At 55.8% G+C, this 45,141-nt stretch carries 41 protein-coding genes and 1 pseudogene (1 of these 42 running past the window's edge); 26 read left to right on the top strand and 16 right to left on the bottom strand.

Annotated features, from left to right (window positions below; all coding sequences use genetic code 11):
• The 6 genes from KKW20_RS15180 to KKW20_RS15205 form a co-directional block, all read right to left on the bottom strand.
• A protein-coding gene (locus KKW20_RS15180) for a helix-turn-helix domain-containing protein (RefSeq protein WP_214568759.1) crosses the window boundary here: on the bottom strand, positions 1-788 show its 5' portion. It extends 202 nt beyond the left edge of the window; the window shows 788 of its 990 coding nt (coding positions 1-788); the start codon lies at positions 786-788; its stop codon lies beyond the left edge, outside the window.
• A gap of 58 nt (positions 789-846) precedes the next feature.
• Positions 847-3,705: an aminomethyl-transferring glycine dehydrogenase gene (gcvP, locus tag KKW20_RS15185; protein ID WP_214568760.1), complete on the bottom strand. Its 2,859-nt coding sequence runs from the start codon at positions 3,703-3,705 to the stop codon at positions 847-849.
• Positions 3,706-3,779: 74 nt separating this feature from the next.
• Complete coding sequence (gene gcvH / locus KKW20_RS15190; protein ID WP_214568761.1) at positions 3,780-4,145, bottom strand: glycine cleavage system protein GcvH; 366 nt, start codon at positions 4,143-4,145, stop codon at positions 3,780-3,782.
• A 17-nt stretch (positions 4,146-4,162) separates the two neighbouring features.
• Entirely contained in the window at positions 4,163-5,260 is a 1,098-nt protein-coding gene (gene gcvT, locus KKW20_RS15195) for a glycine cleavage system aminomethyltransferase GcvT (protein ID WP_214568762.1), read from the bottom strand.
• Positions 5,261-5,280: 20 nt separating this feature from the next.
• Complete coding sequence (locus KKW20_RS15200; RefSeq protein ID WP_214568763.1) at positions 5,281-5,694, bottom strand: universal stress protein; 414 nt, start codon at positions 5,692-5,694, stop codon at positions 5,281-5,283.
• A gap of 57 nt (positions 5,695-5,751) precedes the next feature.
• Complete coding sequence (locus tag KKW20_RS15205) at positions 5,752-7,110, bottom strand: alanine/glycine:cation symporter family protein (protein ID WP_214568764.1); 1,359 nt, start codon at positions 7,108-7,110, stop codon at positions 5,752-5,754.
• Positions 7,111-7,346: 236 nt separating this feature from the next.
• Between KKW20_RS15205 and KKW20_RS15210 the strand changes: the two genes are divergently transcribed.
• The 4 genes from KKW20_RS15210 (at position 7,347) to modC (ending at position 10,837) form a co-directional block, all read left to right on the top strand.
• On the top strand, positions 7,347-7,961 hold the full coding sequence (locus KKW20_RS15210; RefSeq protein WP_246534632.1) for a helix-turn-helix domain-containing protein: 615 nt from the start codon (positions 7,347-7,349) through the stop codon (positions 7,959-7,961).
• A 328-nt stretch (positions 7,962-8,289) separates the two neighbouring features.
• Complete coding sequence (gene modA / locus KKW20_RS15215) at positions 8,290-9,054, top strand: molybdate ABC transporter substrate-binding protein (protein ID WP_214568765.1); 765 nt, start codon at positions 8,290-8,292, stop codon at positions 9,052-9,054.
• Positions 9,055-9,056: 2 nt separating this feature from the next.
• On the top strand, positions 9,057-9,752 hold the full coding sequence (modB, locus tag KKW20_RS15220; RefSeq protein WP_214568766.1) for a molybdate ABC transporter permease subunit: 696 nt from the start codon (positions 9,057-9,059) through the stop codon (positions 9,750-9,752).
• On the top strand, positions 9,749-10,837 hold the full coding sequence (modC, locus tag KKW20_RS15225; protein ID WP_214568767.1) for a molybdenum ABC transporter ATP-binding protein: 1,089 nt from the start codon (positions 9,749-9,751) through the stop codon (positions 10,835-10,837). The genes modB and modC overlap by 4 nt, the downstream gene beginning before the upstream one ends.
• A 60-nt stretch (positions 10,838-10,897) precedes the next feature.
• On the opposite strand, the gene KKW20_RS15230 is transcribed toward modC, so the two are convergent.
• Positions 10,898-12,436 carry a sulfatase-like hydrolase/transferase gene (locus KKW20_RS15230; protein WP_214568768.1) on the bottom strand — a complete coding sequence of 513 codons (1,539 nt, stop codon included), beginning with the start codon at positions 12,434-12,436 and terminating at the stop codon, positions 10,898-10,900.
• A gap of 187 nt (positions 12,437-12,623) precedes the next feature.
• Here KKW20_RS15230 and KKW20_RS15235 point away from each other — a divergent pair, with 187 nt between their 5' ends.
• The 10 genes from KKW20_RS15235 to arsJ all read left to right on the top strand — a co-directional run bounded on the left by KKW20_RS15235 (position 12,624) and on the right by arsJ (position 23,996).
• A complete protein-coding gene (locus KKW20_RS15235; RefSeq protein WP_343207602.1) occupies positions 12,624-13,409 on the top strand; it encodes a DeoR/GlpR family DNA-binding transcription regulator in 786 nt (261 codons plus the stop codon).
• A 73-nt stretch (positions 13,410-13,482) separates the two neighbouring features.
• A complete protein-coding gene (locus KKW20_RS15240; RefSeq protein WP_214568769.1) occupies positions 13,483-15,162 on the top strand; it encodes a Na/Pi cotransporter family protein in 1,680 nt (559 codons plus the stop codon).
• Positions 15,163-15,204: 42 nt separating this feature from the next.
• Entirely contained in the window at positions 15,205-16,044 is an 840-nt protein-coding gene (locus tag KKW20_RS15245) for an EamA family transporter (RefSeq protein WP_214568770.1), read from the top strand.
• 299 nt (positions 16,045-16,343) lie between these two features.
• Positions 16,344-17,477: an extracellular solute-binding protein gene (locus KKW20_RS15250; protein WP_214568771.1), complete on the top strand. Its 1,134-nt coding sequence runs from the start codon at positions 16,344-16,346 to the stop codon at positions 17,475-17,477.
• A 120-nt stretch (positions 17,478-17,597) separates the two neighbouring features.
• Positions 17,598-18,710, top strand: a complete 1,113-nt coding sequence (locus KKW20_RS15255) for an ABC transporter ATP-binding protein (protein ID WP_214568772.1) — start codon at positions 17,598-17,600, stop codon at positions 18,708-18,710.
• Between the two features lie 11 nt (positions 18,711-18,721).
• Positions 18,722-19,642 carry an ABC transporter permease gene (locus tag KKW20_RS15260; protein WP_214568773.1) on the top strand — a complete coding sequence of 307 codons (921 nt, stop codon included), beginning with the start codon at positions 18,722-18,724 and terminating at the stop codon, positions 19,640-19,642.
• Positions 19,642-20,823 carry an ABC transporter permease gene (locus KKW20_RS15265; RefSeq protein ID WP_214568801.1) on the top strand — a complete coding sequence of 394 codons (1,182 nt, stop codon included), beginning with the start codon at positions 19,642-19,644 and terminating at the stop codon, positions 20,821-20,823. Before KKW20_RS15260 ends, KKW20_RS15265 begins: the two co-directional genes overlap by 1 nt.
• A 109-nt stretch (positions 20,824-20,932) precedes the next feature.
• Positions 20,933-21,742 carry an arsenate reductase/protein-tyrosine-phosphatase family protein gene (locus KKW20_RS15270; RefSeq protein WP_343207603.1) on the top strand — a complete coding sequence of 270 codons (810 nt, stop codon included), beginning with the start codon at positions 20,933-20,935 and terminating at the stop codon, positions 21,740-21,742.
• On the top strand, positions 21,739-22,737 hold the full coding sequence (locus KKW20_RS15275) for an ArsJ-associated glyceraldehyde-3-phosphate dehydrogenase (RefSeq protein WP_214568775.1): 999 nt from the start codon (positions 21,739-21,741) through the stop codon (positions 22,735-22,737). The genes KKW20_RS15270 and KKW20_RS15275 overlap by 4 nt, the downstream gene beginning before the upstream one ends.
• Positions 22,738-22,757: 20 nt before the next feature.
• The gene (gene arsJ / locus KKW20_RS15280; RefSeq protein WP_214568802.1) at positions 22,758-23,996 is read left to right on the top strand and encodes an organoarsenical effux MFS transporter ArsJ; all 1,239 of its coding nucleotides are present in this window, start codon (positions 22,758-22,760) and stop codon (positions 23,994-23,996) included.
• A 90-nt stretch (positions 23,997-24,086) separates the two neighbouring features.
• Here arsJ and KKW20_RS15285 read toward each other — a convergent pair whose 3' ends face one another.
• Complete coding sequence (locus KKW20_RS15285; protein ID WP_214568776.1) at positions 24,087-26,429, bottom strand: Tex family protein; 2,343 nt, start codon at positions 26,427-26,429, stop codon at positions 24,087-24,089.
• 54 nt (positions 26,430-26,483) lie between these two features.
• Positions 26,484-26,909: an Lrp/AsnC family transcriptional regulator gene (locus KKW20_RS15290; protein ID WP_214568777.1), complete on the bottom strand. Its 426-nt coding sequence runs from the start codon at positions 26,907-26,909 to the stop codon at positions 26,484-26,486.
• Between the two features lie 86 nt (positions 26,910-26,995).
• Here KKW20_RS15290 and rocF point away from each other — a divergent pair, with 86 nt between their 5' ends.
• Genes rocF through KKW20_RS15305 form a run of 3 tightly spaced genes read left to right on the top strand, consistent with a single transcriptional unit; the run spans position 26,996 to position 29,907 of the window.
• Positions 26,996-27,916 carry an arginase gene (gene rocF, locus KKW20_RS15295; protein WP_214568778.1) on the top strand — a complete coding sequence of 307 codons (921 nt, stop codon included), beginning with the start codon at positions 26,996-26,998 and terminating at the stop codon, positions 27,914-27,916.
• A 19-nt stretch (positions 27,917-27,935) separates the two neighbouring features.
• Entirely contained in the window at positions 27,936-28,856 is a 921-nt protein-coding gene (ctlX, locus tag KKW20_RS15300) for a citrulline utilization hydrolase CtlX (protein WP_214568779.1), read from the top strand.
• A 7-nt stretch (positions 28,857-28,863) separates the two neighbouring features.
• Complete coding sequence (locus KKW20_RS15305; protein ID WP_214568803.1) at positions 28,864-29,907, top strand: ornithine cyclodeaminase; 1,044 nt, start codon at positions 28,864-28,866, stop codon at positions 29,905-29,907.
• Positions 29,908-29,954: 47 nt separating this feature from the next.
• Here KKW20_RS15305 and KKW20_RS15310 read toward each other — a convergent pair whose 3' ends face one another.
• From KKW20_RS15310 to KKW20_RS15320, 3 genes are read right to left on the bottom strand one after another with little or no spacing between them, the layout of a single operon-like run.
• A complete protein-coding gene (locus KKW20_RS15310; protein WP_214568780.1) occupies positions 29,955-31,058 on the bottom strand; it encodes a thiolase family protein in 1,104 nt (367 codons plus the stop codon).
• Positions 31,055-32,230 (bottom strand): AMP-binding protein, encoded by a 1,176-nt coding sequence (locus KKW20_RS15315; protein ID WP_214568781.1) that lies wholly within the window; start codon positions 32,228-32,230, stop codon positions 31,055-31,057. The genes KKW20_RS15310 and KKW20_RS15315 overlap by 4 nt, the downstream gene beginning before the upstream one ends.
• A gap of 49 nt (positions 32,231-32,279) precedes the next feature.
• The gene (locus tag KKW20_RS15320; RefSeq protein WP_214568782.1) at positions 32,280-32,636 is read right to left on the bottom strand and encodes a hypothetical protein; all 357 of its coding nucleotides are present in this window, start codon (positions 32,634-32,636) and stop codon (positions 32,280-32,282) included.
• 431 nt (positions 32,637-33,067) lie between these two features.
• Here KKW20_RS15320 and nadA point away from each other — a divergent pair, with 431 nt between their 5' ends.
• The 6 genes from nadA (at position 33,068) to KKW20_RS15350 (ending at position 38,688) form a co-directional block, all read left to right on the top strand.
• On the top strand, positions 33,068-34,117 hold the full coding sequence (gene nadA / locus KKW20_RS15325; protein WP_214568783.1) for a quinolinate synthase NadA: 1,050 nt from the start codon (positions 33,068-33,070) through the stop codon (positions 34,115-34,117).
• Positions 34,118-34,123: 6 nt separating this feature from the next.
• Complete coding sequence (locus tag KKW20_RS15330; protein WP_214568784.1) at positions 34,124-35,692, top strand: L-aspartate oxidase; 1,569 nt, start codon at positions 34,124-34,126, stop codon at positions 35,690-35,692.
• Positions 35,689-36,537, top strand: a complete 849-nt coding sequence (gene nadC / locus KKW20_RS15335; protein ID WP_214568785.1) for a carboxylating nicotinate-nucleotide diphosphorylase — start codon at positions 35,689-35,691, stop codon at positions 36,535-36,537. Before KKW20_RS15330 ends, nadC begins: the two co-directional genes overlap by 4 nt.
• A 69-nt stretch (positions 36,538-36,606) precedes the next feature.
• Positions 36,607-37,296, top strand: coding sequence for a phosphatidylserine decarboxylase (locus tag KKW20_RS15340; RefSeq protein WP_214568786.1), 690 nt, complete (start codon positions 36,607-36,609; stop codon positions 37,294-37,296).
• A complete protein-coding gene (gene pssA, locus KKW20_RS15345) occupies positions 37,293-38,048 on the top strand; it encodes a CDP-diacylglycerol--serine O-phosphatidyltransferase (protein WP_214568787.1) in 756 nt (251 codons plus the stop codon). Before KKW20_RS15340 ends, pssA begins: the two co-directional genes overlap by 4 nt.
• Before the next feature lie 16 nt (positions 38,049-38,064).
• Positions 38,065-38,688, top strand: coding sequence for a class I SAM-dependent methyltransferase (locus tag KKW20_RS15350; protein ID WP_214568788.1), 624 nt, complete (start codon positions 38,065-38,067; stop codon positions 38,686-38,688).
• Between the two features lie 18 nt (positions 38,689-38,706).
• On the opposite strand, the gene nagA is transcribed toward KKW20_RS15350, so the two are convergent.
• From nagA to KKW20_RS15370, 4 genes are read right to left on the bottom strand one after another with little or no spacing between them, the layout of a single operon-like run.
• On the bottom strand, positions 38,707-39,846 hold the full coding sequence (gene nagA, locus KKW20_RS15355) for an N-acetylglucosamine-6-phosphate deacetylase (RefSeq protein ID WP_214568789.1): 1,140 nt from the start codon (positions 39,844-39,846) through the stop codon (positions 38,707-38,709).
• Positions 39,843-40,871: an SIS domain-containing protein gene (locus KKW20_RS15360; RefSeq protein WP_214568790.1), complete on the bottom strand. Its 1,029-nt coding sequence runs from the start codon at positions 40,869-40,871 to the stop codon at positions 39,843-39,845. Before KKW20_RS15360 ends, nagA begins: the two co-directional genes overlap by 4 nt.
• 37 nt (positions 40,872-40,908) lie before the next feature.
• Positions 40,909-41,664, bottom strand: a complete 756-nt coding sequence (locus KKW20_RS15365; protein WP_214568791.1) for a GntR family transcriptional regulator — start codon at positions 41,662-41,664, stop codon at positions 40,909-40,911.
• Complete coding sequence (locus KKW20_RS15370) at positions 41,661-42,563, bottom strand: glucosamine kinase nucleotide-binding domain-containing protein (RefSeq protein WP_214568792.1); 903 nt, start codon at positions 42,561-42,563, stop codon at positions 41,661-41,663. The genes KKW20_RS15365 and KKW20_RS15370 overlap by 4 nt, the downstream gene beginning before the upstream one ends.
• 112 nt (positions 42,564-42,675) lie before the next feature.
• Here KKW20_RS15370 and KKW20_RS15375 point away from each other — a divergent pair, with 112 nt between their 5' ends.
• The 3 genes and pseudogenes from KKW20_RS15375 to KKW20_RS16585 all read left to right on the top strand — a co-directional run.
• Positions 42,676-43,620 (top strand): N-acetylmuramic acid 6-phosphate etherase, encoded by a 945-nt coding sequence (locus tag KKW20_RS15375; RefSeq protein ID WP_214568793.1) that lies wholly within the window; start codon positions 42,676-42,678, stop codon positions 43,618-43,620.
• Positions 43,621-43,641: 21 nt separating this feature from the next.
• The gene (locus KKW20_RS15380) at positions 43,642-44,895 is read left to right on the top strand and encodes an ABC transporter substrate-binding protein (RefSeq protein ID WP_214568794.1); all 1,254 of its coding nucleotides are present in this window, start codon (positions 43,642-43,644) and stop codon (positions 44,893-44,895) included.
• 81 nt (positions 44,896-44,976) lie between these two features.
• Positions 44,977-45,141, top strand: a pseudogene (locus KKW20_RS16585) (sugar ABC transporter permease); the annotation flags it as partial.

The following is a 45,141-nucleotide window of genomic DNA, read 5'->3' on the forward strand; positions in this document are numbered from 1 at the left end:
CCCGTTAGATCCATAAATCGCCGTTGCAGTTGGCGCGATGAAATGCGGTGGCGATCAGCCAATTCTTCAATGGCGAGAGGTTGCTCCAACTCGCTCATCATTGTCTCTAATGCCGCACAAACCAACCGATCCCCGCCGGATTTCTGTCGAATGGCGAGGGCAAATTTGCTTTGCGAACGCTCAACGCCGGTGTCTAAACCAATGTAATCCCGTAAGGCGCCGACCACATATTCGCCATGTTGGCGGGCGAATTGGTCGAGGATCAGGTTCAGCGCCGCAAAACTGCTGATGGCGCTGTCAATTCGGTCTGATGAGGAGAATTTACGACCATCATTGTCACAGGTCAGCCCTTCCTCCTCCGCGGCCGCGATGAAGTTGGGATGGATCGCGAGGGGCAGGTCCATGGATTGTCCTGACTGACACACCAGAAAAATGGCGCCACCGACCAAGATGCTACGCCTGGACAGCCGCAGAATCTGTTGCGCTCGGGCGCGTTCTTCGCGCGAAAATGACCATCTCGAGCGGATATCCCCCAAAAACAGGACGCAACGTTCGCGCCAATACAGCGGATCACTGGAATGACTCTCCGGCAGGCTATGGGTTTCGACCACATAACGGGCATCGCCGACGAGCTCATTGGCGGCGGCGAATATGTCAATAAACATCTGGGCGTTGGCCGAACTGGCGCCTTCAGGAATGATGATATTTACATGCTGTACCAAAATCTGGTCGCGCAGGATGGGCAATGCAGAGTTGTGGGCCGCAGCGGCGGGAGAAAACTGGTTCATGGAATGTCTCCTGCAGGAAGACCCCCGCCAGCGAGCCGGCGGGGGAGGGGTTTATGATTTACTCAGCTGCGTCCTCGTAGTCCTCCATCGGAGGACAGGTGCAGACGAGATTCCGGTCGCCGTAGGCATTGTCGACGCGATTAACCGGAGACCAATATTTGTCCACGCCCAAGGAACCGGCTGGGAAGCAGGCCTCTTCGCGGGTGTAGGGACGGTCCCAATCACCCACCAGATCGCGCACCGTGTGGGGGGCGTTCTTAAGTGGGTTGTTTTCGGCGTCAATTTTGCCGTCGATGATGTCCTGCGCCTCTGCACGGATCGACAGCATGGCGTCGCAGAAGCGATCCAGCTCATCCTTGGGCTCCGATTCTGTCGGCTCGACCATCAAGGTGCCAGCCACAGGCCAAGACATGGTTGGGGCGTGGAACCCGCTGTCGACCAAGCGCTTGGCAATATCGTCCACCGACACATGAGCAGCCTCGTCCAAGGGACGCGTGTCCAAGATGCATTCATGCGCAACACGACCGGTTTTGGACGTGTAAAGCACGGGGAAAGCATCTTTCAAACGGGCCGCAATATAGTTGGCGTTCAGGATCGCAACTTTGGTTGCTTGGGTCAGGCCAGCGCCCCCCATCAAGAGCACATAAGCCCAAGATACGGGAAGGATTGAAGGCGAGCCAAAGGGCGCGGCTGATACCGGACCAATTGCTTGGTTCAGCTCTGGGTGACCGGGCAAATGTGCTTCAAGATGCGCACGTACACCGATCGGACCCATGCCGGGGCCGCCCCCGCCGTGTGGAATGCAAAAGGTTTTGTGCAGGTTCAGGTGGCTGACGTCTCCGCCGATTTTTCCCGGCTGTGCAAGGCCCACCATCGCGTTCATATTGGCGCCATCGATGTAAACCTGACCGCCGTGATCATGAGTGATCTTGCAAACCTCTTGCACGGTTTCTTCAAATACGCCGTGGGTCGATGGATAGGTGATCATGCAGGCGGCCAGATTGTCCGAATGCTTCACGGCTTTTTCAGTGAAGTCTGCGATGTCGATGTTGCCATCCTCATCCGCCTTCACCGGGACCACTTGATACCCAACCATATGCGCCGACGCGGGGTTGGTCCCGTGGGCTGAGGTTGGGATCAGACAGACATTCCGATGCCCTTCGCCACGGCTGGCGTGGTAGTTGCTGATCGTCAACAGACCGGCATATTCACCCTGCGCGCCCGAGTTTGGTTGCATTGAAATCGCATCATAGCCAGTGATTTGACACAGCTTGTCGCTGAGATCGTCAATCATCTCGTAATAACCAGCAGCCTGATCCACAGGAACAAACGGGTGCAGGTTGGCAAATTCTGGCCATGTGACCGGGATCATCTCAACCGTCGCGTTCAGTTTCATGGTGCAGGACCCAAGCGGGATCATTGCGCGGTCAAGCGCCAGATCGCGGTCTGCAAGACGACGCATATAACGGGTCATCTCGGCCTCAGCCCGGTTTTTGTGGAAAATCGGGTGGGTCAGATATTCACTTTCGCGCAGCGCATAATCGGGCAGGCGATAGGCGCGGTTTTTCACGCTATCGTCTTTTTTGTCGATGCCAAAGGCGCCCCAAACTGCCTCGATGGTCTCGGCGCGGGTTTGTTCATCCAGCGAGATACCGATGTGATCGTCGCCGACTTTGCGCAGGTTCACACCGCGCGCCACAGCCGCTTCCATAACGGTTTTCTGCAGTGGGCCAACCTCGACGGTGATGGTGTCAAAGAACACCTCTGGCGAGACTTTAAAGCCAGCTTCTTCCAAACCAGCAGCAAGGCGAGAGGTTTTGCGGTGCACCGATTGGGCAATTGCTTTGATGCCGTCAGGACCATGATAAACAGCATACATAGACGCCATAACCGCCAGCAAAGCCTGTGCGGTGCAGACGTTAGAGTTGGCTTTTTCACGGCGGATGTGCTGTTCGCGGGTTTGCAGCGCCAAACGGTACGCTTTGTTGCCACGGCTGTCGATCGACACGCCAATAATCCGTCCAGGCATCGAGCGTTTCAGCTTGTCGGTGGTTGCCATATAAGCGGCGTGTGGACCACCAAAGCCCATCGGAACACCGAAACGCTGGGTCGAACCGATGGCAATATCGGCGCCCATTTCGCCCGGGGATTTCAACAGGGCCAGCGCCAGAATGTCAGCGGCGACAATGGCAATGCCTTTGTGTTCATGCATCGCGGCGATTTCAGCGGTATAATCACGAACATGGCCGTATGTGCCGGGGTATTGGAAAATAGCACCAAAATACGCACCGGGCTCCAGCTCGGATGGATCAGCAACCGTAACTTCAACACCCAGCGGCTTTGCGCGGGTTTTGATCACGGCGATGGTTTGGGCGTGACAGTTTTGGTCGACGAAAAACGACGATGCATTTGACTTTGATTTGCCAGCGCGTTTGGCCATTGCCATTGCTTCGGCCGCCGCGGTTGCTTCGTCCAGAAGCGAGGCGTTTGAAACGGGCAGGCCGGTGAAATCAGAAACCATGGTTTGGAAGTTCAGAAGGGCTTCCAAACGACCTTGGGAAATTTCTGGCTGGTAGGGCGTGTAAGCCGTGTACCACGCCGGATTTTCCAGAATGTTGCGCAGGATCGGCGCAGGTGTGGTGGTGCCGTAGTAGCCTTGACCAATCAACGAGGTCAGCACTTCGTTTTTCGCGGCGATTTCCTTCATGTGGAAAAGCGCATCGCGTTCGGTCATCGCTTCGCCCCAGTCCAGGGATTCGTCTTGGCGAATAGCTGGGGGAACAGTGGCATCGATCAATTCGTCGAGTGTTTTGAACCCGATCACCTTGAGCATCTCGGCCATTTCTTGCGGCGAGGGGCCAATGTGGCGGCGGTTGGCGAAATCATAAGCTTCGTAGTCGGTCAGTTTGAACGCCATGTTCAGATCCTTTTGCGGGGGGCACCGTCCCGCCGGGGCAGGGGCCGCCGACGGGAGTTAAGTTAGGGGGTCGATTAGCCGATGAACGCTTTGTACGCGTCAAGATCCATCAGATCCTCAAGCTGTGAGGGGTTCGACAATTTGACCTTGTAGATCCAGGCGTCGGCCTCGGGGCTTTCGTTCAGCGAGCCGGGAGCACCTTCGAGTGTGTCATTGGCTTCAACCACAACACCATCAACCGGGGCGTAAATCTCCGATGCGGCTTTTACCGACTCGATCACACCAATCTCATCGCCTTTTTCAAATTCATCGTCTGCTTCTTTTTGCTCGATGAAAACCACTTCACCCAGCTGGTCTGCCGCGTGTTGTGTGATGCCGACGGTGGCGATGTCGCCCTCGACGGTGATCCATTCATGCTCTTCGGAATAATAGGTGGTCATGATGACATTCCTTACGTTTAGCGTTTGTAGTTTTGTTTGACGAAGGGCAGGGCAACAATCTCTGCTGGTTGTGCCTTGCCGCGAATGATCAGGTTCACTTGCTCGCCCGGTTCCCCGTGGCCCTTGGCAACGTAGCCCATTGCGACGGGGCCGCCAACCGTTGGGCCAAAGCCGCCGGATGTGATCTCGCCGATGGTGTTGCCCTCAGCGCATTGAATTTCAACATGCGCACGGGCCGGGGCGCGGCCAACGGGCTTGATGCCAACCAGTTTCTTGGCGGCGCCTTCGGCGATTTCACGTTGGATGCGGGCCGCCCCAGGGAAACCGCCATCTTCGCGGCGGCGTTTCTGAATGGCCCAGATCAGTGACCCTTCGATCGGCGAGGTTGTGTCGTCGATGTCGTTGCCATAAAGGCAAAGACCGGCCTCAAGTCGCAGACTGTCGCGGGCGCCAAGGCCAGCGGCTTCGCAATCTTCATGGGCCAGAAACGCGCGGGCAATCTCTTCGGCGTTGGCCTCGGGGATCGAAATTTCGTAGCCGTCTTCGCCGGTGTAGCCCAGACGCGAAATGCGGCATTCGACACCGTTGATATCCGCCAGTGTGGTTTCCATGAATTTCAATTCACGCGCGGCAGGGCAAAGGGTGCCAACGACGTTTTCGGCGGCGGGCCCTTGAACGGCAACCAACGCGCGGTCGAAAATCTCGGTGACTTCGACGCCGTCCAGGTTGGCCGCCATATGCGGGATGTCCTGATGGCGCATCGAGGCGTTGACGACGACAAAGAAATGGTCGCCTGCGTTTGAGACAATCAGGTCATCCATGATGCCGCCGGCGTCATTTGTGAAGAACCCGTAACGTGCCTTGCCCTCTTTCAGAGCGGCAAATGCCTGGGGGCACAACGCTTCGAGTTTTTCGCCCACATTGTCGCCCTTGAGGATCACCTGACCCATGTGGCTGACATCAAAAAGCGCGGCCTTTTCGCGGCATTGCTTATGCTCGCCCATAATCCCCAGCGGGTATTGAACGGGCATGTCCCAGCCAGCAAAATCAACAATTTTTCCGCCAAGTTCGACGTGCAGATCATAAAGCGGGGTGCGTTTGGGGGCATCGGTCATTAGATTGCCTTTCTCTTAGATTAGTCGCGGACCACGGTGACAGTGCAATGTGCATTGCGCACCACACGGGCCAGATTTGGGCCAATTTCATAATTGGGGAATTCGCCTTTGTTTGAGGCGATAATAATCAAGTCAACGCCGCTTTTGTGGGCCAATTTCAAAATTTCGCGATACACGCTGCCCTCTGGGATATGCACCGTCACATCGGCGGCTCCGCCAGCGGCCAAAATCGCGTTGACCTTGCCGCGCACATATTCTTTTGCGCCCGACCCGTAGCCTTCAGGCAGGTTCGGCAATTTGATGATTTCAGGAACAACTTCAACAACGTGAAGCTCGGCGCCGTAAAACTTGGCCTGTTCCAATGCATATGGAAGCGCCTTCTTCCACGAGCGGTCATCGGTGTGGTCAATCGTCAGCAGGATTTTTTTAGCCATCTGACATCTCCGGTAAAATAAGAGGGAAGGGGGCCGGGTGCCGGCCCCCAGGTTTGTTTATTCGGCTGCTTGTGCCGCGCTGCGTTTGGCAAAGTATTCTTTGGTCAGTTTCCCAACAATTGGGCTGAGCAGTGCCAAAGCGATCAGGTTCGGGATCGCCATCATTGCGTTCAGCGTATCCGCCAGCAACCAGATGAAGCCCAGATCAGCGGTGGCGCCAAAGTAAATCGCCACGATCCACAGGATCCGGTACGGCATCAACGCTTTTGCACCGAAGAAGAAGCCGACGCATTTCTCGCCATAAAACGACCAGCCAAGAATGGTGGTGAAGGCAAAGATCGACAGCGAGATGGCGATCAGCGACCCGCCAATACCGGGCAAGGATGTTTCAAACGCCAGCGAAGTCAAGGCCGCACCACTTTCGCCAGATGTCCACGCGCCGGACGAGATGATGGCAAGGCCGGTAATCGAACATACGATGATCGTGTCGATAAAGGTGCCCAGCATCGCAACCAGGCCTTGATTTACAGGGCTGTCATTTGAGGCTGCTGCGTGTGCAATCGGCGCAGACCCCAGACCCGCTTCGTTTGAGAACACGCCGCGTGCCACACCAAAACGGATTGCTGCCATGACCGCCGCACCTGCAAATCCACCGGTCGCAGCCGACGGGGTGAAAGCATAGGTGAAGACCATAGAGATCGCGTTGCCAATCTCGCTTGCGTTGATCAACAGAACCAACAGGCCCGCGAGGATATAGCTGACGGCCATAAAGGGCACCAGTTTACCGGCAACAGCGCCAATGCGCGAAATGCCACCCAAGATTACTGCGGCGGTCAGAACCATCAAGATCACGCCGGTCACAGAGGTGTTGATGCCAAAGTTGCTGTCGAGCACCTGTGCCACGCCATTGGCCTGAACCCCGTTCCCGATGCCGAATGCTGCGATTGCTCCAAACAGGGCAAAGGCGGGCGCCAGCCAGTACCACTTGGGTCCAAGACCGTTTTTGATGTAATACATCGGACCGCCAACATAGTTGCCCAGCTCGTCTGTTTCACGGTATTTCACCGCCAAAACGGCCTCGGCATATTTGGTGGCCATCCCCACAAGGGCGGTCATCCACATCCAGAAAAGCGCGCCGGGGCCACCAAGGAAGACAGCCGTTGCAACGCCTGCGATGTTCCCGGTGCCGATGGTGGCGGACAGCGATGTCATCAACGCGTTGAACGGGCTGATTTGCCCTTCGCCTTGGTTTTCGCGACCTTCAAACAACAACTTAAAGCCTGTGCCGACCCGCAGGATTGGCATGAATTTCAAAAAGACCTGCAAAAACAGGCCCACTCCCAAAATAAGGATGAGCATTGGCCATCCCCAAACGACGCCATTAATGGCCCCTACGATATTGTTAAGCGCTTCCATGGTTTCCTCCCCACGCGTTCTTCACCTCTGCGCCAAACAAGACTTGCCATTTGGCGCAATATTATCTGTGTGCCTGTCGCAATCGGGTCCAAGAGCGGCGTCTTGCCGTTACGTTATAAGGCACAATTCCCTTATAGGAAACAAATCCACTATAGGCAACATTTGTCTATATATAGGGATTTTGACATATGTAGGAAGCGTGGATAAGCTATAAGAAAACAGGGAGAAACGCGGTGATGGAATGGGTTCCTCATGAGGAAAACACCCCGATTGCAGAGGGGACCGAGGCCCCTGATGGGGAAGTTTTGGGAAAAATGATTCGCGAAGCGCGTAAGGATATGGGTCTGACTTTGGAAGAAGCGGCTGGGAGTGCGGGCATCGGGCGCTCGACGCTTTCCAAGATCGAAAACAACCAAACCCGCCCCAGTTTTGATATCATCCGCCGCCTGATGCAAACCCTGAATCTGGAAACGCCGCAGCTTTTTGTGCAATCCGCGAAATCAGACATTTCCGGGCGCCGCGACTTTACGCCCTCCGGGCTTGGCGAGCATAAAGAAACCCAGACCTATGACCATGAGTTGTTGTGCAATGAGCTGACGTCAAAGCGCATGGTGCCCTATATCTCGACAATCAAAGCCCGTGAGGTGGCAGAGTTTGAAAACTGGGTGCGCCATAGTGGTGAGGAATTTATGTTCGTAATTTCAGGCGAGCTGACGCTGCACACCGAACATTATCGTCCGCTCAATATGAAAGCGGGGGATTCCGTGTATTACGACAGTGGTATGGGGCATGGCTGCGTTTCAACCGGCGAAGAAGATGCCAAGGTGCTGTGGGTGTCGCTGCAGGTGTAGCGCCGTACTGTATCCACTCCGCGATCCAGTCCATTCAATTTACCGTCACGCCCCGGTGTCGCCAAATCAGGTTCGCCCGAGTTTTTATGCCGCCACAATGCGTTTTCCGTTTGGGCCGGACACTGGGTATCTGGGGTCGGCCAAAACTGCGGAGGTTAGGTTTTCGTAAAAACGTTCGCCCAAATCCTTACGGATTTGGGCCTTGCCTAGAAAGGCAAATGCGCGGGCCCATATGTGGTGATCAACTTGGGGGCCAGCCCATCCGTCCGTCGCGGGTTTGCGGGAATTGTCTCTTGTTGTTCTGGGGCAAACGGGTCAATGTCTGCACATGTTCAAGCGGCTTCTTTGTGTTCTAATCGTTGCGGTTATGATGGGGCCGCAGGTCGCCCCTGCCCAGGCGGAGCAGGTTACGGTTTTTGCTGCGGCCAGCATGAAGACCGCGCTGGAGAAAATCATCGATGATTTCGAAAAGGCTTCTGGAATTGATGTAACTTTGTCGGTCGCAGGCTCTTCGGTATTGGCCCGCCAAATCGAATATGGGGCGCCCGCGGATGTGTTTATCTCTGCGAACTCCGACTGGATGGACCACTTGGAAAACGCCGGACGGATTTCAGGTGAAAGCCGCGTGGATTTGGTTGGAAATACTCTGGTTCTGATTGGACGAGAGGGCGGGCAGGTCGAAGTCTCTGAAAACCTCAATCTTTTGCAATTGCTGGGGTCAGGGCGTTTGGCGATGGCGCTGGTCGAGGCGGTGCCTGCGGGGATCTATGGAAAAGCGGCGTTAACATCGCTTGGGTTGTGGGACGATGTGCAAACCAAAGTCGCGCAGGTGGACAATGTGCGCGCCGCCCTTGCATTGGTTGCGCAGGGCGCCGCGCCAATTGGGATTGTCTATGCCAGCGACGCGCACGCTGATCCTCGTGTTGTGGTCTTGGGCCAATTTCCAAAAATGAGCCACCCCCCCATTCACTATCCTGCGGCTGTTGTGACGGGGCGCATGACGAACGGTGCCCTTTCTTTTCTGAACTATCTACAATCCCAACCCGCACGCGCCATTTTTGGCGCACAAGGGTTTCAGGTGTTGGAGGATTAGGCGTGGATTGGTTGGGCCCCGAGGAATGGCAGGCCGTGCGCCTTTCGCTGAAAGTTGCGTTTTGGGCGACGGTATTTTCCCTGCCTCCGGGCATTTTGGTAGCCCATCTTTTGGCGCGGGGTGAGTTTGCGGGGAAGCAGGTCCTGAACGGTTTGGTGCATCTGCCACTGGTCCTGCCGCCTGTTGTAACCGGGTATCTGTTGCTGGTGGGCTTTGGTCCCAACGGCCCACTTGGCGCGCCCCTTTCTGTGCTTGGGATAAGCTTTGCGTTTCGGTGGAGCGGGGCTGCCCTGGCCGCCGCAATCATGGGTTTTCCGCTTATGGTTCGTGCTATCCGCCTGTCGATCGAAACGGTGGATCCAAAACTTGAACAAGCAGCTGCCACATTGGGGGCCTCTCGGTTCTGGGTTTTTGCCACAGTCACTTTACCGATGATCTTGCCCGGTATTCTGGCCGGGGCCATCCTCGCTTTTGCTAAAGCGATGGGCGAATTTGGTGCGACCATCACGTTTGTGTCCAATATCCCGGGGCAAACCCAGACACTTCCATCCGCGATCTATTCCTTTTTGCAGGTGCCGGGCGGGGAAGGGGCGGCCCTTCGGCTGGTTGTCGTGTCGATTATGATTGCGATGACGGCACTGATCACCTCTGAAATATTGGCGCGAAAACTCAGCAAGCGGATCGGGGGTGGGTCATGATCGATGTGACATTGCGCCACCAATTCGGGGAAACAAATCTGGATGTCCGCTTTGACGCCCCCGCGGGATTGACCGTGCTTTACGGGGCGTCGGGGTCTGGCAAAACCAGTGTGATCAATGCGGTGGCCGGATTGCTGCACCCTGATCAGGGGCGCGTGGTCGTGGGTGGGAACGTGCTTGGTGACACGGCGCAAAATATTTGGCTGCCGCCGCATAAGCGCGGCCTTGGGTATGTGTTTCAAGAAGCGCGCTTGTTTCCTCATCTGACCGTGCGCCAGAACCTTGCGTTTGGCGAATGGTTTGCCCGTGCGCGTGCGCCTGTTGCCAGCTTTGACCATGTGGTTGAGATGCTGGGTATTGGCCCATTGTTGTCACGCCGCCCCGGCACGTTGTCTGGCGGGGAAAAACAGCGCGTTGCGATTGGCCGCGCGTTGTTGGCGCGACCCAGATTGCTGTTGGCGGATGAGCCGCTGGCCGCCTTGGATGAGGCGCGCAAGGCCGAGATCCTCCCTTATTTTGAACGGTTGCGCGATGAGGTTGCGCTGCCGATCCTTTACGTCTGCCACGCCCCGGCCGAAGTGGCGCGCTTGGCGACAACAGTGGTTGCGTTGGACCACGGCAAGTTGATGCGCGTTGGGCCGGCCGAAGATGTGTTGGGTGACCCGAGTTTTTCCCCGCAAGGTCCACGCGCCGTGGGGGCCGTGTTGCACGCCACGATCGCGCGTCATCATGATGATGGGTTGACCGAACTGAATGCGGGCGGCGTGTCGTTGTTTGTTCCGCATATTCCCCACCCGGTCGGTCAAAACCTTCGGCTGCGGATCGCTGCACAAGACGTTATTCTGGCGCGTGACGTGCCAAAAGAAATGTCAGCCTTGAACGTGATGCCCGGACATGTGAATGACATTCGCCTCGGCGACGGGCCTGGCGCAATTGTCGCTTTGACCACGCCTGCTGGAAAAGTGCTTGCCCGTGTCACTCGCCGTTCGGCATTGGCTATGGGTCTGGCCGTCGGTCAGCCTATTTTTGCGATTGTTAAAACTGTGGCCATCGCCCCGCAAGATATTGGTGGTCCGCGTGCGTGAGTGCCATATCAGCGATACCAGCGTCAGATTTTTTGAGCAGACCCTATAGCCGGCTTTGGGTTACCTCTGGCGGCGGTGGGTTTTCGGCCCGGATGTGGTGATCGCATCCATCGAAAGTGTGTGATCCATATTTTGCATTCTGTGGCGCAACGTTGCTCGGGTGAGGCGGGTTAGATCTGGGACAAACGTCGAATCCTTGCTCACGTCTGCCATCTCACCTACGCCCTCGTGATCGAACAGCAATGGCGGCAAGCTTTCGGCCGCAAACTCGACCAATGTGAACCTGCTGTCGCGTAAGATCGACAGGTTGGAGGTGCTGGGATTTGTGCCCAGATCCACTTCCCAAACGGTCGGAGCGGTGGGGTCGGCGAAATCCAGTTCGGAAAAGGAATAACGCCGCCAAGTGTCAGGTACAGGTCCAGTCAAAAGTGGCAAAAGCGACCGCCCGTCCATCGCATTCGGTATCTCGTGGCCGACCCAGTCCAGAATGGTGGGGGTCAAGTCAATTGACTCGGTTGGCGCCGAGATGCGCGTCCCGGCCCGGTCATCATTTCCTGGCAACTTGATAATTAGGGGCGTGTGATAGGCCGCGTCATAGATTGAAAATTTGCCCCACAAGTGATGATCGCCCAGCATTTCGCCGTGATCTGCTGTAATGACAACCATGGTATTGTCATATTGCCCACTGTCTTTGAGAAATTGCAGGACGCGCCCGATGTGATGATCGACTTCTGTTGCGAGCCCCAGATACACAGCGCGCAAGGTTTGAATGGTCTCATCTGTCGCGGCAAGGTCATGAAAACCCACGATAAAGTCTCTGGCGCTGGCGGTTTTTTGCGCGGGGCCAAAAAAGGGATGCACCTCGGCGTCTTTTGTCGCGCTTGTGTGGCGCGTGGGCAAGGGCATGTCCCCGGGGGCATACATGTCATTATACGGGGCAGGGGCCACCAATGGGGGATGCGGGCGGATATACGTCAGATGTGCAAACCAGCTGTCCTCGGCATATGCAGGCATGATGGCCAGAAACTGATCTGTCAAAAATGCCGTGTCGCTATGTTCGGCCTTATAGAGTGCTGGGTCGTTCAGTTTTGGGGTGTCGCCGGTGGGGGAGTGCGGGCGATAAACCTCCCAATAATGCTCAAACTTATATCCGTGGTTTAAAAGGTGCGAGCGCCACGGGAATGACATTTCCATACGCATCTCAACCATCTCATGAAATCCCGCCATCGGGTATTCATAGGTCTGCATGGCGGGGTCTTTTGGATGATGCACGCGCGGATCAGCCGAGGTGTCGGTATAGCCAAACAGCATCGGCTCATAACCCGCCTTGCGCATTTCACCGGGCAGCGTGGGCGTGTCGTGGCGCAGCGGCGTGCCGTTTCGCACGGACCGATGGTTCATCGAATATTGCCCGGTTAGGATCGAGGCGCGGGAGGGTCCGCAAGGGTTGACCACCGAAAAATGCCGATCAAAGCTCACGGCGTCTTGCATGAAAGCGCGTAGGTTCGGCAGGTCGACATGATCAGCCAATGCACCGGCCAGACAGTCAGCACGCAATTGGTCAATGATGATGAAAAGCACGTTTTGCGTTTTGCCCATGGCGCAATTCCCCCTTGGCGTTAGATCCCTCATAGAAAATACGCTTCCTCTGGTCTAGTTGTATTTCACGAGTTTTGATGAATTTTCACCAATCACCCACATTTTGGTAGATAAATACATATTTTAGTTGCATTAATGTGGGTCTATGTGGAGTTATCACTGATAGTTTGACCGAAAGAGGCCCCGTGTGACCGATACCACCCATTCCCATCGCGAACTTGAACTGATGGATGCGCTGCGCCGTCTGGGTGGGTCCGCGCGATCTGCCGAACTTGCTAAATCACTGGATGTTTCAGAAGAGACCGTGCGCCGGGTGATTAAATCGCTTGCAAAGGCTGGCACGGTCGAACGTGTCCACGGCGGTGCATATCTGGTGGGGGGGGCAGGCGACCCCAGCTTTTTCAGCCGCCTTGCCCAGCACGCTGATGAAAAACGCCTGATCGCCAAAACGCTGTCGAAGCGCATCGAAGATGGGATGACGGTGTTTTTGGATGTCGGCTCAACCACCGCCTTTGTTGCAGAGAAGTTGCGCAAACATGCGGGGCTTACGGTGGTCACCAACTCGGTTGGCGTTGCGCAAACCCTGGTCAGTCACAATGGCAACCGCGTGCATTTTCTGGGCGGCGAAATGAAAAGCGATGAGCGCGGAACCTTTGGGTCCGTGACGGAACGCCATGCGCGCAGGTTTGCGTTTGATATTGCGGTGCTCAGCGTTGATGCGCTGTCAGAAAAGCGTGGGTTTTTGTTTTCCAAACCGGTGGAGGCGGCCCTGTCAGAAGTGGTCAGTGAATGCGCCGACCAGGTGTTGATTGGCTTGGACCACCACAAGTATTCCACTCAGGCTCCGCATTGTGGGGTTCACCCGACGCGGGTCAAGCAAGTGATTACAGATCAGGCGCCCGAGGGTGCGATGGCGACCGCCTTGTCAGATTGGGGCATCGAAGTGATCGTCGCAAAAGGCAACAAATCATGAGAAAGCTTACAGACCCAATGCAGCACGCAAGACAATCCAAACAAGTCGTGATGCCAAAGATGGTGCAGGGCTGATGGCAATTGTAAGCTTTTTGTTGAGCTTGGCCGGCGCCACAATGTTGTTGCTGTTTGCCGTTCGCATGGTGCGCACCGGGATTGAACGGAGCTTTGGCGCGTCTTTTCAGCGGATGATGACGGCCAAACGTGGCGCGTTGTCAAACTCCGCCGCGGGGGTGGGGCTTGCCATCGTCTTACAAAGCTCTGCAGCTGTGGCGCTTCTGGCGACGGGTTTTGTCACGGCCGGATATTTACAGTTTCCAGCCGCTTTGGCGATCGTTCTTGGCGGCGACTTGGGCTCGGCGCTGGTCATTCAAATCCTGTCTTTCCGGCTGGATTGGCTGGTGCCGGTGCTTTTGGCCGTTGGTGGCTATCTATTTGTGAAGGTCGAACAGCGCAAATTGCGACAGGCAGGGCGGATCCTGATGGGGATTGCGTTCATCTTGATTTCGCTTCGGTTTCTGCGTGAAGCGATGGATCCGATCCGCGACAGCGCGTTTTTACCTGCCATCGCAGACTATCTCGCGCAGGATTATCTGACGGCGTTTATTGTTGGCGGCGCGTTGGCATTCGTTATGCACTCGTCGGTTGCGGCGATCTTGATGTGTGTGACGCTGGTACAGATCGGGGCAATTCCTTTTTCCGCGGGTCTGTCACTGGTGTTGGGTGCAAATTTCGGCTCGGCCTTCATTCCGGTGTGGTTGACGCGAGATATGGATGTGGTGGCCCGCCGTGTCCCATACGCCAATCTGGCATTGCGTGGCGTGTGGGCGGTTGCGGCGCTGTTCATTGGCAACGTGTTTTTGCGCAGCGGTGCGTTGGCGCTGTCTGAAACGGGGCAAATGTTGGTGTTTGCCCATATCGCATTCAATGCTGTTTTGGTGTTGTTGGCCATTCCCTTCGGCTCTGGGTTGTCGCGAATGATGGCGCAATTTATGCCGGCCCCTCGGCTTCGCTCTGGGGGAAATGGCTTTGACGCGCGTCCGGCCTCGGCGCTTGATATTCACAATATCGGGTCGTCGGCACAAGCGCTCGCCAGTTTGAAGCAGGAATTGCTGCGTATGTCTGAACTGGTCGAGGTCATGTTTCGCCCTGCGCTGGATCTTTACCGCGACAATGATCTGGATCGCATCCGCGCCGTGCAGGCCTTGGATAAGGATGTGAATGCCTGCCTTGCAGGTATCCGGGAATTCGTCGCGGCCATGCCCACAGAAGAGTTCGGCCGCGATGCAACCAAGACCGCACGCGATATGATGGAATATGCAATTCGATTGGAAACCGCAGGGGATGTGGTGGCCAAACGGCTCTGTGTTTTGGCGCGAGATTTGCAGGGTACAGAGGCGCAGTTTTCGGCAGATGGTTGGTCCGAGCTTACACGTTTGCATGAATGCATCCTGAGCAATTTGAAACTGGCTTCAAATGTCTTGGTTTCAGATGATTTGGAAAGCGCGCGCATTCTGAGTTTGGAAAAGACCGAGGTAAAACGCGCAGAACGGCGCAGTCGCAAGCGGCACTTGAAACGGTTGCAAACCGGAATGGTAGAGAGCTTTGAAACGTCGGATATCCATCTTGAAACCCTGCGCGCCCTGCGTGAATTCAACAGCCATATCGCCGCTGTCGCCTATCCGTTGCTCTACAAACACGGGCAACTTTTGGAAACGCGCCTGATCGAAGACATGGATGCCGCTGACGACTAGCGGTCGCGAACGTAAACAAATGTTGCCATCTAAGGAATCCTCATGAGCCTCGGTATAGTCCTGATCATCCTCGCGGCGGCAATGTTGCATGCCATGTGGAATGCAATTGTGAAAACGGCGGGGGACCGCACGTTAACATTGGGCATCGTCGCGCTTGGGCACACCGTGCCCGGGGCCATAATGGTCGCCATTTTCCCGCTGCCCCCGACAGAGGCCTTTTTTTACATCGGACTGTCGACCATCATCCATTTTGGCTACTTTTATATGTTGGGGCAGGCATACCGGCATGGTGATCTGAGCGTGGTTTATCCGATTGCCCGTGGGATTGTGCCGGCGCTGGTTTCGTTGTGGGCGCTTTTATTTCTTGGCGAGGTGCTTCCCGCACAAGCCTGGTTTGGGATTGGATTGATTGCTGTGGGCATTCAAATCTCAAGCTGGTCAGCTTTGAGGCAAGGGGTGGGGCGCGCGGCTCTTGGGTTTGCACTGGCAACGGGGGTCTGTATCTCAGCCTATTCTTTGGTCGATGGGGTTGGGGTGCGCCTGTCGCGAAACACGCTGAGCTATTGGGCCTGGGGCGCGTTTCTACACCTGTTTATTGCTGGATTTATTGGCGTGCGACGCCGCGCTGACTTAGGCAGGCTTCCGGCAAAGACCTGGGTCTTGGGAATGGTCGGCGGTATGGTTTCGATGACGGCTTACGGATTGGTTCTTTACGCTAAAAACTTTGCACCATTGGGCGCGGTTTCGGCCCTTCGCGAAACATCGGTTATTTTTGCGGCGCTGATTGGGTTTTTTCTTTTGGGAGAGGGCAACTGGTTCCGCAGGCTTCTGGCTGCGGGCTTAATGGCGCTTGGCGTTGCGTTGATTGGCTTGGCGGTTTGAGCTGTCGGAAATTTATCCGCTCCCGTTGAAGAATGAAGTGATTTCGGCGTCATACGAATCGGTCTTTTTTCAAAGCCATTGTTGTTCGCAACGACTGTGCTTCTGCCACAAAATTGTGATGTTACTGTGTTAGAACGCTATTTCCTTGACCTACCCCCATCTAACGGGTGGAATGGTGAAGGCTAATCTAGGGCCAATTGGACCGAAAAAGGATTTTCAATTGGCGCTATTCCAAGTGCCGGAAATAGCCAACACTGCTGGCACGACATAAAAAAATAAAAATCCAACGGGAGTTTGTCATGACAACCAAGAAAAACTACAGCCGCCGTTCCGTGCTTAAGGGTGCGACAACGATGGGGGCTGCTGCCCTGGCGACGCCGCTTTATGTAAAAAGCGCGCTGGCCTCCTCGGGCGAAGTGAATATCCTGATGTGGTCGGACTATTTGCCACCAGAGTTCATCGCGGGTTTCGAAGCCGAAACAGGTATTAAAGTGAACCATACCGGGGTCGGATCCAACGAAGAGATCATCAACAAGATGAAAGCGACCAAAGGTCAAGGCTTTGACATTGTGTCGCCGACCAACATGCGGTCGCAACAATGGGAGCCGCTGGAGCTGCTGCAGCCGTTTGATCTGAACAAAATTGCTGTGGACAAAGTAAACCCGGCAATGTTGAAAATTGGTACCGATGCGTGGGATTTTGATGGCAAGGGGGCACATTGGCTGCCGCAAACCTGGGGCACCGAAGGCATTGCATATCGCACTGACAAATGGCTGCCGGCTGGCGACGCGCCAAGCTATGGCGATGTTTGGTCAGAAGAAAACGCGGGCAAAACCATGGGCCGTGCGCATTCGATGATGCTGGGTGCCGGTCTTTACATGGAAGCCTCTGGCGCAATGGAGCCGGGTTCTGTCTGGGCCGCCTATAAAGACCAAGAAACCATGCGTAAAGTTTGGGGTCAGATCGCCGATTGGTGCATCGAACGCAAATCGCGCATTAAACTGATCTGGAACGATGCGGATACGCAGAAAAATGGTCTGCTGAATGAAGGTGTTGTTGTTGGCCAAACCTGGGATGGTCCGCCACTTGCGCTGAAATCTGCGGGTGAGCCTGTGCATTACCAAGCCCCTGTTGAGGGTGCCTTGGCGTGGGTTGATGGCATGGCCATCCCAACCGGCGCGCAGAACATTGATCAGATCTATGCGTTTGTTGATTACTCGTTCCGTGCCGAAACTGCGGGCAAAGCGTCGGCTGTGCATGGGTATAATTCGGCCGTTCTTGGCGCCGAGGCCTTTTCGGGTGACAACTTCAAAAAGAACTTCGCCGAGGCTTACCCAGGTGACAGCCTTGCGAACCTGAACCCATGGCCAGCAGAAGCCCCATGGTATGCGGACATTCGGACGGAATTCGTCAACAAGTTCAAAAGCGCTTAACGCGTAAACCGTGACCCTGCAAAACACGCGGGGTCACGGATCTCAACCAATTGAAACAGGCGCATATTGGCCTCTCATGCGAGGGGACGGGGAAGATGTGCGTCGATAAGGAGAAACCATATGAGTGCCGGTGTAGGCGTCGATCTAGAAAATCTGTGGATCCGCTTTGGGGATTTTGTCGCCGTGCGCGATGCAAATGTGAACATCAAAGGGGGCGATTTCTTTTCGTTCCTTGGGCCGTCGGGCTGTGGGAAAACCACAATCTTGCGGGCGGTGTCCGGGTTTCTAGAACCATCCGAGGGCAATGTGCTGATCGGTGGAAACAACATGAAAGGCATTGGGCCAAACAAGCGCCCAACAGCTTTGATCTTTCAAAACTTAGCGCTTTTCCCGCTGATGAAGGTTTGGGAAAACATCACCTTTTCGATGGAGATTGCGGGCGCATCAGCCCGTGACCGTCGTAAGCGCGCGGATGAGCTTCTGGATATGATTGCGCTTTCGGGGCAAGGCGACAAACTGCCGAGCGAGCTTTCGGGCGGGCAACGCCAACGTGTTGCCATCGCGCGTGCGCTTTGTGCGGAACCTGACGTGCTGCTTTTGGATGAGCCGCTGTCCGCGCTTGATCTTAAGCTGCGTCAGCACATGCGCACCGAACTTCGTGAAATCCAGAAACGGGTTGGCATTACGTTCATCTATATCACGCACGACCAAGGCGAAGCGCTGACCATGTCGGACGACATCGCAGTGATGCGTGCGGGGGTGATTGATCAGATCGGTGATGGCAAGGCCATTTACAACGACCCTGCCACGGCATTTGCGGCCAGCTTTGTGGGCGAAAACAACGTGTTCCGCGGTAAGGTCAGTAAGCTTAGCGGCAATGAAGCACTGATTTCCACCAACCGCTCGGGCGATTTGCTTGCGCGGATTTCAACGGCCAACCATGGCAAGTTGAAGGTCGGGGATGATGCAATGATGTTCATTCGCCCCGAGGCGCTTTCACTGGCAACCAGCGGGTCGACAGGGGATAATTTTGTGACCGCGAAAGTCACCCACGAAGAATTTGAAGGCAATACTTTCAATATCTTCACCGAAGGGGACGGCGGTAAGGAAATCAAGGTCTCCATTCCAAATCTGGGCCAATCGTTCGACGATCACACCGGCCAGCCGATCACGCTTGAATATGAAGCGTCAAACGCTGTTGTTGTGCCCGCGGGCGAATTGGCAAACGAGTAGGGGGGGACAAAATGCCTGGCTTCCTCAAGGAGTATTATAAACGCAACGGCACCATGATGGGGTCGGTGATGTTGGGTCTGGTCTTGTTTTGGACCGTGGGCCTGATCATCCTGCCTCAGCTGTCGATGCTCGACTTTTCGTTCCGGCCAAACCTGCCACCCCCTGAGATCGGTGGACCCAAGGATATCTATACGCTGGAGAATTATAAGTACCTGATTTTCGGCCCAGAAGGGGGCGGTCAGGATTACAATGCGGTTGATTTGGCGGTGTTTTATCGCACGCTGGTTGCGGCGATCTTTGTGACGTTGTTTAACCTGCTGTTGTGTTATCCAATCGCCTATTATCTGGGTCAAAACAAAGGCAATCACATCCGCATCTTTGCGCTGATGCTGATTATTCCCTATTGGATCAACGAGATCCTGCGGGCGTTTGCCTTGCGGATTATCTTTGGCGAAACCGGGGTGCTCAACACACTTTTGGTGGGGACAGGGATCTTTGACACGCCATTTGATTTCATCCGAAACGACATCGCGCTGTATGCGGGTCTTGGCTATGCCTACATCCTTTTGATGATCTTTCCGATCTACAATGTGATCGAAAGTCTTGATCACAATCAGATTGAAGCGGCCCGAGATCTTGGTGCGCCGTGGTGGCGGATCCATTGGCGGGTGGTCATCCCCTATGCAAAACCGGGGATCTCTTCGGGGTGTACTATGGTGTTCATGCTGTCTGCGGGTGCGTTGGCTGCTCCGCAAATCCTTGGCGGCCCGTCGTCGCTTTGGTTCACGCAGTTGATCTATCAACAGTTCAACGACAATTCGGATTGGCCACAAGGTGCGGCCTACGCGATTGTCCTTCTGGTCACCTGTATCTTGCTGGTTCTGGCGGTGATGCGCCTGTTTAAAGTGAACATGGGGGATATTGGCAAATGATGACATCTGACAAAATCATCCGTGTCAGCATTTGGGTCTATCTGGCGATCTTTTTCGCTTATCTCCTCGGACCGCTGCTGATCATGTCATTGACCGCCTTTAACTCGCCAGGTTTTCCACGAGCTACCCCGTGGGAGTGTCTGACCTTTGACTGGTTCTCGGCCTTGTTTCAGGATGAACGTATTCTGAACGGGATTAAAAACTCGGTCTTGGTTGGGATTGGGACAATTATCCTGTCTGTCTCGATGGGGCTGGCGGGGGCGTTGATGCTCACCCAAATTTGGCCGAAACTGCGTGCGACCTACTACACGATTATCATTGCACCGATCCTTATTCCCGGTGTGGTGATCGGGATTTCAACCCTGGTGTTCTGGGATCGTGTCAATCGCATGTTAGGCCTTGGGGCGGACAGCTTCCTGTCAAACGGGCTGTTTCTGACCATCATCGGCCAGTCCACCTTTATCGCCAGCTACTGTATGCTGGTGTTGGTGGCGCGGCTTCAGCGGTATGATATGACGCTGACCGAAGCGGCCTTGGATCTTGGGGCAACCCATGCTCAAGCGTTCCGTAAGGTGTTGTTTCCGTTCATGATGCCCGCGATTGCATCCGCCAGTGTGTTGGCATTTCTCGCCTCGTTTGAGAACTACAACACCACAACCTTCACCTTTGGCGAGTACCCAACGCTGACCATCGAACTGGCGCAAAAAGTGCGCTACGGCATCACGCCGGCGATCTCGGCTTTGGCGTTCATGATCGTGATCCTCACCGTCTTTGCGGCCCTCTTCAACGAGGCAAATATCAAGCGCAAAGAAATGGTGGCAGAGGCACGTAAGGACGCAACCGTTGGGGAATTGGCAGGCAAAATCGAAGTGCCCGGGATCTTGTCCCGCAACACGCCGGCCATGCTGTTGATCCTTTTGCTGGTTGTGACCGTTTCGGTGATCGGGTCGTCGTTTGTCTATAGTCCAAACCAGTGCATCGCAGATGTGCATGAACAAAAACGGATTGAGACCGAGTTGCGGATCCAACAACTGCGCGATCAACGTGCAAAGGATGCGGCGGAAAAGGCGGCTAAAGAAGGGGCTGCCCCTGTCCAAAAGCAGACTGCACCTAAGGCCGGGAACAATTCCGGGTTTGGTGGGGTGTTTGCTCCGAGCACGCTAGACAACAGCGATAATTAAAGACGTGAAATCAGAAACGGCCCGCAAGTTTTGCGGGCCGTTTTTTTGTGGCGATATTCAAAACTGACTTTTTCTTGTTACAAACTTCCATTATTCATGAAATATGGAAATGGAACAGATCACACGACTCACCACCCTTGGTCACCCTGGACGTATGGCGGCCTATCGCCTGCTTGTGCGGCGGTACCCTGACTATGTGGCCTCCGGCGATTTGGCAAAGGCGCTTGGGTTTAAACTCAATACCATGTCGGTCTATCTTGGTGCGCTTCATCGGGCAGGGCTGATTGAACAAAAACGCGACGGACGATCGCTGTTGTACCGGTTTGACCAAGACGGTGCCGACAGTTTGGTGGGGTATCTCTTTGATGATTGCTGCCGGGGTCGACCTTCACGTTGCATCCCTTCGCAAGGCGCGTTGGACAGGTTGGAACCACGTCCAAGCGTGCTGTTTCTTTGCACCGGAAATTCCGCCCGCTCGATTTTTGCCGAGGTTATTCTGCGCGAACTCGCGGGTGACCGGTTTGAGGTCTATTCTGCCGGAACCAAGCCTGCGGTCGCGTTAAACCCGACGGCGCTACAGATGTTGCGTGACAAGGGGCATAACGTGGCTGGTTTACAGCCGAAACATGTCTCGGCGCTTAACGGGACCCGATTTGATTTTGTTTTCACCGTGTGTGATCGGGCCGCGAATGAAGAATGTGCAACATGGCCGGGCGTTCCGATAAGCGCGCATTGGGGGTTGCCTGACCCTGTGCGTACAACTGGCACTGACGCTGAAAAAAACCTTTCGTATCAGCGTGTTTACGGCGAACTGCATCGACGGCTGACCCAATTTGCTGCGCTTGACCTAAGCGCCTTGGATCGGCTGTCTTTGCAGCACCAACTAGATGAAATTCCCCTGATAGGAGACCCGGAATGACCACTTATGCAATCAACGGATTGGGCCGCATGGGCAAACTCGCTTTGCGCCCACTTTTGGAACGCGGCGCAAAAATTGCGTTTATGAATGACGCCTTGGGGGGGCCTGAGATGCACGCGCATTTGCTGGAATTTGACACAGTTCATGGCCGTTGGCGCGCTGATTTTTCCTATGACGAAGAGAGCATCACGATTGATGGTGTGCGGATCCCCGTCACAGCGACGCGCAATCTGACCGATCTGCCGCTTGATGGCGTTGACGTTGTGATTGATTGCACGGGGGCGTTCAAAACCGCAGAAAAACTCGCTCCGTATTTTGAAGCGGGTGTGAAGAAAGTCGTTGTTTCGGCACCTGTAAAAGAAGACGAGGCTGCGAATATCGTCTTTGGCGTGAATGATGATATATATGACCCGCGCGCGCATCGCATCGTGACGGCAGCGAGCTGTACGACCAATTGCTTGGCGCCTGTGATCAAGGTGGTGCTGGAAGAGTTTGGCATCAAGCACGGATCCATGACCACGATCCATGATGTGACCAACACGCAAACAATTGTGGACCGTCCGGCCAAAGATTTGCGGCGCGCACGGTCTGCTTTGAATTCATTGATCCCGACCACCACAGGGTCGGCCAAAGCAATCACTCAGATTTTTCCAGAACTGACTGGAAAGTTAAATGGCCATGCGGTGCGGGTGCCACTGCTGAATGCGTCGCTGACCGATATGGTGTTTGAGTTGAAACGCGAAACCACCGCAGAAGAGGTGAACGCCGCGTTTGAAAAGGCGGCAAATGGTCCATTGCTTGGTATCCTTGGATACGAAGAAAAACCATTAGTTTCAACAGATTATACGAATGACGATCGCAGCACCATCGTAGATGCCCTGTCTACGATGGTGGTCAATGGAACCCAGCTGAAAATCTATGCGTGGTACGACAACGAGTGGGGATATGCGCATCGCCTCGTCGATGTTGCCTTGATGGTCGGAGCGTCGGTGTGAAACAAGGGCTTGCCGCTTACATGGCTGTTACAGCGTCCTATTGGGCATTTATGCTGACCGATGGGGCGCTTAGAATGCTGGTGCTTTTGCACTTTCATACCTTGGGGTTTTCGCCGGTTGAGCTGGCCTATCTTTTCGTTGTTTATGAAATTGCTGGGGTGGTGACCAACCTGTCTGCCGGATGGATTGCGGCGCGATTTGGGCTGACCACGACCCTCTATGTCGGGCTTGGGCTACAGGTCGTCGCCTTGTTGGCGCTGACACAGCTGGACGCAACTTGGACGATTGGGCTTTCGGTTCTGTATGTCATGCTGGTGCAGGGGGTATCCGGTGTGGCCAAAGATCTTACCAAAATGAGTTCAAAGGCAGCGGTGAAATTGCTGGCGCCCAGCGAAGGTGACGGATTATTCCGTTGGGTGGCGGTGCTGACAGGGTCAAAAAACGCAGTGAAGGGCTTTGGCTTTCTGCTTGGTGCCGGGCTGTTGGGGTTGGTCGGATTCACCCCCGCGATTTTGGGTATGGCATTTGCTTTGGCTGTCATTCTCGCGGCTGTGATGATGCGGATGCCAGCAGGTCTTCCGCGGGGACGAAAAGACGCAAAATTCCGCGAGGTGTTTTCAAAAAACAAAAATATCAATTGGTTAAGCTTTTCTCGCGTTTTTCTGTTTGGCGCGCGGGATGTGTGGTTCGTGGTTGGCATTCCAATCTATTTCCACGGTGTTTTATCTGACGGAAGTTCAGCAAGTGACCAAACCGCTTTCTTTTTGGTGGGCGGGTTCATGGCGGTCTGGGTCATTCTTTATGGCGTGGTACAGGCAAATGCCCCACGCTTGATCGGTGCAAGATCCCGCGAAAAGAGCGAGCTTATCACCCTTGCCGGACCTTATGCATTTACGCTCGCCGTGGTGCCGATCGGGCTGGCACTGATTACTTTCCTGACAGGCGCGGCCAACCCTTGGCTGACAGGCGTTTTGGTTGTTGGGTTGCTGGTGTTTGGGGCGTTGTTTGCGCTGAATTCGGCGCTTCACTCCTATCTTATTCTGGCCTTTACTGACGCCTCTCGCGTCACTTTGGATGTTGGCTTTTACTATATGGCCAATGCGGCGGGCCGATTGCTGGGCACATTGCTGTCCGGAATAAGCTATCAGTTGGGCGGGCTGCCGCTATGCCTTGCGGCCGCGGGGGTGATGTTGATTGTCAGCGGATTTGGGGCAGGGCGGTTGCAAGTGCCACCGCAGCTTCACCACAAATCGGCCTGACCCGCGAAAAGCACCAGATCCATCTATTGCAGGCCGAAACCTAATTCTCATCACGTTAGGTGCCTCTGTCGCCTCACGCAATGCGCATCATTATTTGTTGCGCATTGCATCCAGAAGAGCTGCGCCCAGGGCGCTGTTTCCAGCCTCGGGTTTGCCACCAGAGGCAGCGTTAGGTTTGGGCCCAGCCTGCATCGGACGCTTTCCCCCTTGGGGGCGACGATCCTGGTTTTTGGCCGGCCCGCGTGCGTTTTGATCGTCGCGCGCCGAGGCCCCTCCGTCTTTGCGCATCGACAGGGCAATCCGTTTGCGGGGAATGTCAACTTCGCTCACAGTCACTTTGACCACATCGCCGGTTTTGACCACCTCATGCGGATCTTTCACAAACCGATCTGCGAGTTGGCTGATATGTACCAGCCCATCCTGATGCACGCCGATATCCACAAAGGCACCAAAGGCGGCCACATTTGTTACCGTGCCTTCCAGGACCATGCCGGGTTTTAGGTCTGACATCTCTTCGACACCATCGGTGAAGCTGGCGGTTTTAAAACTTGGGCGTGGATCGCGGCCCGGCTTTTCAAGTTCTGCAAAAATATCACGCACCGTGGGGAGGCCAAAATTGTCAGCCACGAAATCTTCGGCGCGCAAAGATTTCAACGCCCCTTCATTGCCCATAAGCTCTCGCAGGTCTCGCCCACAAGATGCAACGATTTTTCGAGCGATACCATAAGCTTCCGGGTGGACGGCTGATGCATCCAATGGCTCAACCCCGTCCCGGATACGCAAAAATCCTGCGCATTGCTCAAAAGCTGATGGACCCAGGCCCGCGACTTTTAACAAAGCTTTTCGGGCCGGAAATGCACCATGCGCGTCGCGATGCGCCACAATCGAGTGCGCCAATCGGGGGCCCAAGCCAGAGACATGCGCCAAAAGCGGCGCGGATGCCATATTCAAATCTACCCCCACTGCGTTCACCGCATCTTCTACAACCGCTTCAAGCGATTTGGACAAGCGGCGCTGATCCACATCATGCTGGTATTGACCAACGCCGATGGATTGGGGCTCGATCTTTACGAGTTCGGCCAACGGGTCTTGCAAGCGGCGCGCAATTGACACCGCCCCGCGAAGGCTGACGTCCAAATCAGGAAACTCGTTCGCGGCAAGCTCAGAGGCGGAATAAACGGAGGCACCAGCCTCGGAGACCACAACTTTGGTGGGGGCCTTCACGGTCTTTGGCAAGCGCTTCAACGCGTCCCCAACCAGCCGTTCGGTTTCGCGTGAGGCGGTGCCGTTGCCGATGGCGACAAGTTCAACCCCATGCTTTGCGACCAAGGCAAGAAGCGCGGCTTCGGCGCCGTTCACATCATTTTTGGGTTGAAATGGATAAAGCGTAGCCGTGTCGAGAACCTTGCCTGTTGCATCCACCACGGCGGCCTTCACGCCTGTACGAATGCCGGGATCCAGACCTAAAGTTGGGCGCGCACCTGCAGGCGCTGCAAGAAGCAAGTCTTTGAGGTTGCGCGCAAAAACTTCGATTGCACCGTCATGGGCGCGGGCGCGAAGATCCCCCATTAAATCCAGCGTCATGGACAATGAAAGTTTGACGCGCCATGCCCAACCTGCGAGTTTGCGCAGCCAAATGTCGCCGGGGGTCTGACTGGATGCCTCAAGCTGGGCGGCGATCATATCAACCGCTCTTTCAGCCCCGGCCTCATTCGGAGCAATTTCAAGTGTTATCGCACCCTCTTTTGAAGCTCGTAGCATTGCCAATGCGCGATGCGCGGGGGTTTTCGCCCAGTTTTCCTGATGGTCAAAATAATCCGAAAATTTTGCCCCTGCTTGTTCTTGTCCAGCGACGACGCGCGCCGTCAAAAGCGCTTCGCGTTGCATGAAAGTTCGCAAATTTCCGATCAGCTCAGCGTTTTCAGATAGGCCCTCTACGATAATATCGCGCGCGCCGTTCAGGGCATCTTTGGGTGTGGGAATGGCTTCGGTCAGAAAGGCCCGCGCATGGTTTTCTGGGTCGATATGGCGCGTCGTCTTGATCAGGTCGACCAGTGGTTCCAACCCATTTTCGCGCGCGATCATCGCCTTGGTGCGGCGCTTTGGTTTATAGGGGAGGTAAAGATCTTCGAGGGTGGATTTTGTCTCGGCCCCGGCGATGGATTTCGCCAATATCTCGGTCAGTTTCCCCTGGTCTTTGATGCTGGACAGGATCGCGTCACGACGCTTTTCCAGCTCGCGCAAATAGGTCAGGCGTTCGGCCAGTTTTCGCAATTGGGTGTCATCCAGGCCACCGGTCGCCTCTTTACGGTAGCGCGCAATAAAGGGAACAGTCGACCCCTCGTCAAGCAAGCCAACAGCAGCATTAACTTGTTGAGGTGACGCAGCAATTTCGGTGGCGATGGTACGGGCAATGCGGGCGTTGTTGTCCATGATCTCTCCTGTTCGGACCACATGTTTAGCGGTGTCATGCAGCGAGCGAAAGACCTATCGCCCGCGTTTGGTGGATAGGAGGAGGTTGGTTTCGGAGCGCGTGATGCCCTCCATCCGGCGGATTGCAAACAGCACCTGATCGAGCTCTTCCAGTGTTTCGGCGCCAATCTCAGCGATCAAATCCCAAGTGCCGTTGGTCGAATGTACCGCCATGACCTGTGGCAGGGCGGCGACGCGGCTCATCACCCGTTCGGTGCCGCGCCCTTCGATGCCCAACATCATTAAGCCGCGCACCGGATTTTGTGCCACGTCCTGACGTGTGACCACCGTAAAACCCACGATTTCGCCGCGTTTTTTTAGGGCCTCGAGGCGCGCACGCGCGGTGGTCCTGGTCACAGCCAGATGATCGGCCAGTTCCGAGATCGAGGCGCGGCCATCACGATGCAACAGGGTCAAGAGTCGTCTATCCAAATCGTCCATTAACGCTATCCTATTTGGTCAATGTTGGCCCATTTTGGGCAAAATATCCTCTTCCTGCAAGCCAAGTTTTAAGTCGATAGATAGATATGAGCACAAAAAACATCATCCTTGTCGGAGCGCCCATGGATTCGGGCAAACGGCGTCAGGGCTGCCGAATGGGGCCTGATGCTTATCGTGTTGCGGGATTGGCGGATGCGCTGACCGCATTGGGTCATCAGGTTGCGGACCACGGAGATGTCGCCCCAGATACGGTGGATATCCCTGAGCATGACCACCTTGTGAAGCTGCCAGAATGCATTGGTTGGACGCAGGCTTTGAACCGCGCGGCAAAAGTTGCGGCGGGGCAGGGGATGCCAATTTTCATGGGCGGTGATCACGCCCTCTCGATGGGGACCGTTTCGGGCATGGCAGAACACGCCAAAGCCAAAGGCCGCCCTTTGTTTGTGCTGTGGCTGGATGCCCATTCGGACTTTCACACCCCACAAAGCACGTCTAGCGGGAACCTGCATGGATCCCCTGTCGCCTATTTCACCGGTCAGTCCGGCTTTGATGCCTTCCCAGCGTTGGCTGCGGTGGTGCCAACTGACCAAGTGGGCATGATTGGCCTGCGTTCCGTTGACCCCGAGGAACACGCCGCGTTGCAAAGCCACGACACCATGCTCGCAGATATGCGCACAATTGACGAACATGGGATCAAAGCGCCACTGGTGGCGTTTTTGGACAAGGTGCGCGCGGCCAACGGGATTTTACATGTGTCCTTGGACGTGGATTTCCTTGACCCCTCCGTTGCCCCGGCTGTGGGCACGACGGTCCCCGGTGGTGCGACCGAACGGGAGGGCCATTTGGTGATGGAACTTCTGCATGATAGCGGCCTGGTCTGCTCACTTGATTTGGTCGAGTTAAACCCCTTTCTGGATGACCGTGGTCGCACCGCAATGCTGATGGTTGATCTGACGGCTTCGCTGTTGGGCCGTCGCGTGTTTGATCGCCCAACTCGCTCTTTCTGAAGTGAAAATCGGAGATTTCATGCACGCACTACAAGCCCCTTCTGCTGTGGTTATGATCCGGCCGCATGCCTTCACGTCGAACCCAGAAACACGGGATGACAATGCGTTTCAAACCCTGTCGAACCGTTCGACAGAGGCGACATCGCAGGCGGCACGCGACGAACATGATGCCGCCGTCACGGCCCTGCGTGATGCGGGAATTCGGGTGCATGTCTTTGATGATTTTGGCGAAAACAACACACCCGACAGCGTCTTTCCCAACAACTGGTTTTCGACCCATCCCGGTGGCCATGTGGCCATCTATCCGATGTATGTCACCTCGCGTCGGCGCGAGCGACGGGCGGATGTGATTGAGATGCTCAAAGCAGAATATCGGGTTCAGGATATCATTGATTATTCAGGCCTTGAGGTCGACAATTTGGCGCTTGAAGGGACCGGCGCGATGGTGCTCGATCATCTGTCTCGCATCGCTTATACGGTCTCATCGCATCGTGCGGACCCTGTGTTGCTAGAGCGGTTTTGCACCCATTTTAACTATGAACCAATGGTGTTTGAGGCGCGCGATGGCGAAGGCCGCGATGTGTATCATACCAATGTTCTGATGGGGATCGGAACGCAGTATGCACTGATCTGTCTCGACATGATTGTTGATCCGGCGCGCCGTGCCGAAGTGCGGATGCGGCTTGAAGAAAGCGGACGAGAAGTGGTTGACCTCAGCCATGCTCAGATCGCGGAATTTGCCGGGAATGCGATTGAATTGACCGGGCGAGATGGCTTGCTTCTTGCCCTATCGCGGCGCGCGTTGGATGCGTTGACGCCAGACCAAATTGCCGTGATCAAAGAAAGCGCAACACCTTTGCCGCTGTCTGTTCCCACCATTGAAACCGCTGGCGGATCTGTGCGTTGCATGATCGCTGGCATCCATCTGTCCCGCCGCTAGGAGCCTGATAATGAAACCTTCTGACAAGGCATTAGTGCCCTTTGTTTCCGTCGATCACATGATGCAACTGATCCACCATGTTGGGTTGGAAGAAATGATCGTTGGTATTTCCGAGGAAATCGAAAATGATTTCAAACGCTGGGAAAGCTTTGACAAAACCCCGCGCGTACCCGCCCATTCGCCCCATGGCGTGATTGAGCTGATGCCGACGTCGGACGGCGAAGCCTATGGGTTCAAATATGTGAACGGTCATCCGAAAAACACGTCCGAAGGGCTGCAGACGGTGACGGCGTTTGGGCTGCTGGCGGATGTCTATACGGGCTATCCTACGCTCTTGACAGAGATGACAATTCTGACGGCGTTGCGGACCGCGGCGACCTCAGCTTTGGTGGGCAAATATCTGGCCCCAAAAGGTGCCACCACCATGGCAATGATCGGCAATGGGGCGCAGTCTGAATTCCAGTGCCTTGCGTTCAAGGCCATTTGCGGGATCGACACCGTGCGCCTTTATGACACTGACCCTGCAGCCACGGCAAAATGCGCAGCCAACCTCGCCGGCAAGGGCTTGACGGTGATCACATGCACCTCTGGTGAAGAGGTCATCCAGGGCGCGCAGATCATCACAACCTGCACAGCGGATAAGAAAAACGCCACGATCCTGACCGATAATATGATTGGCGCTGGCGTGCATATCAACGCCATCGGTGGCGATTGTCCGGGCAAAACAGAACTGCATCGTGATATTCTTTTGCGGTCGGATATTTTTGTGGAATACCCAGAACAAACCAGAATTGAAGGCGAAATTCAGGCGCTGGATGCAGATCATCCCGTAACCGAATTATGGCAGGTGATGACAGGTGCGGCCAAGGGGCGCAAAGATGCGCAACAGATCACTTTGTTTGACAGTGTGGGCTTTGCAATTGAGGATTTCTCGGCGCTTCGGTTCGTGAAAAAAGCGATCAAAGGGACCGCGTACTTTGAGCCGCTGGACATGTTGGCAGACCCGGATGATCCACGGGATTTGTTCGGGATGGTGCAACGGTCGAAGTGATGTTTTTGCGCGGCGCAAAAAGCTGCCGTGGGGTGGATCAGAACGGTTCAGCGTAACAGTAAAGCCGTGCCAAGCCCCCCCGCGGCCGCAATCGCTGCGAGCCCTGTTCCACCAGCTTTCGACAATTGGTGGAACAGCCGCACGGCGAGGATCGCGCCAGATGCACCAATCGGGTGCCCCCGCGCCAAGGCGCCCCCCTGCGGATTGACGATCTGGGCGGGAATGTTTGCGCCGCGTTGGCAGGCGATGGCCTGAACGGCGAAAGCCTCCATAATCTCAGCTTGTGTCAGGTCTTCGGGGGATATTCCCGAGCGGCCCAGAACGTGGGCGATTGCAGCCACAGGGGCCAGGCCGGGTTGTTCGGGGGCGGCCCCGAGGGTTGCGCCGCCCAATATCCCAACGCTGGGTGTGCCAAGTTGCTGCGCAACCTTGTCAGATATCAAGACCACAAAGGCGGCCCCGTCTGCGGCAACCGCCATATTTGCGGCCGTAATCGTTCCGCATAACTTGGGCGCGCGTTCGCAGTGGCGTTGGGTCAGAGCTCGGGTAAATGCATCTTTTTCGAGGCCGGCAAGAGGGACAAGCTCTGCCTGCGTTTGCTCAGCAAACTTTAGCGTCCTGCAATGACTGTTGATTGCCCAATTATCTTGATCTGCTTGTGACAGTTCAAGGTGGCGCGATAAGTCCGCCGCCGATTGGGCCATGTCTGGGTCACGGTTTGGCCATGGGGTGAAGGGGGCTTGATCATAGGCAATGGGCGGGCGGCCATCTGAAAATGTACGTTGTCGCAGCGGGCGACGTGAATAGCTTTCCACGCCGCCGGCAATTACAATATCATGCAGGCCCGATTGGATCATGGCATGGCCCAGCAAAATAGCATCCAACCCGCCGACACATTGCCGGTCCACGCTCAGCCCAGCGACCCGTTCAGGCAAGCCGGAAGCAAGGGCAATAATGCGGGCGGGGTTCCCACCAAGGCCGAGGGAATTGGCGACAATGACCTCTCCGATATCATCGCCCGCCAGCCCCGCATCGCGAAGGACTTGTTTGATCACTGGGGCTGCAAGATCTTGCACGGACAGGTCGGCGAGTGCCCCGTTTCGGGGGGCGACCGGGGTGCGACGGGCCGCGATGATATGGGTTTGGTTCATAATTTTCTCTCGATCAGCGCGTGCAATGCTTGAAGGTCGGGCTTGCCCGCTGGCAACAGTGGCAATGTGTCGAGATGCAGAATATGTCGCGGCACCGATGCATCCCCAAGCATCTCTCGGCAGGCCGTGCGCAGTCGTATATCCAGCGCGGGATTGCTGCCGCCGACGACCACACATACAATATGATGACCCCTTTTGGGGTCTTTGACCGCCAATGCGGCACAATCGGAGACATCCGGGTCCAGAGCGACGATGCGCTCCACTTCTTCCGGGAAGACATTATGGTCGGAAACTGTGACCATGCGATTTTTGCGCCCGACAAGGAAAAGATGTCCGCCTGGGTCAAGATACCCCATTTCACCGATGCTCAACGCGCGCCCATCCCATTGGGTGTCGTCGCTTGTGCCGCTTTCGTAGCGGTCAAACAGATAGGGGCTGGAGACCCAAATTTCGCCAATGGCCTTGCCTTGGCCGGGCAGGGGGCGCAGGTCGAGGGTGACACCTGGATAGGTGCGGCCAACTGACCCCAAAGGGGTGTCGGCGTCGCTGATCGAGATGAAACTGGTTTCGCTTGCGCCAAAAAAGACATGCAGCTTCGCATTGGGAAAATGCTGTGGCAGTACTTTAGCAAGTTCAGCGTCCAACCGCCCGCCTCCGCAGAAAATCCGGCGAAGTTTGCGATGTGGGGAAAGCCCTGTGGCGGTACGTCCGGCGCAAAGCAGGCGCAGCTGTGTGGGTGTCGCATAAAGCACGCTGGCCCCTGCTATTTCAGCGGCTTGCATTTTTGGGCGAAGACCTGAAAGTTGAACGAGGTCCGCGCCAAGATGTAGCGCCTCTAGCGTCGCATAAAGCGATAGGGAATGGCCCAGATGACCCAAGACCGCATAAGTATCCCCTGCGTCTAGTTCGAATTCAGTGTGGTTTACAGAAAAGCTACGGATCCAGCTTGTGGGGTGGCGCCGAATTACTTTGGGCGCTCCACTGGTGCCAGAGCTTTCGCAAAATAGCCATTGTGGATCACCGGGGTGTATATGAATTGGGTTACTGCTCGATTGCGTCGCCAAAATGGAAGCCCCCTGACGCAAAGCTTGCACAAGCGATGCCATCCCCGGAGCTTTCGGGGTCAAAACCGTACTGTTGTCAGAGATGTGAAACGTGTTTTGATCAGCCATATGTCGGGTATAGCACAGCGCCACAAATGGGGGGAGCGGCGCGCGCCTGTTATTGTGCTTTGATCACGGATTGCGGTGACAGGGCGCAGTAGCGCGTTGGGGTGCTTTTTGTTGCGGTGACGCAGGCGTCCCCCTCGGCGACCGGCGCAACGGCATAGGTATTGCCCGTAATCTCAACCTGATACTGGTTCAGTGGCACATCAGGGTTGCTGTGATCATACGGCGTCAGATGTAATTTTGTTTCAGCACAGAGTGAGGCCAAAACATTATAACCTGCGTCAACCAGCACTGGTGTGATCTTGTCGCGTTTTGCCTGACAGGCGGCCAGGTTTTGACTGTCTGACAGGGTCATGCGCACATCGCCATTGGGGTTTAAGGTCAGCACCAAAAAGGCAAATGTCAGCATGTCTGTATCCCTGGGTTGGTCGCGTAAGGGCGCGCCAAATCAGCGCCCACCCCAGATCATTTCCTGATTGTCGCCGTTTGTCGAGCGCGTTTCGTCTGATGTTACCTTAGGGTTTGCTGCGGCCCATCGTGTGCAGGCAGAAGGCAAAGCGGCCGTTGGCGCAATTTTCATCCCTTAAAAGAACAGGATCCGACCATTGACGCCGGAAAAGGGACAGTTTTCGGCGGGTGTTCGCGTAAAACCTCACTTAAACCATGTTGTTTGGGCTTTGGTTGCAGGTAAAATATGTCTATGCATCCCACACGCCACACTGATTTGGCAGGATTGCGGGTATGTTTCTTTCGATCTGCCTGTCATTTGATACGCTTTCGGCGGTTTGGCTTGCCCCATCCGGGCAGCGTCTGATCGCCTAACCAAACGGAGACGCCCCGTTGCTTGATATATCGCTCGTTCGCTCAACGCTCGCCAGCCACTATGACTTGACCCCCTCGCCGGAATTGGCGGCGTCCATGTCTGACCTATATGGCCGGATGGACAGGGTCGTCTCGCCGCCAGAGTGGGCAATTTATGCGCCCTACGTCAAAGCGATCAACGACCTGAAGAAAAAGCGAAATGCGGTCATTCTAGGCCACAATTATATGACGCCTGAAATCTTTCACGGTGTGTCGGATTTCGTCGGTGACAGTTTGCAGCTGGCCATCAAAGCGACCGAGGTTGAGGCAGATGTGATTGTGCAGGCCGGTGTGCATTTCATGGCAGAGACGTCCAAAATCCTCAGCCCGGAAAAAACCGTGCTGATGCCGGATATGGCGGCCGGCTGTTCCTTGGCCGAAAGCATCACAGCCGAAGGCGTGGAAGAGATGCGCGCGAAATACCCCGGCGCGCCAGTGGTGTCTTATGTGAACACCACAGCCGAAGTGAAAGCCGCCTCTGACATCTGCTGCACATCCTCAAACGCGGTGCAGATTGTGGATGCGATGGACAGTGACACGGTGATTATGACACCCGATCAGTTCCTCGCGCAAAACGTCGCGAACCTGTCAAAGAAAAAGGTCGTGTTCTGGCCGGGCTCTTGCATTGTGCATGAACTCTACACAGCCGACGATCTGCGCGCGTACCGCGAGCTGGATCCAGAGGTAAAGATCATCGCCCACCCCGAATGCACCCCAGATGTGGTGGCCGAGGCTGATTTCACCGGCTCCACGAGTGGCATCATCAAATGGGTACACGACCACAAACCATCGAAGGCGATGCTGGTCACAGAATGCTCTATGGCGTCCAACATTTCCGATGAATTGCCCGAAGTTGAGTTCGCAAAACCCTGCAACATGTGCCCCTATATGAAAAAAATCTCGCTCGAGAAAATTCTTTATGTGCTGCACACAATGGAAGGTCAGGTCGAAGTCGACCCCGACATGGCCGCCAAGGCGCGCCTGTCGGTGGAACGGATGATTGATCTGTCCAAAAAGCTGGGTCTTTGATCTGATATGCAAGAAGTCACAACCGATCGTATCGTCATTGTCGGCGCAGGTTTGGGTGCGCTGTATGCGGCCCTGAAACTGGCCCCTCTGCCTGTGGTGATGATTTCACCGGAACCTCTGGGCGAGGGCGCAAGCTCGGCCTGGGCGCAGGGCGGTGTAGCGGCGGCAATGGACGCAGCCGACAGCCCGGAAAACCATGCGGCCGACACCGAAAAAGCAGGCGCTGGAACTGTGGACCCTGTCGTGGCGGATTTGGTCACGCGTGAGGCACGCAAATACATCCTTGATCTGACCACCATGGGCACGCCGTTTGATCGCACGGTCGACGGCGATTATGTGCTGTCGCGTGAAGCGGCGCACAGTTTTGCCCGCGTGGTGCGCGTGAAAGGGGACCAAGCCGGGGCCGAGATTATGGCCGCGCTCATCGACCGCGTGCGCGAAACCCCCTCGGTCCAAGTGCTTCAGGGCACAATGGCAGTGGATTTGGACGTCGCGGACGGTGTGGTCACTGGTGTTGCCATTCAAGACGCGGATGAGGCCCGATCGGCCCCGATCATGTTGCGCGGCGCGGCGTATTTGATGGCGGGCGGCGGGTCCGGTGGGTTGTTTGCCCTGACCACCAACCCCCCCCGTATTCGCGGTCAGGTGATTGGCATGGCTGCGCGTGCAGGTGCCGAAATTGCCGACGCGGAATTTGTCCAATTTCACCCCACCGCGATGGACGTGGGCGAAGACCCCGCACCACTCGCGACCGAAGCATTGCGCGGTGAAGGGGCGGCCCTGATCAACGCCGATGGCGAACGCTTTATGGTCGACTTGCACCCCGATGCCGAACTGGCCCCGCGCGATGTCGTGGCCCGCGCCATTTTCGCGCAAACCCAGGCGGGCAAACGCCCCATGCTCGATACGCGTGACGTGTTGGGCGAGCGGGTAAAAACGCAATTCCCCGCGGTGGCCGACGCCTGTGCGCGCAATGGCATTGATCCGGCGAAAGACCCGATCCCTGTTGCTGCCGCTGCGCATTACCACATGGGCGGGATCGCCACGGATCATGGCGGTCGGGCCACTTTGGGCGGGCTTTGGGTGTGTGGCGAAGCCTCGTCCACGGGGCTGCACGGTGCAAACAGGCTTGCGTCAAATGGTCTGCTCGAAGCCTTGGTCTATGCCCGCATCTGTGCCGAAGATATTGCGGCGAGCGTGGATGTTGCCACCACTGCTGACCTCGTTGATCTGCGGTTTACTGCGGGCGGGCTTGCTCCTGATGCTAAGGCCGTGGCCACCCTGCGCCAAACCATGACCGATCTGGTTGGCGTGGTCCGCACGGGCGATGGGTTGCGGGCTGCTTTGGTCACGATTGCTGAGTTGGACGCCGCATATTCTGACAGTCGCGCCTTTCAAAACATGTGTGCCACCGCGACCCTGATCGCCGCCGCCGCCCTGATCCGTGAAGAAAGCCGGGGCGCACATGAGCGCGCCGACTTCCCAAATACGCTGTCCGGCCCGGGACAACGATCAAAAATGACCCTGACAGAGGCGCTTGCCATTCGGGCAGAGGCGATAAAGGACCTGACATGAGCTTTGCAACCGTCCCCGATCTTGTGCTTGAACCCATGGTGCGAAATGCGCTGATGGAGGATTTGGGCAGCTATGGCGATGTGACCACGCGCGCCGTGATCCCCGCTGGTACCACCTATGATGCGCGGATCAACGCGCGCGAAGATGCGGTTGTGTCGGGGATGCAAATCGCCGCTTTGGCGTTTCGTCTGGTGGATCCCTCGCTTGAGGTTGTGACCCACATCATGGACGGCCAGCCTGCCCAAAAGGGCGACACGTTGATGGAGATCAAAGGATCTGCTGCCTCGATCCTTTCGGGGGAGCGTGTGGCGTTGAACTTTGCCGGGCGCCTTACCGGGATCGCGACCAAAACCGCGGGGTTTGTGGCAATGACCAAAGGCACCGAGACCCGCGTGACCTGTACGCGTAAAACCACGCCGGGGCTTCGGATTGTTGAAAAGCTGGCTGTGCTGCATGGTGGCGGCTTTAATCATCGCTATTCCCTGTCGGATGCAATCCTGATCAAGGACAACCATATCGCAGCAGCAGGCGGCGTGCGCGCTGTGCTCGAGGCGACCAAGGCCCATGCCAGCCACATGATGGCGGTTGAGATTGAGGTGGATCGGCTTGACCAGCTTGAAGAGGTGCTTGAGGTTGGCGGCGCATCCGTGGTGCTGCTCGATAATATGGACAACGACATGCTGCGCAAAGCGGTCACCATGGTCGACGGGCGGATGAAAACAGAGGCCAGCGGCAATGTGAAACTGGACCGGATCGCGTCAATTTCCGCAACCGGCGTGGATTACATCTCGTCCGGGGCGCTGACACATTCGGCGCGCACCGTCGATTTGGGCCTCGATTTCTGATCGTAGCCTTGTGTTTAAAGCCGATCCTCGTATGAAGGAGGCAACCCTGACCTTTAGGAAACGATTTCCATGCGTATGAGAGATACATTCATCAAGCCGATGCACCCTGAAGGCATCAAATTTGTCGCCATTTTTGCCGCGATCACCGTGGTTTTGTTTATGCTGGCGAATTTTCTTGGCTGGATTGGCGTTGGCCTAACGGTTTGGTGTTATTACTTCTTTCGCGATCCTGAACGTGTGACGCCGACCCGTGAAGGTCTGGTGATCAGCCCCGCCGATGGCATCGTGTCCTTGATTGAACCCGCCGTGCCGCCCAAAGAATTGGGGATGTCGGACGAAGCCCTGACTCGCGTCAGCGTGTTCATGAGCGTCTTTAACTGTCACATCAACCGCGCGCCTGTGGCCGGCGAGGTGAAAGCCGTCGCCTATCGCCCCGGCAAGTTTTTCAACGCCTCGCTTGATAAAGCCAGCGTCGACAATGAGCGCAATAGCCTGTGCATCGAAATGGCGGATGGGCGCGAATTGGCCGTTGTGCAGATTGCCGGGCTGGTCGCGCGCCGTATCGTGTGTTTCGTGACACCGGGGGCCAAGCTTGGCACAGGTGAGCGTTTTGGCCTGATCCGTTTTGGATCGCGCTTGGATGTCTATCTGCCCAATGGGGTCGCGCCTCAGGTGCGAATTGGTCAAACCATGATTGCGGGTGAAACCATTCTCGCGGATCTTATGGTGACGGATGAGGGGTCATCGTCGCCAGAATGACTGTACCTTCAAAACCAAAGTCACCTGAGAAGAAACAGCGCGAGTTTTCCCTGTTACAACTCTTGCCGAATGTGCTGACCATCACCGCGATTTGTGCGGGATTGACGGCAATTCGTGTCGGAGTGGAGGGGCATTACACGCTTGCGGTTCAGCTGATCCTAATTGCGTGCGTTTTGGACGGGTTGGATGGACGTTTGGCGCGGCTGTTGAGCAGTGACAGCAAGATGGGGGCGGAACTCGACTCGCTTGCGGATTTCTTGAACTTCGGTGTCGCACCCCCGCTCATTTTGTATTTTTGGGCTCTGGAAGATATCGGAGGGTTGGCCTGGATTTCTGCGCTGATTTTTTCTGTCTGCTGCGTCATGCGCTTGGCACGGTTTAATGTCGGTACAAAAGCCGAAGACACTATCCCAGATAGCGCCTTTTTTGAAGGGATCCCATCGCCTGCTGGGGCGCTTCTGGTGTTGTTGCCGATGTATTATTCCTTTGCATATCCCGACGCAGGGAAGATGCCGGATTTCCTGATCAGCATTTATATGATTGTCATTGGGTTGTTACTGATCAGCCGTATTCCGACATGGTCTTTCAAGGCCACTAAGATTTCGCGCGGGAACGTCAAATTCTTTCTGGTGGGTGTCGCCTTGGTTGCAGCAGGCGTGTTGACCTATGCTTGGGTGACGCTCATGGCGCTTTGCTTGGGGTATTTCTTTGTGGTGCTCTGGGGGCTCGTATTCAAAAAGGTGAGTTTTTAGGTTCTAGGGGGTCGTTATGGATATCAAAGCCGTTCAAACGTCATATGCGCGTTGGGCGCCCATTTATGATAAGACCTTTGGGGCTGTGACAAATGCGGGCCGCCGGCGCGCGGTCGGATATATCAACGACCGTGTGGGGAAAGTGCTGGAAGTGGGCGTGGGAACCGGGCTGTCGTTGCCACATTACAAACCTGATCTGCATGTCACGGGCATTGATTTCAGCGATGAAATGCTTGGCAAGGCGCGCGAAAAGGTGGCCGAAGGGCAACTGGATCAGGTCAAAGAACTGCGCCAGATGGATGCCCGCGCGCTCGATTTTCCAGACAATCATTTTGATATGATTGCTGCGATGCATGTCTTGTCCGTGGTACCGGACCCCGAACGGGTCATGGCTGAGATTGCGCGGGTTTGCAAACCAGGCGGCAAAGTGGTGATCACCAACCACTTTGTGCGCACACAAGGCGTGATGGCCTTTATTGAACGCGTGTCAGCACCCTTTGCCAATACGCTGGGCTGGCATTCTGACTTTGCTCTTGAAACGGTCTTGCAAGAAGATGGTTTAAGCCTTGAAACTCAAAAACCCCTTCCTCCCCTCGGTATGATGACTTTTTTGGTTTTGAAAAAATCCCAGTCGACATAACGCGCCGATGGCGGGTGTTTAAAGGGGCGCGCAGCTTTTCAAATCAGCGCTGATCCGTATGAATTCCCTGTGCAATATCGGGGTGGTGGTGCTCAGCATATTCCAAGGTGTCGTGGTGGCAGCGCAAAGCGCGTCTTCCAGTGAAAGACCAACCCGTTCGACCAACAATCTGATTGCGGTGGTCAAATCCAGATCTGCACCCGCCAAAGTTCCATCTTGCAGCGTCAGCTTCCCGCCCTTGCGCAATATCTCGCGTCCCCCGAGATGAAACGATGTCTCTTCGGTGCCGGCAACAGCCATTGCATCGCTGACCAGAAAAATTTGGCCCGGCCCCGACTTTGCCTGCCAGGCGGCGTGAATAGAGGCTGGATGAACGTGCAGCCCATCGGCGATCAAGCCACAAGACAATTCGCCAGATTGTAATGCTGCACCCACCAAGCCGGGTTCACGATTGCCAAGCTGGCTCATCGCATTAAACAGATGAGTGGCACAGCGGGCGCCCGCGGATATATAGGCCATACAGGTTTCAAAATTCGCGTCCGTATGCCCCAAAGAGACGATGACGCCCGCCTTGGCCAATGTGCTCACTTGCTCTGGTGTGGCGTTCTCGGGGGCCAATGTGACCATTAAGGTCGGAAGTGCGGTTGCCGCCGCTAACAAGGTTGCAAGGTCCGCGTCGTTCATTGGACGTATCAATGCAGCATCATGTGCGCCTTTGCGCGCGACCGACAGATGGGGTCCCTCAAGGTGCAAGCCTGCAACGCCGGGAACACCTTCGTTCACGGCCTCGATCCCAGCGGAAATTGCGGCACGCGTTATTTCTGGTGTGTCGGTGATCAAAGTGGGCAGAAGTGCGCTGACCCCTAGGCGATGATGGGCGAGGGCAATGCGTTTGATGGTGTTTAAGGACGGATCCGCATTAAACATGATCCCGTCGCCGCCGTTGACCTGAAGATCAACATAGCCGGGGCTCAGAATATCCCCTTCAAGATCAATATAGCGAGCGGCTTGATCCGTGGTATTAGAGCCTGTTTCAGTGCGAATTTCACAAAGCGCACCCTCTTCGAAACGTGCAATGCATCCATGCCGCAACCTGTCCCCATCAAAGATTGGGCCGCCGCCATAGGTGAAACTTTTTTTGGACTCTGTGTTGATCATACTGTTTCCGTGACCTTCTTCAGATGGCGCGGGGCATCGGGGTTAATCCCCCGACTTGCGGCCACTGTTTCCACCATGCCGTAGAATGAAACGATGCAGGCAATCGGGTCGGTGGTCCAGTGATCCGTGCGCACATGTGGCAATGGGTCGGCATGTGCCACGCGCTGAGTCGTGGCAAAAACATGCGCACCTTTGGCGGCCAATGCGTCGGCGACGTCGGCCACGGTCTCTTCTGCGGCATCAGCGGCGGTAAAGGCGATGACTGGAAAGCCTTGTTCAACGATCGATACAGGTCCGTGCAACACCTCGGCTGAGGAATAGCTTTCAGCGTGGATCTGGCAGGTCTCCTTGAACTTCAGCGCAGCTTCATTGGAAATCGCCCAAGACGGCCCGCGCCCAAGGGTAAACAGTGACGTGCTGGTGATGGCTTCGGCGGCTTCCGACCAGTCGCAACGTGTCGCTTCGTCCAATTGCGTGGGCAGGGCGCGGATCGCGGCCAACAGCTCGACGTCCTGTTTAATCTCTGCGATCAACCACAGGCCGGCCACCAGCGACGTTACAAAAGTCTTCGTGGCGGCAACGCTGAGTTCTGGTCCCGCGTGCAAGGGAAGCGTTGCTGAGGTGCCCTTGGCCAACGGCGATGCCGGGTCATTGGTGATTGCAACCGTATACGCCCCCGAGGCGGCAAACGCTTCGGTCAGGCGCACAATGTCAGGGCTTTGGCCAGATTGCGAAACGGACAGGCACAGCGCACCATCGCATTTCACATTTGCACCATAGATGGATTGAACCGACGGCCCAACCGAGGCCATGGGCAGGCCCAATAACAACTCGCTTGCGTATTTCATATAGGTCGCAGCATGATCAGACGAGCCGCGGGCCACAGACAGTAAAAACCGTGGATCCAGCTTGCGCGCGTCACCCGCGGCGGCGGCAATCGCACCCGCCCCTTCGGTGAGCAATCGCTCAACAGCATGAGGGATCTCGTCGATTTCGCGGCGCATTTGTGTGGGTTGAACGGTCATGGAAGCAGCCTTTTCGGATCTACAGATAGGGTGTGGGTCAGGTCGACAGTCGTAATTCGGCCACGAAATCATAGGCATCACCGCGATAGATGGAGCGGGTCAATTCGGCCACACGCCCACTTTCAAGATAGGACGTGCGTTGAATGCGCAGCCCAGCGGTGCCCTCGGCCACTTCTAAAAGGGCGGCTTCGGTGGGCTCGAGATTGATCGCGGATATTTTCTGGATTGCTCTGATCGGGCGAAACCCGCTCTGCTCCAGCACGTCATATAGTGAGGTGGTGACATCAATGGGATTGGGCAAAATGTCCATCGGCAAAGCGGCCATTTCCAAAGCCATCGGCCGTCCGCCCGCTTCGCGTAGCCGGTAGATCCGTGAGACGCTGTCGCCCGCTGCCAGCCCCAAGGCCAGCACCTCTTCGGGCGAGGGCATAAAGACGCCACGCTCAAGCCATTTTGATGTGGTCGTAAGGCCGCGCCGCTGCATATCTTCTGTAAACGACGTCAAGTGAGAGAGCGATTGTTCCACTCGGGTGACCGCCTCGCGCACAAACGACCCGGATCCCTGGCGTTGTTCAATTGCACCGGTTTTGACCAGCTCGTGAATGGCTTTTCGCACGGTGACACGGGACAGATCGGTGAGATCCGCAATCTCGCGTTCCGGCGGAAGCGAGCTGTTGGGCGTCAAGACACCGTCTTTGATGCCCTCTTCCAATCGGCGACGAAGCTGGACGTAGCGGGGGCCCGATGTTCGGCCCAACCATCCTTCGGGGCGCAGAAACTCGGCGACGTTCATGACTGTTCTCCCGTGCTGATTTCCTGGCTGAACGCGCGACCCAAAGACATCGCCCCATCCAAGGGCGCCCCGGCTGGTGGGCGCAGACAAGCCCGCATATTTGCGGGAAGATAGGATGCGTAATGCGGAGCAATACCGCCGGTCAGGCAAAGTGCATTACCGTCCACCCATCCAAGGCGGTTAAGGATAAAGACAATTTTATCTGTTGCATCTTGCATCAAGGATTGCCCAAGCGCGTCGCCGTCATGGGCGTGACGGGTGACATATTGGGCAATTTGACCAAACTCGGCCGGGGTCGCGCGGCTGGCAAAGGCAACAATGCCCGGCGCCCCGCCAAGGTGATTCAACAGAAAGGTGCTGAGCGCTGAGGCAGGCACCAACCCGTCCACAACGTCTAAGCTACGTGTCAATGCGCGCCGTCCCATCCATTGCGCCGAAGCCGGATCACCCAAGACAGGGCCCCAACCGCCGACAAATCGCATCTGGTCGGTCACTTGCGACGCGATGAAAGATCCGGTTCCACAATGCGCGACCATCCCGTCCTGTTCCCCCAGTGCGCCACGCAGGGCAGCGGGGCGATCATCTTCGATTCGCAGCCGTTTAAAGGGTAGAACCTCGGCCAATCTGGCGGCAATCTCAGCCCCGGTCATTCCGGCCAAGCCTAGATAGGCAGGCAGCGCCGACAGTTTTTCAAGCGGATGACCAGCGGCCTCGGCCAGCTGATGCAATCCTTTGACAATTTCCAAAGACGCAGCGTTGAAGTTGGTTGAAATATTGGCAGACCCCACCTCAACCGAAATGTGTTTTCCTGCACCGCAAAGTGCCAGTCGGCAGCGAGTGCCGCCGCCATCCACGGCAACAAAATCTGGGTCAGTAGTGGCGTCGAGGGTATGAGTCATAAGATACCTATATAATACCTATCAGATGTTGGAAAGCTAAAAATGACGCCAATCTGGCGGGTGGTGGGGGTGTTTCTGCCTGTAAGGGCGTTAAAAACTAAATGGTAGACAAATGGTATCTAATAGGTATGATTGTGAAAACCAATGGGGGAATCAGGTGGCAACGCGACAGACAGAGCAAATGCACGACGCTGCACTGGGGCAAGATATGCGTCCTGGCGCTGATGCCGCGGCTCTTTTGATCGAGGGGCAAATTGCTGCTGCCAAATCGGTGCAGACTGCGTTGCAGCCGATCTGTGACGCGGCGCGGGCAATGGCTGTCGCCATTCGTGCTGGAGGTTCCCTTTATTATGTTGCCGCCGGGTCGTCGGGCTTGATGGCCGCCGCAGATGCCATGGAGTTGGGCGGTACGTTCTCAATCCCGGCAAGTCAGATCAAGATCTTGATGGCGGGGGGGATCCCCACCACACCAGAAATGCCAGGGGGAACAGAAGATGACACCCTTGGGTTGCGGGATGGATTGGCGGGATTGACAGACCGTGATGTGGTGCTGGCGCTGTCTGCGAGTGGGTCCACGCCTTATACACTTGCCGCAGCCGGTATTGCCCGGGCGGCCGGCACCTGCGTGATTGCCATTGCCAATAACCAAGGTGCCCCGTTGTTTGCGTTGGCCGATCACGTGATCTGTTTGCCGACGCCGCCAGAAGTGTTGTCCGGGTCGACGCGAATGGGCGCTGGCACAGCGCAGAAAATCGCACTGAATATGTTGTCGACGTTGATGGCCGGTGAATTGGGCCATGTGCATGACGGTATGATGGTCAACCTTCGGGCGGACAATATCAAACTGCGCGAACGGGCCGCTGGAATTGTGTGCCGGGTGACAGCTGCATCTGAGGCTACGGCTTTCGCCGCTTTGAACGCGACAAGCGGTGACGTGAAAGCAGCCATTTTGATCGCGGCGGGTGCCATTTCGCCAGACCAAGCAAAAGCGATGTTAAAGGATACAGCCGGGCATCTGCGCCCCGCGCTGGAAAAGTTGAAAAGAGCAGAAACCTAACCACGTTCTGGGAGGAACCACATGAAACGCAATCTGATGACGCTGGCGCTGGCCAGCACGGCGCTGATCGCCACTGGTGCAATGGCCGAAGATGTCACGCTGACAATTGAAAGCTGGCGCAACGATGATCTTGTGCTGTGGCAAGATAAAATCATTCCTGCTTTTGAGGCGGGGCATCCCGGTATCAAAGTGAAATTTACCCCGTCTGCGCCGGCTGAATACAACGCCGTCTTGAATTCCAAGCTGGACGCCGGATCCGCAGGTGATCTGATCACCTGTCGTCCGTTTGATGCGTCTTTGGCGCTGTTTGATGCGGGCCACCTGACGGATCTGGATGACATGGACGCGATGGATAACTTCTCAGATGTGGCGAAATCTGCCTGGCAGTCTGATGATGGTTCGGCCAGCTTCTGTGTGCCAATGGCCTCTGTGATCCACGGCTTTATCTACAATAAAGACGCATTCAAAGAGCTGGGTCTTGAGGTTCCGACCACCGAAGCCGAAATGTTTGCAGCCCTTGATGCGATCAAGGCGGATGGTACTTATATCCCGATGGCGATGGGCACCAATGACCAATGGGAAGCCGCCACGATGGGGTATAACAACATCGGTCCAAACTATTGGAAAGGTGAAGAAGGGCGTCGTGCGTTGTTGGCAGGTGAGCAAAAGCTGACCGACCCACAGTGGACCGCACCTTATGCCACATTGGCGAAATGGGGCGCCTATCTGGGCGATGGTTATGAAGCCCAAACCTATCCTGACAGCCAAAACCTGTTCACATTGGGCCGCGCTGCGATTTACCCCGCTGGGTCGTGGGAAATCTCGGGCTTTAACACCCAAGCCGACTTTGAAATGGGTGCGTTTAAGCCGCCAGTTCAGAACGCAGGCGACACATGTTATATCTCGGACCACACCGACATTGGGATCGGAATGAACGCCAAAACCGCCAATCCCGAGGCCGCCCGTACCTTCCTTGCGTGGGTCGCGTCACCCGAGTTTGCGGATATTTTTGGCAACGCCTTGCCCGGCTTCTTCCCGCTGTCAAAAACGCCGGTTGAGATGCAGGATCCTTTGGCGAAGGAATTTGTCAGCTGGCGTGGCGAGTGTGAAAGCACAATCCGTTCCACCTATCAAATCCTGTCACGCGGCACACCAAACCTTGAGAATGAAACTTGGGGTGCGTCTGTTGCGGCGATCAAAGGTACAGAAAGCCCAGAAGCGTTGGGTGCCAAGCTGCAAAAGGGTCTGGCAAGCTGGTACGCCCCCCAGAAATAATCTGATCTAACCAGATCTAACGTGTCTGGACGGGCCACGCGCCCGTCCGGATCCCCGCCCCCCCGTTCACTGGAGGTTCCGATGTCCAAGCCCCGCATCCGCTGGCATATCGCTGTTTTTCTGGCCCCATCGGTGCTGGTTTATACGGCGGTGATGATCTATCCGCTGTTCAACACATTGCGTTTGGCGCTTTATTCAAAGGTCGATCAAGAACGCATCTTTGTGGGGCTGGCGAACTTTCGCACC

Origin of the sequence: Aliiroseovarius lamellibrachiae (genome assembly GCF_018599245.1) — a bacterium.
GTDB classification, from domain to species: Bacteria; Pseudomonadota; Alphaproteobacteria; order Rhodobacterales; family Rhodobacteraceae; genus Aliiroseovarius; species Aliiroseovarius lamellibrachiae.

Coding starts and splice junctions, on each gene's coding strand:
- gcvT (WP_214568762.1), bottom strand. CDS start 5,260: ATGACCGATGCCCCCAAACGCACCCCGCTTTATGATCTGCACGTCGAA.
- KKW20_RS15290 (WP_214568777.1), bottom strand. CDS start 26,909: ATGGACGATTTGGATAGACGACTCTTGACCCTGTTGCATCGTGATGGC.
- KKW20_RS15365 (WP_214568791.1), bottom strand. CDS start 41,664: ATGAACGTCGCCGAGTTTCTGCGCCCCGAAGGATGGTTGGGCCGAACA.
- KKW20_RS15375 (WP_214568793.1), top strand. CDS start 42,676: ATGGTATCTAATAGGTATGATTGTGAAAACCAATGGGGGAATCAGGTG.
- KKW20_RS15260 (WP_214568773.1), top strand. CDS start 18,722: ATGCCTGGCTTCCTCAAGGAGTATTATAAACGCAACGGCACCATGATG.
- ctlX (WP_214568779.1), top strand. CDS start 27,936: ATGCACGCACTACAAGCCCCTTCTGCTGTGGTTATGATCCGGCCGCAT.
- modA (WP_214568765.1), top strand. CDS start 8,290: ATGTTCAAGCGGCTTCTTTGTGTTCTAATCGTTGCGGTTATGATGGGG.
- KKW20_RS15340 (WP_214568786.1), top strand. CDS start 36,607: ATGCGTATGAGAGATACATTCATCAAGCCGATGCACCCTGAAGGCATC.
- KKW20_RS15255 (WP_214568772.1), top strand. CDS start 17,598: ATGAGTGCCGGTGTAGGCGTCGATCTAGAAAATCTGTGGATCCGCTTT.
- gcvH (WP_214568761.1), bottom strand. CDS start 4,145: ATGACCACCTATTATTCCGAAGAGCATGAATGGATCACCGTCGAGGGC.
- KKW20_RS15320 (WP_214568782.1), bottom strand. CDS start 32,636: ATGCTGACATTTGCCTTTTTGGTGCTGACCTTAAACCCCAATGGCGAT.
- rocF (WP_214568778.1), top strand. CDS start 26,996: ATGAGCACAAAAAACATCATCCTTGTCGGAGCGCCCATGGATTCGGGC.
- KKW20_RS15275 (WP_214568775.1), top strand. CDS start 21,739: ATGACCACTTATGCAATCAACGGATTGGGCCGCATGGGCAAACTCGCT.
- KKW20_RS15360 (WP_214568790.1), bottom strand. CDS start 40,871: ATGACCGTTCAACCCACACAAATGCGCCGCGAAATCGACGAGATCCCT.
- KKW20_RS15205 (WP_214568764.1), bottom strand. CDS start 7,110: ATGGAAGCGCTTAACAATATCGTAGGGGCCATTAATGGCGTCGTTTGG.
- arsJ (WP_214568802.1), top strand. CDS start 22,758: ATGGCTGTTACAGCGTCCTATTGGGCATTTATGCTGACCGATGGGGCG.
- KKW20_RS15370 (WP_214568792.1), bottom strand. CDS start 42,563: ATGACTCATACCCTCGACGCCACTACTGACCCAGATTTTGTTGCCGTG.
- KKW20_RS15230 (WP_214568768.1), bottom strand. CDS start 12,436: ATGGGCAAAACGCAAAACGTGCTTTTCATCATCATTGACCAATTGCGT.
- KKW20_RS15380 (WP_214568794.1), top strand. CDS start 43,642: ATGAAACGCAATCTGATGACGCTGGCGCTGGCCAGCACGGCGCTGATC.
- KKW20_RS15210 (WP_246534632.1), top strand. CDS start 7,347: ATGGAATGGGTTCCTCATGAGGAAAACACCCCGATTGCAGAGGGGACC.
- nagA (WP_214568789.1), bottom strand. CDS start 39,846: ATGATCAACACAGAGTCCAAAAAAAGTTTCACCTATGGCGGCGGCCCA.
- KKW20_RS15270 (WP_343207603.1), top strand. CDS start 20,933: ATGGAACAGATCACACGACTCACCACCCTTGGTCACCCTGGACGTATG.
- gcvP (WP_214568760.1), bottom strand. CDS start 3,705: ATGGCGTTCAAACTGACCGACTACGAAGCTTATGATTTCGCCAACCGC.
- KKW20_RS15350 (WP_214568788.1), top strand. CDS start 38,065: ATGGATATCAAAGCCGTTCAAACGTCATATGCGCGTTGGGCGCCCATT.
- KKW20_RS15285 (WP_214568776.1), bottom strand. CDS start 26,429: ATGGACAACAACGCCCGCATTGCCCGTACCATCGCCACCGAAATTGCT.
- KKW20_RS15245 (WP_214568770.1), top strand. CDS start 15,205: ATGAGCCTCGGTATAGTCCTGATCATCCTCGCGGCGGCAATGTTGCAT.
- KKW20_RS15240 (WP_214568769.1), top strand. CDS start 13,483: ATGGCAATTGTAAGCTTTTTGTTGAGCTTGGCCGGCGCCACAATGTTG.
- KKW20_RS15315 (WP_214568781.1), bottom strand. CDS start 32,230: ATGGCTGATCAAAACACGTTTCACATCTCTGACAACAGTACGGTTTTG.
- KKW20_RS15250 (WP_214568771.1), top strand. CDS start 16,344: ATGACAACCAAGAAAAACTACAGCCGCCGTTCCGTGCTTAAGGGTGCG.
- modC (WP_214568767.1), top strand. CDS start 9,749: ATGATCGATGTGACATTGCGCCACCAATTCGGGGAAACAAATCTGGAT.
- KKW20_RS15265 (WP_214568801.1), top strand. CDS start 19,642: ATGACATCTGACAAAATCATCCGTGTCAGCATTTGGGTCTATCTGGCG.
- nadC (WP_214568785.1), top strand. CDS start 35,689: ATGAGCTTTGCAACCGTCCCCGATCTTGTGCTTGAACCCATGGTGCGA.
- KKW20_RS15310 (WP_214568780.1), bottom strand. CDS start 31,058: ATGAACCAAACCCATATCATCGCGGCCCGTCGCACCCCGGTCGCCCCC.
- KKW20_RS15200 (WP_214568763.1), bottom strand. CDS start 5,694: ATGGCTAAAAAAATCCTGCTGACGATTGACCACACCGATGACCGCTCG.
- KKW20_RS15330 (WP_214568784.1), top strand. CDS start 34,124: ATGCAAGAAGTCACAACCGATCGTATCGTCATTGTCGGCGCAGGTTTG.
- pssA (WP_214568787.1), top strand. CDS start 37,293: ATGACTGTACCTTCAAAACCAAAGTCACCTGAGAAGAAACAGCGCGAG.